Consider the following 57,671-nt stretch of genomic DNA (forward strand, 5'->3'; position numbering starts at 1 on the left):
TCCATGAGCAAGCCGTCCTTCCCAGCAGGAGCGGTGAGATCTGGTGTAACACCACCGATCCTGCGAGGCCCTCACCCCATTGCCCAGCACCCACGCCGACCCACACCCCTTGGACTTACTCATCTAGCCCCAGATCCCGGAGCTGCCTCGGCGATGGGAGCCGACCAGGTGGGTATCGATGATCCCGATCGCCTCCATGAGGGCGTGCATCGTCGTCGGGCCGACGAAGCGGAAACCGCGGCGCTTGAAGTCGCGGGACAGGGCCGCCGACTGCGGTGACTGCGTGGGGATGTCCGCGAGCCGATGGGGCCGGGGCGTCTCCTCGGGCCGGTAGGACCACACCAGCCCCGCCAGGCCGCCGTCGACGTCGCCGGCCTCCCTGAGGCGCAGCGTCGCGCGGGCGTTGGTGATGGTCGCCAGGATCTTGGCCCGGTTGCGCACGATCCCCGTATCCGCCAGCAGGCGGTCCACGTCCGTCTCCTCGAAGCCGGCCACGACCTCGGGGTCGAATCCGGCGAAGGCCTCGCGGAAGGCCGGCCGCTTGCGCAGGATCGTCGCCCAGGACAGTCCCGACTGAAAGGCCTCCAGGCTCAACCGCTCGAAGACGCCCCGCTCATCGCGCACCGGCATGCCCCACTCGGTGTCGTAGTACTCGCGCAGCAACGGGGCGGTGGCGGCCCAGACCGGCCTGGCCAGACCGTCGTCGCCCACCACCAGGTCCGGGTTACCGGGCTCAGTCACGGGTGCCTCCTCGTTCGTCGTGACGTCGTCGTGCCGTCGTTCGTGCGTGTCCGTCGCGCCCGCGAGCCCCGTCTCCACGCGGCCTCTCGATCGGTCGGTCGTCACGGCTGCTGCGACGATAGCCGACACCGCCGGCCCCCGGTAGGAGCAGTGTCGGAAGGCGCCCGGCGTCGGGCTGCATCGGCAGGCGATAGGCTGTGGGCTTGTGAGCGACCCCCTCATCCTCGGCATCGAGTCCACCTGCGACGAGACCGGCGTGGCCCTCGTGCGAGGCCGCGAGCTCCTCGCCGACGTCACCGCCACCTCCATGGACCAGTACGCGCGCTTCGGCGGGATCATCCCCGAGATCGCCTCGCGCGCCCACCTGGAGTCCTTCCTGCCCACCCTCGACGCCGCGCTGGAGAAGGCCGACGTCGATCTGGGCGAGGTCGACGCCGTCGCCGTGTGCGCCGGCCCCGGCCTCATCGGCTCCCTGACCGTCGGCATCTCCGCCGCCAAGGCCCTGGCCGCGAGCCTGGGCAGGCCGATCTACGGCGTCAACCACGTCATCGGGCACCTGGCGGTCGACGAGCTGGTCGACGGTCCCCTGCCCGATCGGTTCATCGGGCTCATCGTCTCCGGCGGCCACTCCAACCTCCTGAGCATCCGCGACATCGCCACCGACGTCATCGAGCTCGGTGGCACCCTCGACGACGCCGCAGGCGAGGCCTTCGACAAGGTCGGCCGGCTCCTGGGGCTGCCCTACCCGGGCGGCCCGCACGTGGACCGGCTCTCTCAGGAGGGTGACCGCGACGCCATCCGCTTCCCCCGCGGCCTGGCCGCGGGCAAGGACCGGGAGCGCCACCGCTACGACTTCTCCTTCTCCGGGCTCAAGACCGCCGTGGCCCGCTACGTCGAGTCCCTGGAGGATGCAGGCCAGGAGGTGCCCGGCGCCGACGTGTGCACCGCCTTCTCCGAAGCCGTCAACGACTCCCTGACGGCCAAGGCGGTTCAGGCCTGCCTGGACACCGGCTGCGACACGCTCGTCGTCGGAGGCGGGTACTCCGCCAACTCCCGCCTGCGGTCCCTGGCCGCCGAGCGCTGCGAGGCCGCCGGCATCACCCTGCGCCTGCCGCCGCTGCGCTTCTGCACCGACAACGGCGCCCAGATCGCAGCCCTGGGCTCGGCGGCCGTGCGCGCAGGCGTGGCCCCCAGCCCCATGGACTTCGCCCCGGACTCAGGGATGCCGCTGGACGTCAGCGTCGTTCAGTGATGGTCGCTCACTGACGCCTGCTGCGTCGTGCCGGCAGCGAGGCCGGCGGCCACGCCCCGGATGATGATCTCGATCTTGCGGTCCAGCCCGCCGCGGTCCAGCCAGCTCTCGTTCGGGGTCAGCGCCTCGGGCAGGGACGGCACCCGGCTGGTGGCCGCCAGGCGGCTCGCCTCCTCCAGCCCCGTGGAACCCCCGCGCCCGGAGGCGAGGGCGTTCTCCGGCGGCTCCTGCCCAGTCGGCGCAGGCAGGCCGGAGCGACCGACGGGGGAGCGCATGACCTCGATCTGTGCGTGCGTGGAGATGACGGTGTCGCCCACGAAGTCCAGAACCACCCCGGCCTCCTCGGCCTGGAGGCCTCCGTCAACCAGCACCTGACACGCCTGGGACACGGGGCCGGCGAAGAGCTGGTGCGCCCACGGCACCCCCATGATGACGCCGGCCAGACCCGGGTACTGCTCCAGCATCCCCCAGACGGCCTCAACGTGTGCCCGGACCGTCTCGGGCCAGCTCCTCCCGGGGCGCGGGACCTCGAGTCGGGAGGCGATCCGCTCCAGGCAGGCGGCCAGCAGGTCCTCACGCGAGGCGATCGTGCGGTACAGCCCGGAGACCGCCACGCCCAGCCGCTTGGCCACCGCGGTCAGCGTGAAGTCCGCGATGCCGAGCTCAAGTGCCGCGTCGACGACGTCGTCGCGCGAGAAACCGGGTCTCGGTCCGGTCGGTCGGCCCAGTCGCGCCAGTGATGCCATGGCAGCACCGTAGTGCGTCGCGACGACGGTTGCTCCCGGTTCAGCGGCGAGAGTAAGGTGTGCCTTATCGAGTTCTGAAATATATTCAGAATTAGAGTCGACGGAAGGATGAGGTTCCTGATGAGCACGCAGACTCAGTCGTCATCGAGGACGTCGCCGCAGCCCTCGGCAGGCGCTCAGGCCGCTGAGGCATCAGGTGAGCAAACCCGGCAGAGCAACGCCCAGCGCTCGCGCGAGGGGCAGGCCGCCATCGCCCGCCTCGGCGCCCCCGTGCGCACCCGCCTGCGGATCGGCCAGGTCCTCGTCCTGCTCTCCGCGGTTCTGGCAGTGGCGCCGTACGTTGCGCTGGTCCAGCTCGGCGACATCCTTCTGCGCGCCTACCGGGCCGGGGTGGGGCCCGACCCGCAGCAGGTGCGCTCCGCCGTCATGATGCTCGTGAGCACCTACTCCGCCCGCCTGCTCCTGTACTTCCTGGCCCTGCTCATCACCCACCTGGCCGACCTGTCCCTGCGCGACCGGCTGCGGCGCGACATCGTTGACCGCATCTCCCACGCCCCGCTGGCCTGGTTCACCGCCTCCACCTCCGGACGGATCCGCAAGGCCGTCCAGGACGACACGACCCTGGTTCACACCGTCATCGCCCACGGCCCCGTCGAGCGTCTCAACGCCGTCGTCACTCCGCTGGCGCTGCTGGCGTGCGCCTTCTGGATCGACTGGCGACTGGCCCTGCTGGCGGTCTCCACGCTCGTCCTCTACGTGCTCACCTACTCGGTGTCCATGCGCGGCATGAACGAGAAGACCGTTGAGATGGACCGCAAGCTCGCGGCCATCTCCTCCACCATGGTCGAGTTCGTCTCCGGCATCGGTGTGGTCAAGGCCTTCGGGCGGGTGGGGCGCGCCCACTCGGCCTACCTCACCGCGGCCGACGAGTTCTCCGCCTTCTACCGGGCCTGGGCGATGCCCCTGGTGACCATCACCTGCCTGTCCTTCACCTGGGTCTCGATCCCGGTGCTCCTCCTGGTCAACCTCGGCGGCGGGGCGCTGCTCATCCAGGCCGGCGCCGTCACCCTGCCCCAGGTCCTGGCCACGACCCTGGTCGCCCTGGTCCTGCCCGCCGCGCTCATCACCATCGCCTCGATCTCCTGGTCCTACCAGATGGCCGGAGCGGCGGCCCTGCGCCTGTGCGAGGTCCTCGACACCCCCGTTCTGCCAGCCGCCGGCCGCCCTGAGCGGCCCCGCGCAGCACTCGTCGAGATCAATCGCGTCTCCTTCTCCTACGGGGAAACCCTCGCCGTCGACGACGCCTCTCTCGTCCTGGAGCCGGGCACCGTCACGGCCCTGCTGGGTCCCTCCGGATCGGGCAAGTCGACACTGGCCACCCTCATCGCCCGCTTCGCCGACCCCGACGCCGGAGCCGTGCGCATCGGCGGGGTGGACCTGCGGGACATGGATGAGACGACTCTGTACTCCACCGTCTCCTTCGTCCTCCAGGACGCCCAGCTGCTCGGGACCACCGTGCGGGAGAACATCGCGCTGGGACGCCCCGACGCCGACCTGGACCAGGTACGAGCCGCCGCCCGTGTCGCCCGCGTCGATGAGGAGATCATGGCGCTGCCGGACGGCTACGACACCGTCCTGGGGCAGGACACCGCCCTGTCCGGAGGCCAGGAGCAGCGCATCGCCATCGCCCGTGCCGTCCTGCTGGACACTCCCGTCATCCTGCTCGACGAGGCCACTGCCATGGCCGATCCCGAGTCCGAGGCCGAGATCCAGGAGGCGCTCAGCGCCCTGGTCGAGGAGCGAACCGTTCTGGTGATCGCCCACCGCCCGGCCGCCGTGCGCGGCGCCGACCGCATCGCCGTCATGGAGCGTGGACGCATCGTTGCTGCCGGCACCCATGACGACCTCGTCGACGAGCCCCACTACCGGGCCCTCCTGCGGCAGACCGGCGAGCTCGACGGCGCCTCCGGCCCGGCTGGCGAGAGCCCCATGACCGGGACGGACGGGCTCGCCCCGGCTGGCGAGAGCCCCGTGACCGGGACGGACGGGCTCGCCCCGGCCGACGACGAACCGGCCAGTCAGGTCTCTGCCGATCGGTCCCCGGACGCCGCCGACCAGCTGGACCACGCCGGTTCCGTCACTCCGGTCCCGACGCCGGTCACCGGTGCCTCCGGGGCCGTGCGCTCCCTGCTGGCCCGCTTCCGCAGGCTCATGCTCGACTCCTCCTGGAGCCAGACGCGCACGAGCCTCATCCTGGCGGTCGCCAACGGCCTCGCCTCCGGGACCGCCCTGGTCTCGCTCCTGCCCGCCTCGGTCGCTCTGGGCAGCGGTGCGCCCCGATGGGGACTGTCCTTCGGCGGATGGCTCGTCGTCCTCATCGTCTGCGGCGTCGTCGCCGCCGTGACCGAGTTCCAGGGACAGCGCCGAGGAATGTCCGGGGCGCTCGGCTTCATGCACGACGTCCACCACGCGGTCGGCGACCGGATCGCCCGCCTGCCTCTGCGATGGTTCAACGCCGACTCCGCGGGGACCCTGTCGCGGGCCGTCAGCCAGGAGATGGTGGCCCTGGGGGAGTCCGCCGCCCACTTCATGTACATGCTCACCTCCACGACTGCCGCCTGCGTCGTCGTCTGGGCAGGCTCGTGGGCCTGGGACTGGCGCCTGGGCCTCCTGCTGACGGTGGCCGCCCCCCTGTTCGCCGGACTCGTGCGCACCGCGCGCCGTCTGATGGACCACGGAAAGTCGATCTCCGAGCCCGCCGAGCGCGAGCTGGCAACCCGCGTCGTCGAGATCGCCCGCTGTCAGGGGGCCCTGCGCTCGTGCCGGGCCGCCACCGGTTACAGCCGCCTGAGGGCCGCCTTCGACGACGGAGTCCGTGCCTCAAGGCGCGCCCTGTGGTGGGAGACCGCCGGCAACGTCGTCAACGGCGCACTGAGCCAGGTCGTCGTCGTGGCCATGATCGGCCTGACCGCCTCCTTCGCCGTCTCCGGAACCATGGAGCCGCTCGTGGCCGTCGCCATCATCGGCATGTGCCTGCGATTCACCACCATGCTCGACGACATCAGCGGGGCCGTCATGGGCATGGAGGAGCGTCGCCAGATGATGAACCACCTCGACGCCGTCATGGACGCCGAGCTCATGGCCGAGCCGCAGACCCGTGCCACGCTGCCCGATCCAGGTGCCGTCGAGCTCGACGACGTCGTCTTCGGCTACCGCGCCGGCGATCCCGTCCTGGCCGGGGTGTCGGTGAGCGTGCCCGCACGCACCATGTGCGCGATCGTGGGCCCCTCGGGCAGCGGCAAGACGACCATCGCCCGCCTGGTCGCCCGCTTCTGGGACACCGACGCCGGGACTGTGCGCGTAGGCGGTACCGACGTGCGTGATATGCCGACCGCCCAGCTCATGGAGCAGCTCTCCATGGTCTTCCAGGACGTCTACCTCTTCGACGACACCCTGGACGCCAACATCCGTATCGGCAACCCGGCGGCCGACGACGATCAGGTGCGCTGGGCAGCGGACCTCGCCGGCGTCACCGAGATCGTCGACCGTCTGCCCCACGGCTGGGACACCCGTGTGGGCGAGGGCGGGCGGGCCCTGTCCGGCGGCGAGCGCCAGCGCGTCTCCATCGCCCGGGCCCTGCTCAAGCGCGCACCGGTCGTCCTGCTCGACGAGGCCACCAGCGCCCTGGACGCGGAGAACGAGGCCAATATCGTGGCCGCGATGCAGGAGCTGCGACGCACCTCGACGCTCATCGTCATCGCCCACAAGCTCGAGACGATCGCTGCGGCCGACCAGGTCATCGTCCTCGACGACGCCGGACACGTCGCCCAGCACGGACGGCACGAGGACCTTGTGACGGCCGACGGCCCCTACCGCAGCTTCTGGGAGCAGCGCACCCGGGCCCGCGGTTGGCAGCTCGTGTCAAAGAGCTGAGAACCGTTGGCCGGGAAGTAAGAGTCCGGCCCGTGCCCGGTCCGAACCGGACCGGGCACGGGCCGGGTCGTGTGAGGCGCTGCCGAGATGCTGCCGGCGTACGGGGGCGTTATCCGTTCATGGGGTCCATGGCGTTGATCCGTTCAACGATTCGCTCCGCCCGGGCCTCGGTGCGTTTGCGGAAGATTCCCTGGGCGTAGGCGCCGGGCAGGACGACCTCCTTCTCGTCGAGGGCGACAACGACCTTGCACACGGTCATTGACCAGCTGCCGTACATGTGAGCGGTGCTGATCCAGATGCGATTATGGGCCTGCTGCCAGCTCAGCTTCTTCACACGTCCAGTGGGCGAGTGAAGCTCAAGTCCCTCGGAGCTGACGACGGTGCGGATGCGCGTCACGCCGATCGGTACCGCGAGCAGAAGTAGCCCGAAAACGGCGATGGCGGCGCTGACGGCAGCAATTTCTCCGAGGGTTCCTCGTGTGATCCCTACTGTCACCATGAAGGCGGCAAGACCGATCAGGGCGACGCCTACCAGGCCAGTGAGAACCCCGCACAGGAGGGTGAGCCATCCCGGGCGGACGGTCAGCGGCGGCCGTCCGCCCGCGGGCGGCTGAGACGGGGTGCTCGCCCGGTTGGTGGGGAGAGTGTCAAGAGAGGAGTGGGAGGGGAGTGAAGTCATGGGCGCGAATGTAGACTGAGTAATATTGAAACGCAATCTTTCGACGCATTAAGACGACCTAAATTAGGCTGCGTGGAAAATATGTGATGCGGGTGGGTGTGGTATGGCGCTCTCCGTGTCGTGGGCGGGTTCTGCGAAGTGGTACCTTGGTCCTGTGTTGGCGCGGAATCTGATGGTTGTATCAGTTGTTTTCGAGCTGGATTTGAAAATGATCCATATCATTCCAGGCCTATTATTGGTGCTTGTTTTGCGGCATGGTTGACGCGTATCGTTCCCTCCTGCGTTCCCCGCTGTTTTTCCTGGATGAAGAAAAGGAGAATTCGTGTCCGCTCCTTCTGCCGCTGTGCACGCCGATCCCTCAGCCCGTGTTCTCACCGCCAGCTCTGCGGTGCTTCGCGGAAAGATCGGAGCGTTCGCTGTCTTCGTGCTCGTCGGGCTGGTGAGTGTGTGCCTGTGGACGGGATTCCCGGTGGACCTGATGTCGCAGTCCCGCAGGCTGCCCATGTTCGCGATCATGGGCATGGTGGCGTGCGTCATCGGGCTGCCGCTGAGCCTGGTGGATCTGTGGCGCTATCTCTCCGGTCCCAAGCCGACCCTGGTCATCGACTCCGTGGGAGTGCACGACCACCTCAGTCGCGACTCGGTGGGTCTCATCCGGTGGGAGGAGATCGAGGGATTCAATGCGCGCACGCTCAACGGCTGGCTCAAGATCGGCAACAACGACTGCGTCCTGGTCTACCTGCGCGCGCCACAGGCAACCCTGGAGCGCCTGCGTCCCACGCTGCCGCCCCGAGTGGTGCGCCGGATGGAGAGGAGCTTCTCCCATGGTCACACGACGATCCCGATCCCCGCTCTTCTGGGGATCCCCGTCACCAGCATGACCAGCCTCCTGCGTGACGAGATGGGGAAGCGGACCGGTCGCTCCTGACCCGGTTGCCTGCACCGCCGAGACGTCCGGCGGTCCAGGGCGGACTTATCAGGACCTGGCCGCCATTGAGAGCACCTCGGTGGGACGCAGGGGCCTGCCGGCGCGGGCCTCGGCCAGCAGCAGCCTGACAGCCGCCTCCCTCTGCCCCCCGTAGGCCCCGACGGCGGCGATCTGGCGCTGGTAGGAGGCGCCCGTCTCCAGGGTGGCGCGCACGGATTCCAGCTCGGCGGCGCAGCCGAGGTCCTCGGCGACGGGTGCCAGCTCGGTGAGCATCCGCTCGACCGTCTCGCCCACCAGTTCCTCCTCACCGGCGGAGTTGACGATGAGGATCGCGTCCATGCCGTAGCGGGCCGAGCGCCACTTGTTCTCGGCGACGTACCAGTCGGGCATCGCATCGAGCTCCTCGCCCCGGTCCAGGGTGCGGGAGAAGGACTCCACGAGGCACTGGGTCAGCGCCGCGATCCCGGCCAGCTCGGTCAGGTTCGTCGCGGCGTCGCAGGCCCGCACCTCGATGGTCCCCAGGCGCGGGGAGGGGCGCACGTCCCAGCGGATCTCGGTGAAGTCCTCGATGACGCCGGTGTGGACCAGGTCCCCGGTGTAGCTCTCCAGCTGCTCCCAGGTACTGAACTGCTCGGGCGCGCCGGCGGTGGGAAGCTGCTGGAACATCATGGCCCGGTTGTCCGCGTAGCCCGTGTCCGCTCCCGCCCAGAAGGGCGAGGAGGCGCTCAGGCACTGCAGGTGCGCGGTGCGCGTGAGCAGTGCCTTGAGGATCGGCAGGACCTTGGCCCGGTCCTCAACCCCGACGTGCACGTGGGTGCCGAAGATGAGCATCTGGTGACCCCATAGCCGGGTACGGTCCACCAGGCGGGCGTAGCGCTCGGCGTTGGTCACCTTCTGCACCAGAGGGTCGGCGAAGGGGTGGGTGCCCGCAGAGGCCAGGTCCACGCGCAGGGGATCGGTGACCGGAAGAACCCGGTCGAAGGCGAGTGCGATGTCCTCCACGCACTGGGCCACGGTCCGGCGCGCCCCGGAGACCAGCTCGATGGTGTTGAGCATCATCTCGCCGTGCACATGCGGGTCCGAGCCCACTTTCTGGAGGATCTCCTCGGCGCACTGGCGTAGGTCGAGGCTGTCGCGGTCGATGAGCGCCAGCTCCCACTCCACCCCCAGCGTGGACCGGGCCGAGCTGGCGAAGGGCAGTGACTGGGGACGGCGGGCCGGCGGCAGCTGAGAGCCCGTGGAGGCGGGTGAGGTGCTCGGGTTCGTGGTGGTGTCAGTCATGTCCTGCATGTCCTGGTCGTCTCCTCGGGGTCCTCAGGTCCTTGGCGGGCACTGACGGGGTTGGTCTCTAGTCGCTGGAGGGGGCGCTGTCGCGTCGATGGGCTGATGGCTCAGCCGGTGAGTCAGTTGGTAGGTCGCTGACAATGGGCTCGACGACGAGGACGGCCCCCTTGGCCTTGTCTCCCACGCGGGTGAGGATCCAGGTCTCCGACTCCTGGCCGCTGAGCCTCAGTGAGGCGCGCAGCGCGTCGGGGGAGACGTCGACCCCGCGCTTGAGGATCTCCAGGCTCCCGACCCTCAGCTCGCGGGCCCGGGCCCGCAGGGACTTGAGCCTCAGAGGCAGGATCTCGGTGAGCCGGAAGGAGCGCACGAAGGGGGCGGTCGCTGCGTCGGGAAGGCTCTCCGACGTGAGATAGCCGATCCTCGGCCCCACCGGGCGGGCGCCCAGGGCCTCGCAGAGGTGGGCGACGAGCCCGGCGCGGATGGCGGCGCCGTCGGGCACGTGGATGATGCTTCCCAGATCGTCGGGCGAGCCGATCGGGTCGACCTGGACCGGTGGCTCGGAGGGATCGGTGCAGCTGGGGTCGGTCAGTGTGTAAGCCCTCGCGCCGTCGGCCCCGGAGCGCAGAACCAGGGCGGAGCGCCCGGGGCCCTCGGGGGCGAGCGGACCGCACCAGATGGTGGCCTCAACGACGTCGCCGTCCACACTCACCCACTGGGTGTGGGAGTCGGGTGGTAGAGCGGCGTGGTCGATGCCGGGGGCGACCTTGACACCGAGAGCGGGGACGGACTTGCGCAGCGCGAGCACCCGCGACAGAGCCGGAGACCACTGCTCGGGGTCGGCGATGCGCCGCCCCTGCGCCCGGCGGGCCGGATCGGCGAAGACGGCGTCGACCCCGCGCTCGGTCAGGTCGATCTCCAGGGCGTCGGCGCACTCGACGCTCGCGTGCGGGAAGGGCATGAGGTTGATGGTCGCCAGAGCGGCCGTGGCCTCATCATGGTCGACGGCGAGCACCGGCAGGTCGAGCCCGGCCAGGGCGACGGCGTCGCCGCCGATACCGCAGCCCAGGTCCGCGACCTTCGTCACGCCCGCCGCCGCGTAGCGGGCGGCGTGGTGGGCCGAGACCGCCAACCGGGTGGCCTGCTCCAGGCCGTCGGCGGTGAAGAGCATCTGCTGGGCGAAGGGCCCGAACTTGGCCGATGCCCGGGCGCGCAGACGCTGCTGGGTCAGTGCGGCCGCCACCAGGGCGGGGGAGTGGCCCTCCTCGCGCAGGGAGCGTCCCAGCGAGAGGGCCTCGGCCGGGTCGTAGGGGGGCAGGGAGGACAGAAGCTCCCAGCCCTCGGGCGTCAGGAGGAGCGCGACGTGGTTCTCAGCCATCACCCCGATCATTCCACGGCGGACCTGCCGGCGCGCGTGATGTTCACTGGGTGGAGCGAGAGGAGGACTGAGAGAGGGGCGAGGGGGCTCATCAGGGCGGGCGGATGACCGGGTGGGGCTCTGGGCGAGTAAGGTTGTGGGCCGGTGTCCCACATGCCGGTGGGGCCGCGGCCATGGATGAGGGTCATGGACGAGGGGCTTGGACAGGAAGACGGATGGGTGGCCGATGACTGACGAGGAGCCGCGATTCAGTGCGACCAGCGCATCTGATGCCATGACGGATGACGGCGAGGGTGACCGGCAGCCGGATCCTCGTGCTGTGAGCCGTCGCAGGGGTCCTCTGCGGCGGTTGGCGCGGATCCTGCTCGTTGTCGTCGGGATCGTTAGTCTCATCACGGCCGGGGCCAGTATCTGGGCCTGGACCGCCAGCGCCGGGCACATCGAGGTCGCCGGTGGGAGCAACGGTGACGGCGGTGATGACGGTGCTGCGCGGGCCCCGGTGGCGATCGTCCTGGGGGCCGCCGTTCACGCCGACGGGCAGCCCTCGCCCTGGCTGGCCTATCGTCTCGACGTCGCCGCAGATCTCTACACCAGCGGCCGGGTCGAGGCGATCCTCGTCTCCGGGGACAACCGGCGAGTCGGCTACGACGAGCCCACCGTCATGCGCGGCTACCTCACCTCCAAGGGCATCCCCGGTGAGGCGATCGCCCTGGACTACGCGGGCTTCGACACCTATGACACCTGTGTGCGGGCCCGCAGGATCTTCGGGATCGAGCGCGCCCTGCTCGTGACCCAGGACTTCCATGAGCCGCGCGCGGTCGCCATCTGCCGCGCCGTCGGCGTCAACGTCGAGGGCGTGGGCGACTCGCGTGCCCGCCGCGACCGCATCAGCTGGGCCGTCAGCTGGACGCGTGAGCGCCTGGCCACGATCAAGGCCGTCACCGATGTCCTCTCCCGGCGCGAGCCGACCCTGGGGCGCCGCGAGGCGAGCGTGGGAGAGGCCATCGCCTGGACACGGGAGCACCGGCGCTGACGAGGGCTGACGCCCATGGCGAAACCATCGCCACGCTTTGGCACTCGCGTTGACTGAGTGCTAACGCCGTCGTAGATTCTCCGTCAGGCGCAGCGGAGTGCTCGCCCTGGTCCTGGGACGCAGGCGGGCGCCCTCTGCGACTCGCACTCCTGCTTCGTGCCGGACCGGCCCCCGCGACGGCGGTCGGGTACGCCTCGGGAGGGCGATCAAGCCGTTCTACTGCACGTTGAAGAGAAGGAGGAGGTCTCCGATGTCGATCTCCATCAAGCCGCTCGAGGACCGCATCGTCGTCCAGACCGTTGAGGCCGAGCAGACCACCGCATCCGGCCTGGTCATCCCCGACACCGCCAAGGAGAAGCCCCAGGAGGGCAAGGTCGTGGCCGTGGGCCCCGGCCGCGTCGACGACTCCGGCAATCGGGTCCCGGTCGACGTCGCCGAGGGTGACGTCGTCATCTACTCCAAGTACGGGGGCACCGAGGTCAGCTACGCCGGTGAGGACTACCTCATCCTGTCGGCCCGCGACGTCCTGGCGGTCGTCACCAAGTGACCCGCTGAGATCATGTGCGCCACGCGGCGCCATGACGTGTTGAGGGGGAGGCGCCTTGTGGTGCCTCCCCCTCAACACGTGTGCGCAGAATGTCTGCTGCATGTCTGCGCCGTGCCCGGACAATTGTCCGGACGTTGACTTGGGAACGTCTGTGCTGTCGATTCCCTGAAACAGGGCGGAGCGTCAGGCCGGTTCGTTGGCGAAACGGCGTGCCTGCTGCTCGTAGTAAGCGCGCCGCTCCTCCTCGCTCATGCCTCCCCAGACGCCATAGGGCTCACGAGTGCTTAGAGCATGCTCTCGGCACTCCTCCAGGACGGGGCAGTCCTGACAAATGGCCTTTGCTCGTTCGTCCCGTCGTCGACGGGAACCGCCTCTCTCTCCTTCGGGGTGGAAGAAGACCGCGGAGTCCATGCCGAGGCAGGCTCCCCGGTACTGCCACTCCCAGAGAGTGGAGATCGGACCGGGCAGACGCGATGAGTCGTGCATTGCCTCCCTCCCCTCCTTTGGATATGGCGGTCGGGCACACCGAACTTGATGCGCTATACGTAACGATAAGATCGCACGGGGCGCTAATCAAGAAGAATCATTCTATCTCACAACGAAATTATCTCCAGATTTCCTGGGTATCTGTGCTTCGGTTATCTGAAAACGTGCGTCACATTGTGGCACACGAATAGCAGAAACGTTTTGTGAATGATGTATGTATGTGGAACATCTTTTTTCTGAAACGTTCCGCGTTCATTGCCTCTTTATTTTTGGGGTGCACGTCACGTCGTCGTGGTGGTCTCAGGGGCGGCCCGGGGTGTCCGCCTCGGCCCTTGGGAGTGCCCGGCTCCTGGCGGCTCGGAGGGGTGAGCGGCCGACGCAGGCGGATATGCACGGGAAGGTCGGGTCGTCCTACGATGTCCCCGTGAGCGACTCGATCACCAGCCCTGACGTCTTTGCCCCCACCGGACTCACCTACGACGACGTGCTCCTGCTGCCCAGGCTGACCGACGTCATCCCCTCCGAGGTCGATACGACCTCCAGGCTGACGCCGAGGATCAGTCTGGCAACCCCTCTGCTCTCGGCCGCCATGGACACCGTCACCGAGTCGGACATGGCCATCGCCATGGCCCGCCAGGGCGGTATCGGCATCCTTCACCGCAACCTGTCCATCGAGGAGCAGGCCCAGCAGGTCCGGCGTGTCAAGCGTTCGGAGTCCGGCATGGTCTCCGACCCGGTGACCGTCGGGCCTGACGCCACGATCGCCCAGCTCGACGAGCTCTGCGGCCACTACAAGGTCTCCGGGCTGCCGGTCGTTGACGAGGGCGGCAACCTTCATGGAATCATCACCAACCGCGACCTGCGCTTCGTCCCCCCGGAGCGCTGGGCGAGCCTGACCGTGCGCGAGTGCATGACGCCGCGAGACCGTCTCATCACCGGTACCACCGGCATCTCTCGGGAGGACGCCAAGGCGCTCCTGGCCGAGCACCGTATCGAGAAGCTCCCCCTCGTCGATTCCCAGGACCGTCTCACCGGTCTCATCACCGTCAAGGACTTCGTCAAGACCGAGCAGTACCCCAATGCCACCAAGGACGCCGAGGGGCGCCTCGTGGTGGGGGCCGCCGTGGGCTACTGGGGGGACACCTGGGACCGTGCCGGCGCCCTGGCCGATGCCGGCGTGGACGTCCTCATCGTCGACACCGCCAACGGCGGAGCCAAGCTGGCGCTGGAGATGATCTCCCGTCTCAAGTCCGACTCCGCCTTCAGCGGCATCGAGGTCATCGGTGGCAACGTCGCCACCCGCGAGGGCGCTCAGGCGCTCATCGACGCCGGGGTCGACGCCGTCAAGGTGGGGGTGGGGCCGGGCTCAATCTGCACCACCCGCGTCGTCGCCGGTGTGGGCGTGCCCCAGGTGACGGCCATCTACGAGGCCGCTCGCGCCTGCAATCCCGCCGGGGTCCCGCTCATCGCCGACGGCGGCCTGCAGTACTCCGGTGACATCGCCAAGGCCCTCGTGGCCGGAGCGGAGACGGTCATGCTCGGCTCGCTCCTGGCCGGCTGCACGGAGTCGCCCGGGGACCTCGTCTTCGTCAACGGCAAGCAGTGGAAGCGCTACCGCGGCATGGGATCACTGGGTGCCATGAGCTCGCGCGGCCGCACCTCCTACTCCAAGGACCGCTACTTCCAGGCCGACGTCTCCTCCGACTCCAAGATCGTCCCCGAGGGCATCGAGGGCCAGGTCCCCTACTCCGGGGCGCTGGGCGACGTCGTCTACCAGCTCATGGGCGGGCTGCACCAGTCCATGTTCTACGTGGGTGCCCGCACGATCCCCGAGCTCAAGGAGCGCGGACAGTTCGTGCGCATTACGAGCGCCGGCCTCAAGGAGTCCCACCCCCACGACGTCAAGATGACCGTCGAGGCCCCCAACTACACCGGGCGCGACAGCGCCTGAGCCGGCTCTCCCCGCCCGCGGCTCAGTGGGCGGGGGAGTCCGGCAGGGGCCAGGTGGTCTGTGCCGGAGTGCGCGAGGGGTTCCTGCGGGCCAGCCACTCGTTGAAGGACTCCGCCCAGGCGCGGTGGGCCCGGGCCTGGAAGGCGACGAGCTCCTCTGGGCTGAGATCCGAGACCTGCGGGTGGGCCGTGGCCAGCGCCTCAAGCACATCGAGCGTGGCGGCCACGTCCACCTCCGCGGTGTGCAGGGCCTCATCGACCCGCACGCCGTAGACCTCGCAGAGATCGCCCAGGCGGCGTTTGCCTCGGCGGTAGCGGTCCACGGCCCGGTCCAGGACCAGGGGGTCGGCGATGGGCCCCAGCTCGCGCCCCAGGCGCGAGCGCATCGTGGGCAGGCCGTGGCGGGCGAGCTCGGCCTCCATGAGAGTCAGGTCGTAGGAGGCGTTGAAGGCGACCACCGGGGATCCGGCCGTCATCGCCGCCACCAGATGGTCACTCACCTCTGCCAGTACCTCGGCCACCGGCCGTCCCTCGGCGCGGGCCCGCTCGGTGGTCACGCCGTGGACCGCGGAGGCGGCCTCGGGGATCTCCACACCGGGATCGGCGAGCCACGTGGTCACCGACTGCTGCCGGCCTCCATCGGCCCGGGGCCCTGTCCGCCAGACGAGCGCGGCCGTGACGAGGCGGTCCCGCGAGGGATCCACGCCCGTGGTCTCGGTGTCGAAACCGAGCAGAGGGCCGAAGGGCCAGGTCTGGAAGGCGCTGGAGGTGGCGTCGGACGCGGAGGAGGAGTGCGGGGTGCTCATGGGTCCAGCATGCCACCGGGGTACGACACCTATGGCGACCGCTACCTGCTCCGTCCGGGGCTCGTCCGTCCTCCGGCTCATGCAGGCCGCGCCGGCTTGCGCAGGAGATGGCGCCAGTCGGTCCGGTAGATATCGGGTGGGGCCACTAGGATCGGACCATGAGCACAGAGGTCGAGATCGGACGCTCCAAGCGCGCCCTGCGCGCCTACTCCTTCGACGACATCGCCCTGGTGCCGGCCCGCCGCACGCGTGACACCTCCGAGGTGCGGGTGGGCTGGCAGATCGACGCCTACCACGTGGACCTGCCGGTCATGGCCTCACCCATGGACTCGGTCATGAGCCCCGAGACCGCCATCATGGTGGGCCGCCTGGGCGGGATCGGCGTGCTGGACCTGGAGGGGCTGTGGACCCGCTACGAGGATCCCGCCGACGCCCTGGAACGCATCCGTCAGGCCGACCCGTCCCAGGCCACCAGCGTCCTGCAGGAGGTCTACCGGGCCCCGGTCAGACCCGAGCTCATCACCGAGAGGCTCTCGCAGATCCGTGCCTCCGGCGTCGTCGTCGCCGGGCGGCTCAGCCCCGCCCAGACCCAGCGGCACTGGCGCACCGTCGTCGAGGCGGGGGTGGACCTCATGGTCATCCGCGGCTCCTTCGTGTCGGCCGAGCACGTCTCCGGCGCCGTCGAGCCCCTCAATCTCAAGCGCTTCATCTACGAGCTCGACGTGCCCGTCGTCGTCGGCGGGGTGACCACCTACACCGCCGCCCTCCACCTCATGCGCACCGGCGCGGCCGGGGTCCTCGTGGGCCAGGGCGGCGGGGCCTCCTCCTCGGTGCGCCAGGTCCTGGGCCTGCACATGCCCATGGCCACCGCCGTGGCCGACGTCGCCGGGGCCCGGCGCGACTACCTCGACGAGTCCGGGGGACGCTACGTCCATGTCATCGCCGACGGCTCGGTGGGCAACTCCGGGGACGTCGTCAAGGCCATCGCCTGTGGCGCCGACGCCGTCATGCTCGGTGCCGCTCTCGCCCGTGCCGAGGAGGCGCCCGGCGGCGGGTACCACTGGGGCGCCGAGGCCCGCCACGAGCGCCTGCCGCGGGGCTTCCGCAGCCACGTGGGCACGGTCGGCACCATGGCCGAGATCCTCAACGGCCCCTCCGACCGCGCCGACGGTACCCTCAACATCATGGGTGCGCTGCGCCGCACCCTGGCCACCACCGGCTATGCCGACGTCAAGGAGCTCCAGCGGGTTGAGATCGTCCTGGCCCCCTACATCGGCTCCTGAGTGAGCCCCGCCACGACCAACAGCCTTTTTGAAGGTCGGAACAGTGCAACTGAGCCGTGATCTCGGGTAGTCTCAGCCGGGACGGCAGCCATCGCGCTGCTGAAACCGGTGCGGGGGCATGATCCGGTTCCCGCACCGCTAGCCCCCACATGTCACAAGGAGCTTCACATGGCCCAGGTCACCGCCACCATCGCTTCCAAGGTCGGTCTGCACGCCCGTCCCGCCGCCACCTTCGTCAAGGCCGTCGCTGAGAAGGGCGTCCCGGTCACCATCGCCAAGGAGGGCGGCGCTGCGGTCGACGCCTCCTCCATCCTCGGTGTGATGACTCTGGGCGCCGGCTTCGGTGACGTTGTCACCCTGGCCTCTGACGCCGACGGCGCCGACGCCGCTCTCGAGGAGCTCAAGGCCCTCCTCGAGACCGACCTGGACGCCTGATAGCAGCCACAGCTGACGGGGCGCGCTCCACTGCGGGGCGCGCCCCGTTCGCGTGCGAGTGCTTGAGCGCCCGCACGCGAACAGTGCCGCACGCTCACCATGGACATCGTCGTCGCTCTCGTTCCGTCCCTGCTCTTCGGGGCGCTCTCCCTCCTGCTCGGGGCCTTTCCCACCGACACCCGCCGTCAGAACACCGCGGTCATGGTGGGGGCGGGAGTCGTCTCGCTGGTGTGCTCAGCCCTGCTCGGGGTGCCCTGGTCCCCACGTGCCACCGTGTGGGGCGCGGCCTGTGGGCTCATGTGGACCGGCGGTCAGGTCTTCGTTCTGCGGGCCTTCCGCGCCTGGGGCGTCAGCCGCACCATGCCGTTGACCACTGCCCTCCAGCTCCTGCTCAACGCCACCCTGGGGGTGAGCCTCTTCGGCGAGTGGCGCGCTCCTGGCGCTCTGGCCCTGGGATCGGGGGCGCTCGCGCTCATCATGGTCGGGGCGGCTGCCTGCTCCTGGCAGGAGCGCACCGGCCCCGGCCCCACGAGTGCGCAGCGACGTGACGGGTTGCTGGCCACTCTCGCCTCCGCCGTCCTCTACGGCTCCTACCCCTCGCTGCTGCGGGCCGTCCACGTGCCCTCGGCCCACGCCGTGGGTCCCATGGGACTGGGGCTGCTGGCCGGTGCGGTCCTGTGCGCCCTCGTCCTGCCTCGGAGCTCGCCCCTGCGCGGGCCGCGGATCGCACCGGCGGCGCTCGCCGGGGGCTTGTGGGCGATCGGCAACGCCCTCATGCTGCGCTCGACGGCGGCTGTGGGCGTGGCCTCCGGCTTCACCCTCTCCCAGCTCGGCTTCGTCCTGGCCACCGTCGGAGGCCTGACGATTCTGGGGGAGAGGCGCACCGGTCGGGAGCGGGTGGTGGTAGCAGGAGGAGTCGTGGCGGCCGTTGTCGGCCTGGTTCTCATGGGACTGGCCACCAGCATGGATTCGGCCTCGTCCTCATCCGGCTAGGTCGGCTGTGGTTGCCGGTCGGGGCGTCGAGGACGTACTTCTCCGGCCAGGACTGCGCTTTCTCGCAGACGACTGAGGCCAGACCCCAGTCGTCTGCGAGAAAGCGCAGTCGCCGTCACGAAGGTAAGTCCTGGTTGGGGATGGGAGGGTAGGTCACCGTTTGAAAGAGCTCCGTGCAGGATGCGCGACTACGACGGCGGCGCCGTCGCAGCGGGAGGCTGCGGCGACGCCGTCGATCGGTTTGGCGGTGAACCGGCCTTGGGGCTGACTCAGTCGAGCTCGGGTGGGCTCAGTCCTGCTGGCCGCCTGAGGGGTTCGGCTTGATCCACCACCACAGGCCCATGCCCGCGGCGATGGCCAGCAGGCCCAGGCCCGCCCACAGGTTGGCGTTGATGCCACCGGTCTTGCTCATCTCGTCGGCGCTGTTGAACAGGAACGAGCACACCACCAGGTAGAGGCCGATGAGGCCCAGCGCTCCGGTGATGACCGCCCGGATGTCGGTGAGTGAACGATTGCTCATGAGTGTTCTCCTTCGTGTATCCGGGTGGGTCTAGTGGAAGATGCTGTTGAGCGTGATCACCATGAGACCGGCGATGATCCCCAGCGGGATCGGACGGCGGTACCAGGGCAGCTCGTGCAGGTGCGGGTCGGTGCGCTCGCTCCTGGGCGTCAGGGCGTAGACGAAGCCCTTGAGCTCGGAGTCGGGCTTGGGGCGGGTGACCATGGAGACCAGTACCGTGATGACGACGTCGACCGTGAAGGCCACACCCGCCGCCAGGAAGGCACCGCCCTGTCCCGGCATGACCAGGCGCTCGGTCCGGATGAGGATGTTGACCCCCAGGGCCCCCAGCGTTCCGCCGACGAGCCCGATCCAACCGGCCTGAGGCGTGGCCCGCTTCCAGAACATACCGATGATGAAGGTCGCGAACAGCGGTGCGTTGAACATCGAGAACAGCGTCTGGAGGTAGTCCATGAGGTTGGAGTAGCTCGAGGCGATGATCGCGGTGAGGATCGCGACGATGGAGGCCGTCAGGGTCGAGAGCTTGCCGACCTTGAGGTAGTGGGCGTCGTCGGCGTCCTTCTTGAGGTAGTGCTGGTAGATGTCCACGCCCCACACGGTGTTGAAGGCGGAGATGTTCGCGGCCATACCGGCCATGAAGGAGGCCAGCAGGCCCGTGATCGCCAGGCCCAGCAGGCCGTTGGGCAGCAGGTCTCGCATGAGGTAGAGGACCGCGTCGTTGTACTGGTAGCTCGTATCGGCGCCGGACTTGAGCTGCTGGACCTCGGTGACCAGGACGCCGGCGACCATGCCCGGGACGATGACGAGGAAGGGCACGAACATCTTGACGAAGGTGCCGATGATCGGAGTGGACTGGGCCGAGGAGATCGAGTCCGAGGCCATGGCCCGCTGCACCTCGACGAAGTTCGTCGTCCAGTAGCCGAAGGACAGCACGAAGCCCAGGCCGAAGACCAGGCCGATGACGGACAGCGCATTGGAGTCGAAGCCGGAGATCGAGTTGCCGGGCCAGGAGTGCAGCTGCTGTGACGGGTCCGTGCCGGCGAGCTTGGCGGCGTCGGTGATCTTGCCGGTCAGGCCCTGCCAGCCGCCCACGCGGTGCAGGCCGATGAGGGTCAGGGGTAGCAGGGCCGCCACGATGACGAAGAACTGGAGGACCTCGTTGTAGATCGCTGCGGAGAGCCCGCCCATCGTGATGTAGGAGAAGACGATGACGGCGGCGACGATGAGCCCCACCCACAGGGGCCAGCCCAGCAGCCAGTTCATGATCTTGCCCAGCAGGTACAGGTTGATGCCGGCGATGAGCAGCTGGGCCAGGGCGAAGCTGAGCGCGTTGACCAGGTGGGCGGCGGTGCCGTAGCGCTTGAGCATGAACTCGGGCACCGAGCGCACCTTGGAGCCGTAGTAGAAGGGCATCATGACCAGACCCAGGAAGATCATGGCCGGGACCGCGCCGATCCAGAAGTAGTGGAAGGTCGGCATGCCGTACTCGGCACCGTTGGCGGACATCCCCATGATCTCGACCGCGCCGAGGTTCGCCGAGACGAAGGCGATACCGGTCACCCAGGCCGGCAGGGAACGGCCCGAGGTGAGGAAGCCGTCCGCCGTGGCCGCCTTGGCCCGGGCGATGAGTCCGACGCCGATGACGAAGGCGAAGTAGATGGCGATGGGGATGTAGTCGTACCAGCGTGCGGCAATGAGTGTGCCGGATGACGCTGACGAGGCTGACAGGGCGTGCAGCGTGGAGGACATCGGTGTACCTCTCGAGAATTTGTTTCAGTTGAGCAAGATCATTCTTGCTGACGGGCAGACTAGCACGGCGGTGATACCGGCACGGGAGGTTGCGTCTGTCCGGGACTTACCGGGGTCGGTGGGTAGAGTGCGCTCCATGACGCTGACTGCTGCTGCCGACGGCTCCTCCCTGGGCAACCCGGGACCGGCCGGCTGGGCCTGGTACGTGGATGACGACTGCTGGGCCGCCGGAGGCTGGGAGAGCTCGACCAACAACCGCGGCGAGCTCACCGCCGTCCTCGAGCTCCTGCGGGCCACGCAGGCCGCCGGACTCGCCGGTGAGGAGCTCCTCATCCAGTGCGACTCCCAGTACGTCATCAACTCACTGACCAAGTGGCGCCACGGCTGGAAGAGGCGCGGCTGGCGCAAGGCCGACGGCAAGCCCGTCCTCAACGCCGACCTCGTCAAGGACCTCGACGCCGCGCTCGCGGGCCGTACGGTGCGCTTCGAGTGGGTGCGCGGCCACGTCGGCCACCCCATGAACGAGGCCGCCGATTCCCGGGCCCGCGGCGCCGCCACCGCCTACCAGCAGGGCCGCCCGGTGCCCTCCGGCCCGGGCTGGACCCGAGGCGACCGGCCCCAGGGGGCCACGCCGAATGCTCCTACGTCGAGCGCCCCCGCCGCCGCGCCGCAGACCGACGCCCTGTTCTGAGACGAGAGTCCGGGGAGAAGGCCCCCGGCACCACGGCGACATGGACTCACAGGAACGGCACAGGCGCGTCAAACAGGCGGCATAAGGCCTCAGGCGAGGCTGAAGCCATGACGACGACGAGCCCCGCCCTCCCCACGCCGGCCACTCCCTCCGCCTCCCGCCCCACGGTCCTCAACCGGCTGGCCCACCTGCGCCGCCGCATCCCCACGGTCATCCTCTTCGCCACCGTGTCCTTCTCCGGTTGGACGGTCGACTACGTCCTGGCCCTCGTCCTCAACTCACTGACCGGCTCGGTCCTCTACGCCGTCGTCGGCGCCCGGATCGTCTCCTGCACCCTGGGCTTCCTGCTCAACCGGCGCCTGTTCCGGGCCGCCCCGGAGACCTTCTGGCGCTCAGCCGGCGGCTACGCGGCCGTCCAGGGCGGGGTCGCGGCGACGTCGTACGCCGGTATCTCGGTCCTCACCGGCGCCGGGGCGCCTCTGTGGCTGGCCAAGGTGCTCGTCGACTCCACGCTCTTCATCGTCAACTACCTGGCTCAGTCCCGCCTCGTCTACCGGGTCCCCGCCCCGGTCGAGCAGTCCGCCATGGCGCCGGCTCTGGCGACGGCGGCCTGACGCCTACGACCTCAATGGTCCCGCCCGTGATCAACGGAGATCACGGGCGGGACCATTGGTGCCGGCGGATGGTCCTGGCAGCCGGCCTCGGCTAAGACCTCGGGAGGAGAAACGGGTCAGAGCTGGGCGTCGCGCATGAGGATGACGAGCTGGACCCGGTCACGCAGGTCCAGCTTGGTCAGGATCCGGGTGACGTTCTTCTTGACCGAGTCCGGGGCCAGGACGAGTCGCTGGGCGATCTCCGCGTTCGTCAGTCCCTGGGCCACCAGCTCGGCGACCTCGCGCTCACGCGGGCTGAGGCGCTCGAGGCGTCTTCGCGCCGCGCGCTGCTGAGGCGAGGCGATGGGCCTGAGCATGTGCCGGTTGAGCAGCTCGCGCGTGATGCGCGGGGTGAGGATCGCGTCGCCGCAGCTGACCGCCCGCAGCGCCTGGTGGAGCTGGGCCGTGCGGGTGTCCTTGAGCAGGAAGCCCGAGGCGCCTGCGGACAGTGCCCCGAAGGCGAACTCGTCCTGGTCGTAGGTGGTCAGCACCAGGGTCCGTATCGAGGGGTAGAGCTGGGTGATGCGCGCCGTGGCGTCGATCCCGTTGAGCACCGGCATGCGCACGTCCATGAGAATGACGTCGGGAAGCGGGCGGTGCTCCTGGAACAGGTCGGCGAGCTGGTCGAGGGCGTCCTGGCCGTGCGCTGCCTCGGCCACGACCCTCAGGTCATCTGCCCGGTTGATGATGAGGGACAGGCCCATGCGGGTCGCCTTCTGGTCATCAACGATCATGACCGTGATCGGGGCGAGCCTCTCCGGGGCCGGCGAGGAGGGGAGGGAGACAGTGGTCATGCCTCCTCCTGAAGGGGGATGTAGACCGGGACGACGGCGCTCAGCACCCAGCCGCCGGAGCCAGGGGCGATGCTGGGGCCGACCTCGAGCGCGCCACCGCGCTCGCGGATCACGGAGGCCAGATTGGTCAGTCCGTGACCGGTCGACTTCTCGGGGGAGTCCTGCGAGAAGTCGCTGCGTACGGTGACGTGTCCGTCGTCGGATACGGTGATCCGGGTGGATGAGCCGGTGTGGTCCAGGGACACGACGACGCGCGTGGCACCTTCGGCGTGCCGCATGACGTTGGTCAGGGCCTCCCGGACGACGATGTAGACGAGCTCCCCGATCGCCCGTCCCGCCGCTGTGTTGCTGGGGCGCAGACCGGTCTCGGTCAGGACCACGTTCATGCCGGTCGCCCGTGCCGTGGTCAGCAGGTCCTCCAGCTGCTCCCAGCCGCGTGCTCCCGTGGCGACTGCCGGGTGCGGACCGGTGGTCATCGTGCCTGCACCGAAGTCGTCGAGGATGTCGGGTGAGGACTGCAGCGAGGCGACGGCGCTCCTCGTGTCGGCCAGGCCGTCGCGGGCCAGCGAGTTGACCAGGTCGATGGCCTCGTTGACGTCCGGGCTGCCACCGGCGCCGTGGAGCCCCTCGGACAGGGCGATGATCGCGGTCAGGGAGTGGCCCACGGAGTCGTGGAGCTCGGCCGCCACCCTGGCCTGGTACCGGGCGGCGTCACGCTGTACCACAAGCTGCTGCTCGGCCCTCTGGGAGGCGAGCTGGGCGTCCCCGTGCTCCAGGGCCTCCCGACGCGATCGGGTGATCGATGCCACGGTGACCACGGCGATGAGGAATCCGGCCTCCTGCATGAAGTCCGACAGCGGCACCCTCTCCCGCATGAGCCCCGGCAGGGGGCCGTTGAATGACGCGAGATAGGGGATGAACAGGAAGACCAGGGTGGCGCCGATGCCCAGGATCCGATCCCGAACGCTTGCGATGGCAATCAGGGTGTAGACGCTCACCAACAGCGGGATGAGGAACTCTGCGGAGTCGCTCTTGATCATCTTCACCATGAGAGCCACGTTGTTGATGATGACGACCACCAGAGGCCAGCGCCGCCGCCAGATCAAGGACAGACCGGTCACTGCGGTGAGCACTATCTTGATCAGGGGGATGCTGATGCCGACTAAAACGGTGGTCCAGATGAAGAAGCCCTGGACCAGGGCGTTGATGATGACGACGGCCCACCGCCCCACGGGGCTGGTCCGGTACCACTCGGCGATGCGGTCCAGGCGGGTCCTCGGGACGCGGGGATCGGTCTCCGGGAGCCGCTCGATGGAGATGTCCTTCATGCCTGGAGCCTCACTGTCTCACCGTCGTCTCACCGTGAGGAGCAGGGCCAGGGCGAGGATGACCACCCATACCAGGCTGATGAGTCCGTCGGTCGCGGCTGCGCCCGGCGAGGTCATGGCCCCGGGAGTCAGGGACGCGGTGGCCCGGGTCAATGCGGTCATGGGATTGAGTGCGCTCAGCGGCCGGGCCGCGAGGAGCATCGCCGTCCCCGCGACTGCCCCCAGGAGCACGGCGGTCATCGTGGCGGCGTAGGACCTCATGATGAGACCCAGCCAGGTGACGAAGGCCAGAATGACCCACATCCCCAGTGCCACGGCAGCGAACCGCGGCAGGTAGGCGGCCAGGCCCATCGGACCGAAGCCGGCGACGAGCCCGGTGATCGCAGTGGTCAGGACGAGGATCGTGGTGGTGGCGACCGCGACCTGCAGCCCATGGAGCAGCTTGCCCGCGATCACGGTCGCCTCCAGACGGTTGGCCCTCATCTGCTGCCAGCTGCGCCCCCGGCGCTCGCCGGCGGCGATCTGCGCCGCGAAGCCGCCCAGAGCCAGCGGCAGGAGCCACATGGAGAGCAGCAGCGTGGAATGAGGCCAGAGGACATCCCAGGTGATGCCCTGGGCCGGGAGGTCGGCCTGATAGGTCCGGTACTGCAGGTAGCCGGACAGGGACGACAGGGTGCACAGAACGGTGACGGCTGCCCAGTACCACCAGTTGGGAGCCTTGCGGTTCTCCCAGTACCAGGCGGTGCGCACCGAGGGCCGACGACGTGCACCAGCCGGCGGGCGCGAACCGGTTGGACGCGTCGACGTCGTGAGACCAGGCGTGGTGAGGGATGTTGAGGACGCTGAGTGCGTTGAGGGCATGGTGTAACTCGGTGCCGGGAACGTGGATGGTGCGACGGTGCTCATCACTAATTCTCCTTACGGATAGTAATGCCTGAGGCGATGGAGATCCAGCCGACTCTGCCGGTGCGACCAGTGCTGTGAGGCCGGCCGAATGGCTAAGTGCTGCGAGTGCTTGCCGCCGGTTGGGGAGCACGAGTGGGGTCGATCAGCTCCAGGAAGGCCTGCTCCCGGGTCCTGCGCACGGCCTGGACACGGTAGACGGTCGTACCCGAGGTGACGATTCCTGTGATGAGGCGGCCGACGGCGTCGTCGGGCATCATGGCGGTGCGCACCGCCCCCCGACGCACCTCATGGGCGATTCCGAGGGAGGTCAGGAGAGTGGAGACGGCTGTGGGCGCGGAGACGGTCATCTCGATGACGCCGTCGCTGTCCAGTCCGGACAGGGGGCCCTGGTAGTGCAGGCCCCCGGCGCTGAGGATGCCCACGGTGTCGGCGATCTGCTCGATCTCCGAGAGAAGCTGGGAGGAGACGATGATCGTCCTGCCCTCCTGATGGGCCAGGGTGACAATGATTCGACGGATCTGCTGCGCCGCGGTCTGGTCGAGCCCGTTGGTGGGCTCGTCCAGCAGCATGAGGGGCGGGTCGGTCAGCAGTGCCATGGCCAGAGCGAGGCGCTGCTTCATCTCCGTCGCGTAGCGCCTGACCCGCATGTTCTCCTGTCCGTCCAGACCGGCGGCAGCCAGAGCGTGATCGACGCGGCTACTCGGCAGGCCCAGGTAGGCGGCCATCATGGCGAGGTTCTCCCGGCCGGTCAGGGTCGGGTAGTAGGAGGGCCCCTCAATGAGAGAGCCGACCGCCCCCGGAGGCAGGCGGCGATGGGCAGTGACCTGATGTCCCAGGGCGCTGATGCTGCCCGATGTCGGGTGGGCCAGTCCCAGCAGGAGCTTGAGGACGGTGGACTTGCCGGCCCCGGTGGGACCGAGGAGCCCGTAGACCCCTCCGGCGGGCACTCGCAGGCTCACCCCGTCGACGACGTTGACGCCGTTGTAGGAGCGGGTCAGGTCGTCAGTGGTCACTGCGAGGTCACCGGTCGGGGCCGGGAGGGCCCCGGGGACGGTGGGGGCCACGAGACGCGGACTCGGGGGAGAGACCGGTACCGGAGCCGGGGCTGGGGCGGCAGCGGCGGCGGGATGAGCGACGGGGGCGGTGACGGGGCTGGCGATAGGGCTGGTGAGAGGGTTGGTGGCAGGGCTGCCGACCGCGATGTCCGGCTCGGGGAAGAAGACGGTGGGCGGTGCAGGCGTCGTGGCTGACAGCGGGGAGGTCAGCGAGGCGGTCGGGGGCGCGATGCTCATGAATCCATGCAAGCGTTTGAAATCCTATGAGCGCATCATCGTCAGCCTATCTGTCCCCCCCTGGGGGACGACGCGCGGTGCCGCAGCCGGCCCCTGTCAGGGCGGCTGCGGCACCGCGCAGTGATGTCCCGGTGATGTCCCGGTGATGTCCCGGTCCGGGGTGGGCCGACGCCGGCCTCCGGGGACTCAGATGAGGGTGAGCGACTGGCGCGCGATGGCGAGCTCCTCGTTGGTGGGCACCACGAGCACCGTGACCCCCGAGTCCGGGGTGGAGATGACGCGCGGCTCGTCGGAGCGGGTCGCGTTGAGCTCGGGGTCGATCGCCACACCCATGAAGGCCAGGCGCTCGCAGAGCTCGCGGCGCAGGTTCGCGTCGTTCTCACCGATGCCGGCGGTGAAGGTCAGCGCGTCCAGGCCGCCCATGACGGCGGTGTAGGCGCCCACGTACTTCACGAGGCGGTGCAGGTAGATGTCCATGGCCTCGCGGGCCTCCTGCTCGCCCGCGTCGATGCGCCTGCGGACCTCGCGCATGTCGTTGTCACCGGCCAGGCCCTTCATGCCCGAGCCGCGGTTGAACAGGTGGTCGATCTCCTCGATCGACATACCGGCCACGCGCGCCAGGTGGAAGACGGCGGCCGGGTCGATGTCACCGGTGCGCCCGCCCATGACCAGGCCCTCCAGCGGGGTCAGGCCCATGGAGGTGTCCACGGCGTGCCCGGCCACGACCGCCGAGGCCGAGGCGCCGTTGCCCAGGTGCAGGACGATCTGCTTGAGGTCGTCGCGGCCCAGGAGCTCGGAGACCGCCCCGGAGACGAACTGGTGGCTGGTGCCGTGGGCGCCGTAGCGGCGGATCGAGTAGGTGTCGGCCACCTCGCGGTCCAGGGCGTAGCGGGCGGCCTCCTCGGGCAGGTCCTGGAAGAAGGCGGTGTCGAAGACGGCCACGTGCGGTACGTCGGACAGGAGCCGGCGTCCGACCTCGATGCCCTTGAGGTGGGCGGGGTTGTGCAGCGGGCCCAGCGGCACGAGCTGCTCGATGCGGGCCACGACCTCGTCGTCGATGAGGGCCGGGCCGGAGAAGTAGCGCCCGCCCTGGACGACGCGGTGGCCCACGGCCACGATGTGGGCGTCGGCCAGTGAGGGGCCCTGCTCCTCGAACAGGCGCAGTACCTCGGACAGGCCGAAGCCGTGGTCGGGGACCGGCTCGGTGATCTCGGTGCGCTCCTCACCGTGCTTGTGGATGATGGCACCGGTCTCCTCACCGATGCGCTCCACCAGCCCGGAGGCGAGCGAGGCGCCCGAGTCGGGGTCGACCAGCTGGTACTTGATGGAGGAGGAGCCGGAGTTGATAACGAGGACGGTGCGCTGAGTCACGGGGTGCCTTTCAAGAGCGGTAGGGGATGGACGCGGGGATGACTGACGAGAGCCTGACGGGGATCCTGGCCGAGGTCCGACCGGGTTCCAGTGGCTGCGGGGCCGGGACCGGGCCGAGTGGTCGGCGGTCCCGGCCCCGGGTCACACTGGCCTCAGCCCTGGGCCTGGACGGCGGTGATGGCGACGGTGTTGATGATGTCCTCCACCAGGGCGCCGCGCGAGAGGTCGTTGACCGGCTTGTTGAGGCCCTGGAGGACCGGGCCGATGGCGATGGCGCCCGAGGAGCGCTGCACCGCCTTGTAGCCGATGTTGCCGCTGGACAGGTCCGGGAAGATGAAGACGTTGGCCCGTCCGGCCACGAGTGAGTCGGGGGCCTTCTTGGCGGCGACGGTCGGGTCGATGGCGGCGTCGTACTGGATGGGGCCCTCGACGGCGAGCTCGGGCTCCTTGGCCCGCACCAGCTCGGTGGCCTCACGGACCTTGTCGACGTCCGCTCCCTTGCCGGAGGTCCCGGTGGAGAAGGACAGCATCGCCACGCGCGGCTCGACGCCGAACTGGCGGGCGGTGGCGGCCGAGGAGATGGCGATATCGGCCAGCTCGGCGGCATTGGGCTCGGGGTTGACGGCGCAGTCGCCGTAGACGAGCACCCGGTCCTGCAGGAGCATGAGGAAGACCGAGGAGACGATCGAGGTCCCCGGCTTGGTCTTGATGATCTGGAAGGAGGGGACGATCGTGTGGGCGGTGGTGTGGGCCGCGCCCGAGACCATGCCGTCGGCGTCTCCCATGTGGACCATCATCGTGCCGAAGTAGGACACGTCCTGGACCTTCTCGCGGGCCTGCTCCAGGGTGACGCCCTTCTTGGCGCGCAGGCGGGCGAACTCCTCGGCGTACTTCTCCAGCAGCTCGGGGTCGCCCGTGGCGATGACCCGGGCGGCGGCGATGTCCAGGCCCAGCTCGGTGGCGCGGGCGCGCACCGTGGTCTCGTCGCCCAGCAGCACCAGGTCGGCGATGCCGCGGCGCAGGATGGCGTCGGCGGCCCGCAGGACCCGGTCGTCGTCGGGCTCGGGCAGGACGATCGTTCTGCGGTTGGTGCGCGAACGATCCACCAGCTCGGCCTGGAACATGATGGGGGTGACGACCTCGGAGGGCTCGACCTCCAGCGCGGACAGCAGGGCGTCGACGTCGGCCTCCTGCTCGAAGGTGGTGACGGCCACGTCGATCTTGCGCTCGGAGCCGTGGGCGAGCAGGCCCTGGAGGGAGCCGGCCGCCGAGGCCGCGGCGAAGGTGTCCAGCGGGGAGGTGATGACCGGGATGTTGACGTCCAGGCCCTCCAGGAGGCGCAGCGCGTGGGGTGCCACCTCGAAGCCGCCGTTGAGGATAAGGCCGGACAGGATCGGGAAGCTGGAGGACGCCTGGGCCGCCATGAGCGAGATGAGCATGGCGGAGCGGTCGGCCGGCACGATGGCGAGCTGGCCGGCGGTCAGGCGCTCCAGGACGTGGGAGACGTCCATGGCGCACACGAGGACCGACTCCGCCTCGCGGTCCAGGAGGGTCTCGTCGCCGGCGATGAGTGTGCCCTCGACGGCGTCCAGCACCTCGCGCACCGCGGGGGCGGCCAGCAGCGGTACCTCGGGCAGTGTGGTGGAGGTGATGCCCTCGATGGCGGTCAGGGCCTCGGTGATGGCTTGGCGGTTGTCGGGGCGGCACTTGTTGGCCACGACCGCGACGGTGCGGGCGTGGTTGTCGGCGATCTCTGCCATGGAGACCTCCACGGAGCCGACGACGTCCTCGGCGTCGTGCTGGCCGGAGACCACCAGCAGCACCGGCACGCCGATGTTGGCGGCCACCCGGGCGTTGAGGGCCAGCTCGGGGTTGCCGGCGACGTCGGTGAAGTCCGAGCCGTCGATGATGACGACGTCGTGCTCGCGCGCCAGGGCCCGGTAGGCGTCGACGATGCGGGCCAGGGCCTCCTCGGGGTCGGCGTGGAACTCGTCCCAGGTCGCTCCGACGCACTGCTCTGCGGGAGTGGTGGAGCCGGCGCGGTTCAGCAGGAGGCTGAGGAAGGCGTCGCCTTGACGGCTCTCCACGAAGGGGCGGAAGACGCCGACCTTGGCGACCACCTTGGTCAGACAGGAGACCAGTCCGAGGGCCACCGTTGACTTCCCGGTTCCGGCGTTGGGTGAGGCGATGTAGATACTGCGCGCCACGTTGGGTCCTTCTCGCGTTGTCTTGGAGTCAGGGGCGCCGGCTCATTCCGGTGCCGTACGGGTCCGATTGTGCCCCGACCTGCGGGTTGTCTGCGACCAAAGGCCCGGTCTCAATCCGTCTTGTGATGTGGGAACGGGCACATGCGCGGAGCTCAGGGCGGGCGTCGCAGGGCGTTATCCGGCCCGAGCGCTGGGCTCCCGGTCGGGTGCTGGCGGGACCGTGGTCCGCCCGGTTCCGGGGTCGACGCTCACCGCGATGCTGCCGCTGGAGCGCTGGTGGAGGTTCCGCGCACCCTGGGAGAGCCAGACCGTGTAGGTCGACGACGGGTCGTCCGGCTCGGGGAGGAACAGGGCGACCGGCCGGCCCCCGCGTGCCTGCTGAGCCGCTGCGAGGGCGCGGCGCGGACCGATGTCCTGTCCCTGATCGGTGCGGCTGCGACCGCCCGGGGCCTCGGTCACCGCGACGGAGGCGGGGGATGCCTGCCGGGTGGGGTGGATGCCGAAGGCGCTGGCGTAGTAGCCCCACAGGAACAGCAGGGGGAGAAGGACCAGTCCGGCCGCCTTGAGCAGATCGGTGTCTCTCGACAGACGCCTGCTGCGCCAGCCGGCGGACAGGGCGGTGCGTCGGTAGCGCTGGAGCGGCCACCACACCCTCAGCCCGCTGACGGCGAGGACCAGCAGGACCACGCCCGACGTGGCCACGATGAGACCGCCGACGGTCAGGCCCCTGCTCTCGTCCCACCAGCGGGTATGGGGGATCTCCTGGGACATCCAGCGGACATGACCAGGGCCCTGGCAGGACAGGAGGCAGCGGTGCAGGTTGTCCAGGGCGGCGATCCAGGGCGGAGCAGTGGCCGCCCGACTGATCTCGCCCCCGGCGGAGGGATCGACGGTGTAGGCGGCGTGCTCGGTCCTCACCTCGATGACGTCGTCGACCCACGTGGCGGACACAACGGGCTCGTCGGGGTGGGCGCGCTCGATCGTCGCGATCGCTTGAGGCAGCCAGACCTGGTCGGGGCCGGCGCCGTGGGAGTGGGCGGACGGGTTCAGCGGGCGCAGGCTCTCCCCTTGGACGGGCAGCACTGTGCCGCTGAGGGTGATGATCAGCAGGACCAGTCCGGCCGCCGCCGACAGCCAGCGTCTAACGAGTGCCAGTGCCCTGGAGGTGCGGGAGGGCGGCGGGGGGAGGGGGACGGCCGAGGGGGTCATGGTCGAGCTGGATGAGAGGACTAGAACCCGGTGGGCGCCAGCAGGGCCGCCAGGGTGCACAGGCAGCTGAGGCCTGCGATGAGGACGTAGACGTAGCGTCCGCGGTAGCGGCGCATCCACAGCGAGCGGGCGCCGCTGAGGCTCACGGCGGTGCCGGCGACCTGGATGACCAGGGCTGTTCCGACCGCCAGCGGACCGGCGGCGCCGATGGCGGGGGCCAGGGCGTAGACGATGACGCACCTGAGGCCCGAGGCCCACAGTCCCAGCATGACGGCGTGGACATCGGCGCTGACCAGAACGGGAGACTCCGCTGCGACCTCGGATGCAGCGGAGGCCTCGACGGTCCCGTCATCCTTCGAGGATTCGGCGTCAGCGGCATCGACGCCGCCGGCGTCCTCACCTGGCGAAACGTCGACATAATCAATACCGGCCGAACTCTTCATACTGATGAATACGGTAACGGTCAGGATAAATCCCGTCAATGCTCCGGCCTGAGGTGAAGATGTGATGTCAGACAGGCTGTCTTGAGGGAAATACTCGCTGGTGGGTACCTGTTTTGTGCGCCGGAGAAATAGAGTCCGCCTGCCTGGCCTCCGTCACGATCCGCTCTAGCGCAGCAGGGGCAGTGCGGAGACGATGGTCAGTGCGACGATGATCGGCTCGAAGACCCGCTGATCCATGTGCTCGGCGAGTCGGCGGCCGGCCAGGGCCGAGACGATGACGACCGGTGCGGCGACGGCGGCCAGCGACAGCATCGTGGCATTGACCAGACCGGCTGAGACGGAGAAGGGCAGCTTGACGAGGTTGACCAGGAAGAAGAACCAGGCGGTCGTGCCCAGGAAGGCCTTGACGGGGTAGCGGCAGGCCAGGAAGTACATGGAGGTCACCGGGCCGCCGGCGTTGGCGACCATCGTGGTGAAGCCGGCCAGGCCGCCGTAGACCAGTCGGGCGAGGCGGCTGCCGGCCGCGGGGGTGACGGGTGCCCCGGGCGCCCCTGGTGCCCCACTCGCTCGCGGCGTCGGATCGGTTGAGGTGCGCTGTCGTTCCCCAGTGGCGTCCTCGGTCCTGCTCCTGCCGGCCGAGCGGCGCTGGAGGAGGGTGATGGCGACCAGGAGCAGCAGGATGACGCCGATGAGGCGACGGGTGGAGTCGTTGGAGGCCAGGTGCAGGAACAGCGCGCCGGCGCCGACCCCGGTCAGGACCGCGGGGACCAGCCTGCGCAGCATGTGGAAGTCGGCGTCGCGGCGGTAGCTCCACACGGCCAGCAGGTCGCCGGTCATGAGCATGAGCAGGATGGCGCCGGTGGACTCCTTGGCCGGCAGTACTGCGGTGCACAGGGCCACGGCGATGGTGGCCGCCCCGGGCAGGGCGGTCTTGGCGATGCCGCACAGGGCCGCCACGACCATGAGCAGGATCCAGGCGGTTGCGGTCAAGGTGGGGAGCACGGGCCGGCCTCTCAGCGTTGAGAAGGAGTTGAGAAGGAGTTGCGAAGGTGGCGTCGGTACGGAGCGGAAGCGCAGACTTTGTCCTGACTTTTACTCAGTCTAACGGACGCGCGCCGACGGCGAGGACCGGTGGGCGGGTCCTCGCCGTCGGTGAGCTGAGTGCGCGTGGCCGTCAGTAGCGTCAGCCGCTCAGAGCCTGGCGGCGGCCTCCAGCAGGTTGCGCGCGGAGATCTGGAGCCCCTCGACGTTGCCGTACTCGGCGTCCTCGTGCTCGATGTTGACATTCATCTCCGGGTCGACCTCGGCGATGGCGGTCAGGAACTCGGCCCAGTAGTCGGTGTCGTGTCCCAGGCCGAAGGCGACGAATCGCCAGGCCGGGTCCTCGGGCCAGGAGTTGCACCAGTAGCCGTAGGCCACCGGAACCTTGCCCTCGGCCTCAGCGGGCACGCGGCCGAAGTCGGTGTCCAGGACCCCGCGGTAGGCGGCGCCGGGGAAGATCCTCGTGTCCTTGGCGTGGACGTGCCCCACGAGGGAGCCCAGGCGCTTGGTGGCCGCGATCGGGTCCATCTGCTGCCAGAACAGGTGGGAGGGATCCATGTTGACCTTGATGTTGGTCGCGCCGGTCTCCTCGACGAGCCGCTCGAAGGCGGGGACGTTGAAGACCAGGTTGCGCGGGTGCAGCTCCAGGCAGACCTGGACGTCGTTGTCGCGGGCCAGGGCGTCGATCTCCTTGAAGAAGGGCACGACGACGCTCCACTGGTAGTCCAGGATCTCCATGTCGATCCCGTTCCACGGGTTGACGACCCAGGTGGGGTACTTCGCGCTCGGGTCGGTGCCCGGGGTGCCGGACATGGTGACGATCTCGCCCACACCCAGCAGGCCGGCCAGGCGGATGGCGTTGCGAATGTCCTCGGCGTGCTTGAGCCCCTCGTTGGGCAGCGGCGAGGTGGGGTTGCCCGAGGTGTTGAGGCCGGACAGCCTCATTCCCTTGTCCTTGAACAGGCCCAGGTACTCGTCGCGGGCGGTGGATGAGGCCAGGAGGGCGTCGACGGGGCAGTGCGGGGAGGGGATGAATCCTCCGACGTTGACCTCCGCCCCACTCAGGCCCGCGTCCTTGAGGACGTCGAGGGCCTCGGGCAGGGAACGGTCCTGGAGGCAGGCGGTGTAGGCGCCGTAGGTCAGTGGCATGAGTGGTCTCCTTGCGTGTCTGAGTGTCTGTGTCTTGGTGTGGCTGCTTGCTGTCTGTCCGGATGCGCCGGCTCAACAGGTCGGCTGGTGGAGGCGCCTCACAGGCTCGCGAGCTCGGGCGGGTCCGCGACGTCGACGGCGGCGCCCCCGGCGGCGGCCGAACGGGCCACGGCGTCGGCCAGCAGCATCTCCCGGTAGCCGTCGGCGAAGCTGGCGCAGCGGGGCAGGGCGCCCTGCTCGGGGGTGAGGCCGGCGACCTGCTGGAGGAAGGCGTGGGCCTGGTAGGTGAACTGCTCGATCTGGGTCAGCCCGACCCCGCCGAAGGCCATGGAGGAGCCTTGCGCGAAGTAGGGGAAGTCGGGATTGACCAGGACGCGGCGGGCTCCGCCCAGGCCGGCGGGGGAGTTGACGTCGTCGATCTTGATCTCACCGCAGCGGGCCAGGTCCCAGGAGACGCGTCCCTTGGTGCCCAGCACGTCGACCATGAGGGAGTTGGGCAGCCCCCAGGCCACGCGCGAGCAGGAGAAGGTGCCCACGGCGCCGTTGGCGAAGTGCGCGGTGAAGGTGGCGACGTCGTCGTTCTCCACCGGCTCGTAGGTGGCGTTCTCCGTGTCCAGGGCGGTGCCGCGGGTGACGTGGCCGGTGGCCACGGGGCGCTCCTTGATGGAGGTCATCATGGCGGCGCCCGAGACCGAGACGATGGGGCCGCAGATGACCTCGGCGGTGTCGATGAGGTGGCTGCCGACGTCGCCCAGCGCGCCTGAGCCCATGGGGCCCTTGTAGCGCCAGGCCATGGGGGTGGCCGGGTCGACGCCGTAGTCGCACCAGTAACGGCCGTCGAAGTGGTTGATCTCGCCCAGGTGGCCCTCGGCGACGAGTTTGGCGAGCTCGGCCACGGCGGCGTTGCGGCGGTAGGTGAAGCCGACGGCGGTGACGACACCGGCCTCCTTCTCGGCCTGGGCCATGGCGCGGGCGGACTCCAGGGTGTCCGCCAGGGGCTTCTCGCACAGGACGTGCTTGCCGGCCCTGATGAGGGCCTCGGCGATCTCGCGGTGCAGGGCGTTGCCCACCACGATGGAGACGATGTCGATGTCCGGGTCCTCGGCCACGACTCGCCAGTCGTCCACGGCGCGCTCGTAGCCGTAGCGCTGGGCGGCGTCCTCGGCGAAGGGGAGGTAGGCGTCGGCGATGGTGTGCAGGCGGACCGGTGGCAGGCCCAGGTCGAAGACGGTTCCGACCTGGCGCCAGGCGTTGGCGTGGGTGGTGCCGGCCATACCGGCACCGATGACGGCGACTGACAGGGGGGTGTTGCTCATGGTTGCCTCAGGTGTCCTCATTGACGAGCGTGGTGACTGATGGAGTCGTGTGCTGACATGAATTCACGCGCGTGAACTCATGGCTTCAGTCTGGTGTCCGGATGTGGTGGTGTCAACCGGTTCTGAGAACTTCGTCATGACAAAGGCGGTCGTCCTGCCGGGGGAGCGACGAGGCTGGGACCGTGGTCCCCGTCTGGGCGCTCTGCGGGGCGTCGCGAGCCGGGGGTGGGATGGTGCTGAGGTATCTCCAGGGAGGTGCGAGTCGACGGGGACTTGTGTCCTATGTCTTCATGGGGGTTTCGCCGTTATTAACGTGTGATCTATGTAGGATCTATATAAACCGGAGCTGGTGGGGACTACTGACCCGGTGGCCTCCCGCGCTCCCCGACGTAAGGACCCTGACCATGAGCAAGATCGTCGTCATCGGCGCCAACCACGCCGGCACCGCCTGTGTGAACACCATCCTGGGCAGCTACGGGACGGACAACGAGGTCGTGGTCTTCGACCAGAACTCGAACATCTCCTTCCTCGGCTGCGGCATCGCCCTGTGGGTCGGCCAGCAGATCGCCGGGTCGGAGGGCCTGTTCTACTCCGACAAGGCTCAGCTCGAGGCCGCCGGTGCCACCGTCCACATGAACACCGTCGTCGAGTCCGTCGACTTCGACGCCAAGGAGGTCCACGTCGTCGTCGACGGCGCGGCCCGCACCGAGAGCTACGACAAGCTCATCCTGGCCACCGGATCCTCCCCGATCGTCCCGCCGGTCGCGGGCATCGAGCTGGCCGAGGGCACCCGGGAGTTCCAGGCCACCCTGGACAACGTCCAGTTCATCAAGCTCTACCAGAACGCCGCCGAGGTGGTGGACAAGCTCCAGGACGAGTCGATCAGGCGCATCGCCGTCATCGGCGCCGGGTACATCGGTGTCGAGCTCGCCGAGGCCTTCGAGCGCCTGGGCCGCGAGGTCACGCTCGTCGACGTCGCCGAGGTGCCCCTGGAGGGCTACTACGACCCCGACTTCGGTGAGCGAATGAGCCAGACCCTCACCGAGCACGGCATCCGGCTGGCCCTGGGGCAGAAGGTGGTCGCCGTCGAGGGGGACGGCCGCGTCGAGCGCCTGGTCACCGACAAGGAGAGCCTCGACGTCGACATGGTCGTCGTCTCCGTGGGCTTCCGTCCCAACAACGAGCTGGGACGCGGTGAGCTCGAGCTCTTCGACAACGGCGCCTACCTCGTCGATCTCCACCAGCGCACCAGCCGCGAGGACGTCTACGCCATCGGTGACTGCGCCACCGTCCACGACAACGCCGCCGACGCCCCGAACTACATCGCCCTGGCCACCAACGCCGTGCGCTCAGGCGTGGTGGCCGCTCACAACGCCTGCGGCACCGCGATCGAGTCCGCCGGCGTCCAAGGCTCCAACGGCGTGTGCGTCTACGACCTCAAGATGGTCTCCACCGGCCTGACCTCGGCCAAGGCCCGCGAGTTCGGCTACGACCCGGTGGTCACCGAGTTCACCGACCTCCAGCGGCCCGAGTTCATGCGGACCCCGAACCACCCGGTGAGTATCAAGATCATCTTCGACCGCACCAGCCGCGTCATCCTGGGCTGTCAGATCGCCTCCCAGGAGGACATCTCGATGATGATCCACGTCTTCTCCCTGGCCATTCAGGAGAGGCTGACCATCGACAAGCTCGCCCTGCTGGACATCTTCTTCCTGCCGCACTTCAACAAGCCCTACAACTACGTCACCATGGCGGCGCTGACGGCGCCGCAGTGACCCGCCGGCCCCCTTCGGACCCTCTCGGTCTGAGCCGGCTGCGTGATCTCGTCCCTGGGGCGCCTCAGCGTCCCAGGGACGAGGTACGGGTGACGAGCTCAGGGGCCAGGACCACGCTGCGGGCCCCGGTCCCGCTATCGGTCTCTTGCGCGTCGTCGGGACTGAGCCCCGCGCGCCGGCACAGCAGGTCCACCGCCCGCTCGCCCAGCAGGTCCTCGGGCTGGTCGACGCTGGTCAGCGAGAACTCCTCGCGCAGGGCCAGGTAGGTGTTGTCGTAGGAGGTCAGGGCGACGTCGTCGCCCAGGGTCCGGCGGCTCTCACGCAGCACGGGGACGGCGTCGATGGCCAGGACGTCGTTGTGGATGACCAGGCCGAGCGCCTCGGGGTGCTCGTTCAGGGCCGCCCGGGTGGCGGGGCCCGCGTCCTCACCGCAGTCGCGCACCTCGAAGTCCAGACCGGCCGCCTCGGCCGCCCGGGCGAGCGAGCGCTCGCGGTTGTGACGGGAGGCCTCGTCGGTCATGCGGGGGCCGATGTAGCAGATGGTGCGCATGCTCAAGGCCGCCAGGTGGTCGACGACGAGACGGGCGGCGGCCTCCTCATCGACCCGTACCGAGTCGACCCTCCCGCCGGGGCTGCGGCGTCCGATGACGCATACGGGCACCTCCTCACCGATGGCCAGCAGGTCCTCACCGGGCAGCCAGGGCGAGACGAAGACGATGCCTGCGACCCGCACTCCGAGCAGGCTCTCGATGGCCTGGTGCAGGACCTCCGGCTGGTCGGAGCCGACCGTGACGAACAGGGTGAGTCCGCGCCGGGCGGTCGCCCGGCCCAGACAGGCCGCGATCTGCTCGAAGAAGGCGTTGCGCAGGTTGGGCAGGACCAGGCCGATGATGGTCGAGCGCTTCCGGGCGAGCGAGGAGGCCGAGACGTTGACCCGGTAGCCCAGGGAGGCCGCCACCTCCTGGATCCGTCTGCGAGTGTCCGCGGCCACCTTGGGCGAGCCGCTCAGGGCCAGCGAGACCAGGCTGCGCGAGACCCCGGCGGCGCGCGCGATGTCGCTCTGGGTGGCGGCGTGACCGTTGGTGCTCACGGATGTCCTCGCAGTGTCTTCTGTCCGAGTGAATGCTTATGAGGACTCAGGCTACTCGGCTGAGTATGCCAAGAGCTCTCCCGGCGACCGGTCCGCGTGTTACGCACCCGCGTGCGGGGCTCCCGGCCGGCTCAGGCCGGGAGCCCCGCACGTCGTCGAGGGTCTGCAGCGTCACGAAGAGGGCCCGGGCATCAGGCGTAACGCTGTTGGAACTCCTCCTCCAGCTCTTCCAAGGACTTGTCCTTGGTCTCTGGGACGGTGCGGATCATGTAGATGACCGCGATGACGTTGACGACCGCGAAGATGAGATAGGTGATGACCGGCCCCAGGTGCTCCATCATCGGAGGGAAGACGAAAGTGATGATGGCGTTGACGACCCACAGACACAGAACGGCGAAGCCCATCGCAGCGCCTCGCATGCGCGAGGGGAAGAGCTCGGACATGATGACCCAGGTCCCCGGGGCGTTTCCTCCCTGCATGAAGAGCATGTAGACCACGATGACGACGACCACCAGGTATGGCACGAGCGCGGGCATGGAGGCCATGACGTTGCCCTTGTCGTCGAGGTGGGGGTTGATGCCGAACAGGAAGACGGCGGTCATGACCCAGAGCATGACTGTCAGGCCGATCGTGCCGCCGATGAGCACCTTACGACGTGAGAACCGCAGCAGGAACCACAGTCCCAGAGAGGAGCCGATGACCGACGCGACGCCCGTGAGCACATTGAGGGTGATCGCAGCCTCGGTTCCGAATCCCGCGTTCTGGAGCACCTTGGGCGCGTAGTTCATCATCGTGTTGACGCCTGTGGTCTGGTTGAAGATCCCGACCAGCACCCCGATGATCAGCAGTTTTCTCGTCCAACGGGTGGCGAAACAGCGCAGCAGGCCCCAGTGCTCCTGACTCGCCTCCCGACGGTGGATCTCGATCATCTCGTCGATCTCTCCGGCGATGTCGTCGTCCTCCTTACGGACCCGCTTGAGCTCGGCGATGGCCTCAACGTAACGACGGTGGGTGGCGTGCCAGCGCGAGGACTCCGGCATCATGCGCATCCCCAGCCACAGGGCGATGGCGGGAATCGAGCACAGCACCAGCATCCAGCGCCAGGTCGCGCCGTTACCGCCGTCGACGGTCACGGCGTCGGACACCGATTTCAGGACATCCCAGCTGTAGGTCTGCCCGACCTCGACGGCGGTCCTGGCGCCGTTGATCGTGACGGTCGTCCCGGGATCGACGGAGGTGACGGTGGCGTCGGGGCCTCCGGTGATGCGAGCGATACCGGCGTTCATGGCGAAGGCCAGGAACTGGCCGGTGACGATCATGAGCTGGTCAATGCCCACGAGGGTTCCGCGGATCGACTTGGGTGCGGTCTCGGCGAGGTAGACCGGCACGGTGGCCGAGGCGCCGCCCACGGCCAGGCCGAGGATGAAGCGAGCCGGGTAGAGGATCCAGATATTGGGGGAGAAGGTGCAGGCGAGGGCGCCGACGAAGAAGACTCCGGCCAGAAGCAGGATGTTGTGGCGTCGTCCGTACTGGTCGGACAGGCGGCCACCGAAGAACGCACCGCAGGCGCAACCGAGCAGGAGGATGCCACCGATCAACCCCTCCTCGAAGGAGTTGAGATGGAGGCCCCCGGCGGCGGTGGGCATGTACATGTAGGGCAGGGCGCCGGAGATGACGCCGGTGTCGTAGCCGAAGAGCAGGGAGCCGAGCGTGGCGATAAGTGCCACGAATCCGACGGAGCGGCGTTTTCCGGATGGAGGGGTGGCGGAGACAAGGGAGTCGATCTGCTCTCTGGGGAGGTCTGCAGGTGAGGTGGTGGGTGGTGAAGTCATGACAGGTCCTTCTGATCGCGCCCGTCAGCGGTGACGGGCGGGTGGAGCGCGCGGCATTACGCACTACTAGTTCACGCGCGTGAACTATGTCCTGTCAATAGGTCTCATAAGGTCGGATCTTCTCCCGGGTCCATATTTTGTCGGTGAGGTTTATTCGCTGCGCTGGCTGAAAGGTCGTCGGGGCCGTACCTCGAAGGCTCGAACCGGAGAGCCATGGATACGGCACTGGGACAAGGGCTCGGCGGCCTCGGATCGCCAGGAAGCCCGCGTCACGTCGCCGGGGTGTCCACAGGAATGACATTGGGCTCCCGGCCCACAGATTCGATCCGGCGGATCGGCGCGATTCCAACGATCTTCCCGCCCCTCGTGCGCCGGGATCCTTCCAATGTCATTTCTGTGGACACCGAAGGACTGGCTCGCTCACCGCAGGCCGAGGAATACGGCAACCATGCAGCGGACACTCCAATGAGTAAGCCTTGGTGCCTTCGGGTGCCCCATCGGGGTCGGTCCTGGCTGATGCCGGCAGGCTCTCAGGCGACGACGACGCTCCCGACCGGTGGCGGTCGGGAGCGTCGGGGTGAGGCGTCAGCCGGTGGGGCCGGCCCGGAGGGGGAGGCCGGGGCGGCCCCGTGACGTCTCAGGCCTTGAAGAGCGTGCCCTCGAGGTAGGCGCGCGCCTTGCGGGCGTACTCCAGGGGGTTGGCGATGGCCGGGTCCTGCTCGGCCTCCACCAGGATCCAGTCGCGGTAGCCGTGGTCCACGAGGAACGTGTAGGGCACCGTGAAGTCGATCGTGCCGTCACCGGGGACGGTGAACATGCCCGCCAGGAAGGAGTCGAGGAAGGAGCGCTCGGCGGCCCGGGACTCCTCCATCTTCTCGGGGCGCACGTCCTTGAAGTGGACGTGCTTGACGCGGTCGATGGTGGCCTCCAGCAGGCCCATGACGTCGCCGTCGCCCACGTAGGCGTGGCCGGTGTCGAACAGGAGGGAGACCTTGGCCGGGTCGGTCAGCTCCATGAGGCGGATGGTCTCGTCCTTGGTCTGGATGACCGTGCCCAGGTGGTGGTGGTAGACGAGCTCCAGGCCGTGGGCGTGGGCGACGTCGCCCAGACGGTTGAGCCCCTCGGCCAGGACGGGCCACTGCTCCTCGGTGAGCACCGGCTTGTTGGTGAAGATGCAGACGTCGCGGATGCCCTGGACCGAGCCGGTCTGCTCGGAGACGACGACGCGGGTGGCGCCCAGGTACTCCAGGTAGGCGCAGGTGGCCTCGAAGTCGGGGATGACGGCCTCGACGCCGTCGCGCAGGATGAAGGAGGAGTACCACTGGGCGACGATCTTGATGCCGCGGGCGTCGGCGGCGGCCTTGACCTCCTCCTTGGGCGGGAAGAAGCCGGCGCACTCGGTGCCGGCGAAGCCGGTGTCGGCCAGGTCGAGGAGCATGTCCTCAAGGGTGTTGAAGGCGCCGACCTCGGGGATGTCGTCATTGCGCCAGGTGATCGGGTGCATGCCCCAGGAGATGCCGTGGGGGTCGGAGATTGCGGTTGCGGGGTCGAGCGAGAAGGACATCGTTGCTCCGTGTCTAGCTGGTGTGGTGGTGGTCAGTAAGTTGGTGCTGAGTCGGTGCTGGGTCAGTGCTGAATCAGTGGTGAGTCGTGAGCCGGTGGCTGGTGCGCCGTCGGCTCCTTGGCCGTGGACGGGGCGCTCCCGGAAGGCGGGTGCCGGCGTCGGTGCCGGGCGGTGGGCCCGTACGACGAACCTAGCAACAGGACTTTGTCCTGACAAGCCTCTGAGGTGTCCTCCCGGGAGCGCGCGTCCCCGGGGTGGTGTCAGGAGTAGAGCCTCTCCATCTCGACCTCGATCTCCTCCAGGGACTTGTCCTTGGTCTCCGGCATGATCCTGAACAGCACGACGGCGACGACCAGGTTGAGCACGCCGTAGATGGTGTAGGTGATGCCGCCGCCCAGGGTCTCCATCATGGGCGGGAAGGTCCAGGTGATGATCGCGTTGGCGGTCCACATGCAGAAGATCGCGGTGCCGTTCATGATGCCGCGGACGTTGGCCGGGAAGATCTCGCCCATCATCGTCCATACGATCGTGCCGTTGGAGGACTGCACGATGAGCATGAAGACGGCCATGAGGCCCAGGATGAGGTAGGCGGCCCAGGCGGGCGGGGTGGTGTGGTTGGCCATGTGCGGGGCGATGAAGAACTGGAAGGTCGCGGCGATCCCCAGGAGGGTGATGCCCACGCCGATGACATCGCCGATGAGGACCTGGCGACGGCGGAACTTCAGGATGAGCCAGATGCCGATGGCCGAGCCGATCACCGACATGACGCCGTTGGCCACCTGGGCGGTGATGGAGGCCGAGGTGGACATGCCGGCGTACTCCAGGACCTTCGGAGCGTAGTACATGACGGTGTTGACGCCGGTGGTCTGGTTGATGACGGCCAGGAAGATGCCGACCAGCAGCAGCTTACGCAGCCAGGGCGTGGCCATGACGTGACTGAGGCCCTTGCGCTGGGACTCCTCCTCCTTCTCGTGTTGGCGGGCCTCGACCATCTCCATGATCTCGTCCTCGATGGGGCCGTCCTTCTCCGGCACGCGCACGCGCTTGAGGGACCCGATGGCGTCGTAGAGGCGCTCCTTGGCCAGGTACCAGCGCGAGGACTCGGGCATGAGGCGAATGCCGATCCACAGGGCCACGGCCGGGATGGAGCACAGGACGAGCATGTAGCGCCAGGCCTCGCCGTTACCGGCGCTGATGCTCAGCTGGTCGAGGAAGGCGTGGTACTCGGCTCCACTCATGGGGCCGCCCTTGGAGGCCTGCAGCTTGGTGATCTCGTCGAAGACGTAGGTGCCCGGGGAGAAGCGCCCGCTGGGGTCGTTGGCGATGGTGATCTTCGGGCCGCCCTGCATGGAGTTGATGATGGCGTTCATCGAGAAGGCGAGCAGCTGACCGGTGACGATCATGAGCTGGTCGATGGCCACGATGGAGCCGCGGATGCGCTTGGGCGCCGTCTCCGCCAGGTAGACGGGGACGGTCGCGGAGGCGGCGCCAACGGCGAAGCCCAGGACGACGCGGAAGGGGTACATGACCCACACGTTGGGGGCGACGGTGGTTCCGATCGCGCCGATGAAGAACAGGGCGGCCAGGACCGTGATGTTGTGGCGCCGGCCCCAGCGGTCCGACATGAGACCGCCGAGCAGGGCGCCCAGGGCCGCCCCGACCAGGAGGGTGCCGCCGATGGCGCCCTCCTCGAAGGAGGTCAGCTGGAGCCCTTTGGCGGCGAAGGGCATGTACATGTACGGCAGGGCGCCGGAGATGACGCCGGTGTCGTAGCCGAAGAGCAGTGAGCCGAGCGTGGCGACGGCCGCGATGGCGACGACACCGCGGTGCTTGCCCGAGGCCGGGGTCTTGGCCACCGCCTTGTTGAGCTCTTCCCTGGTCAGTCCGCGCAGGGACGTCGTGACTCCCTGTGACATAGGGGGTCTCCTCTCAGGTCTGCGGCGACGGTGCCGCAGGGTTGTGGTGATTGATGATGATGTGTTGATGTACGGGGAGGCCTGGACGGGCCGGTCTCAGGCGTCGAAGGTGGTCTTGCCCTCGACGCGGGGCACCTCGTGCCACTGGCCGTCGGCGGCCGAGGCGACGACGGCCTCGTCGACCTCCGCGGCGCACCAGGCGTCTGCGGCCGAGGGTGCGATCTGCTCGCCGCTGATGATCGACTCGATGAACTGCGCGGCCTCGATGGCCTTCATGTCGTCGAAGCCCATGGAGGTGCCGATGGCCGGCTGGAAGCGCTGCCACTGACCCCACTGGGGCCCGGCCATGGCGCGGGTGTAGCCGTGGGAGGCGCCGCCGTCGAGCACGGGGCAGATCTGAAGCTCGTTGAGGCGCTCGAAGTTCCAGCGGGCCGAGCCCTTCGTGCCGTAGACCTCGACGACGTACTCGGCGCGCGGTCCCACGCTGACGCGGGAGGACTCCATGGTTCCCACGGTGCCGTCCTCGAAGCGCACCAGCATGGAGACGTAGTCCTCGTTCTCCACCGGGCCCACCTCGTCACCGATCTCGAAGCCGGAGTGGCCGATACCCATCTTGGTGGGGATGGGGCGCTCGGTGATGAAGGTGTCGGTGACGGCGGTGACCGAGGCGATGCGCCCCACGATGTACTGGGCCAGGTCCGCTCCGTGGCTCATGAGGTCGGGCACGACGCCGGCCCCGGCCTTCTCCTTCGAGGCCCGCCAGGTCAGGGGGCCCAGGGGGGAGGAGTTGTAGTCGGCGATGAACCAGACGCGCACGTTGGTGATACGGCCGAGATCGCCCCCGCGCACCAGGGAGCGCAGGTACTCGATCGCCGGGGTGTGGCGGTAGTTGAAGCCGACGGCGGTGACCAGCCCCGCCTTCTCGGCGGCCTGGGCGATCTCGCGGGACTGCTCGGCGCTGACCCCCATGGGCTTCTCGATCCAGAAGGGCTTGCCGGCCTCGATAGCGGCCAGGGCCATCTCGTGGTGCAGGAAGTTGGGGGCGCAGATGGAGACGGCCTCCACCTCGGGGTCGGCCAGCAGCTCGTGGTAGTCGGCGTAGGCGCGCTCGAAGCCCAGGTTGTCCACCGCCTCCCGTCGTACCTCGTCCACGGGATCGGCGGCTGCGACCAGGCGCGGAACCACTCCCAGCTCGGGGAAGCGCTCGGCGATGGCACGGTAGCTGCGGGAGTGGAGTCGTCCCATCCATCCCAGGGAGATCACTCCGATGCCCAGTATTCTCTTATCAGTCATAACGGTCCTTTCCGACAACACTGTCGGCTGCTGCGTGTGTGGAGGTGCGTCCGGAAGACCCGGGAGACACCCGTCGTTAATGACGTCACAGGAAGGTATCAGACCATCTTTGTCCTGACAAGATGAAAGATGGATGAGAATCTCGCCGGTGCGACCCGGCAGGCGGGTGAGGGACGTTCGGGTGCCCGTGATCCGCGTGCTGGCGCGGTGCACCGGCTGCTCGATCGTGTAGCAGGCGCGGTCGACAGGTGGATTAATGCAGGCCTATGAGTGGTCACCTACCTGCTGAAACGGCGTCGTCGGATAAGATGGGACGGTCGGTGCCCGACGGTGGGTGCCGTCTCCCGCGGCACGCGCGGGATCGGTGGGCACAACGGTGTGGGAAGGGAGGCGTCTGCGATGCAAGGACCTCGAGGACGCGGCGGCCGCGTCACGATCAGGACCGTGGCCGAGCACGCCGGCCGCTCCATCTCCACCGTCTCGGCAGCGCTCAACGGCTCCGACGGCGTCGCTGAGATGACCCGCGAGGAGATCCTGCGGATCGCCGCCGAGCTCGGCTACCAGGCCGATCCGCGAGCCCAGTTCCTGCGTCGCAGCCACACCGGCCTCATCGGTGCCAGCTTCGCCATCGGACAGGCCTACCAGGGACTCATCGTGGACGGGCTCTACCAGGCGGCCTCCGCCCTGGGGCACGGCCTGGTCCTGGCCACCTCCACCCCGCACCGGGACGTGGCCGACGGACTGCGCGCCCTGCTGCTGGAGCGCTGCGAGGGCATCGTCCTCATCGACCCCGACATCCCGGTGGACGCCCTGGTCCGCATCGTTGACCGCACTCCGGCGGTCCTCATCGGTACCGGCACCGAGCTGAGCGACGTCGACGAGATCCACTCCCGCGACGACGTCGGCATCCAGCTGCTCGTCGACCACCTCGCCGACACCGGGCGGCGTCGCATCACCCATGTCGACGGCGGGCGAGAGACCGCTGCGAAGCGGCGGGTGGCGAGGTTCGTCCACGCCATGGAGCGGCGCGGCCTGGCGGACGGTGCGCGCGTCGTGCCCGGAGGGGGCGACGAGGACAGCGGGGCCAGGGCGGTGCGCCATCTCATCGAGGCCGGCGAGCTGCCCGAGGCGCTGCTGTGCTTCAACGACCACTGCGCCGTCGGTGCCCTCATGGAGCTGCGCCGCCAGGGCGTGCGGGTGCCGCAGGACGTGGCCGTCACCGGTTACGACGGCATCCCGGTGACGGCGGCCTCGGCCTTCTCCCTGACCACGGTGCGCCAGGACGCCGGCCTCATCGCCGAGGTGGCGGTGCGAGCGCTGCTGGCCCGGATGCACCCGGACCAGGACGGCCAGATCCCGGAGGAGGTCGCCGGTGAGGACCGGCGCCTGGGCGGCCACCTCTACCGGGTGGTGCCCGACCTGCTCGTCCGCGACACGACGGCGCGTGCCGCGTGAGCCGCAACCATCGAGACCGTCGGCACCGGATCTGGGCCGATACGGCCTACGGTGCCGACGGTTGTGATACCACATGAGATGCCAACCGAGATATCAACACTGAGGGGCACAGGCCCGCCCCCGAACACTGGGACAGGAACCATGATCAACGGAGAACTCATCGACCTGGTCGCCGGCGACTACGAGGCGCGCATCGCCTCCTCGGGCGCCATGCTCGTCCACCTGCGCAGGCAGGGGCGCGACCTCATCATGCCCTTCGACGCCGAGGCCACGCTGCCCGCGGGCTGGCAGGGTAAGACCCTGCTGCCGTGGGCCAACCGCATCGCCGGGGCGCGCTACGACTACGGCGGGACCGAGTTCTTCGTGGCCTGCAACGAACCGGCCAGCGGCTCGGCCCTCCACGGCCTGGCCGGCTGGATGGACTGGCAGGTCGTCGATGACGACCCCTCCGGCCCCGACGACGGCGCCGAGCGCAGCCAGGTCGTCCTCGAGCTGAGCCTGCTCGCCTCCTACGGCTACCCGTGGAGCCTGGAGGCCAGTGCCCACTTCCAGCTAGACGCCGAGCGCGGGCTGAGCGTCACCGTGACCGCCACCAACGTCGGCGCGGCCCGCCCTTCGCCTCCGGTTCCCGGTGCTCCCGAGGCCGACGGCGAGCTCGCCCCCGCCCCCTACGGCGTCTCCTGCCATCCCTATCTGACGCGCTCGGTGCCCCTGGACGACTGCGTCCTGACCATCCCGGCGGCCGAGGTCCTCGACGTCGACGAGCACATGGCTCCCACGCGCCGGCGCAGCGTGGAGGGAACCGACTGGGACTGGCGCCGGGGCCGGCTGGTCGGGGCCACCCAGACGGACAACGCCTACACCGCCCTGCCCGAGGGCACCTGGGAGGTGAGCCTGCGCGGCGGACAGGGCGACCGCGCCGTCGTCATGAGCTCGGACGCTCCCTGGGTGCAGGCCTACACCGCCGACGAGCTCTCCCGGCCGGGCGTGGCCATCGAGCCCATGACCTGCCCGCCCAACGCCTTCAACAGCGGAGAGGACCTCATCGCCCTGGCGGTGGGGCAGTCCCACTCCTTCACCTACCGCCTGCACGAGGAGGACTGACCGACTCCCTCGGGAGTCCCTCGGAGCAACGCACGGTGGGCGCCGTCGAGATGGATCACTCGACGACGCCCACCGGTGTCTGCAGAGGGGCGCGGGGTGGCGTGGTGCGCCCCGTGGCCCCGTTATCAGCTCAGGCGCACCGGCTGACCGGAGTGGGCCGACTCCGTGGCGGCCTCGGCCAGGCGCAGGGCGGCGATCGCGTCACCGATGCCGGTGGGCGGCGTGGTGCCGGCCTCGACGGCCTCGATGAAGGCGCTCAGCTCGATGCGGTAGGCGTCGGCGTAGCGCTCCAGGAAGAAGTCGAGGTAGGGCTCCTGGGCGTCGGTGACCTCCCCGTTGGACAGGCGCACCGTGGTGGCGCGGATGTTCTCGGCGAACAGGGCGCCCTCGCGTCCCGAGGCCTCCAGGCGCTGGTCGTAGCCCGAGGAGCAGTGGCGGTTGTTGATGATGGTGGCCACGGCGCCCGAGGCCGCCTTGAGGGTGACGACGGCGGCGTCGAAGTCACCGGTGTCCTTCAGGGCCGGGTCGAGGTTCTGCCCGGCGGCGTAGACCTCCTCAATCTCACCCAGGAAGAAGCGGGCGGTGTCGAAGTCGTGGATGGTCATGTCGCGGAAGATGCCGCCGGAGACCTTGATGTACTCCGCCGGCGGGGCGGCCGGGTCGCGGCTGATGATGGTCAGCTGCTCGATGTCGCCGATCCGGCCGGCCTCGACCGCGGCGCGGGCGGCGGCGAAGCTGGGGTCGAAACGGCGGTTGAATCCGAACATGACGGGGACCTCGACGGCGTCGAGCTCGGCCTGGGCGGCCTCGACGTCCTTCATGTCCAGGGCGATCGGCTTCTCGCACAGGACCGCCTTGCCGGCCTTGGCGGCGGCCAGCAGGTGGGGGATGTGCAGCGGCGTGGGCGAGCCGACGATGACGGCGTCGATCTCGGGGTCGGCGAAGACCTCCTCGGCCTCCTTGCAGGACCGGGCCCCGTAGGTGGCGGCCAGCTTCTCCGCGGCGTCCTCGAAGGGGTCGCAGACTAAGGCGAGCTCGGCCTGGGGGTGGGCGGCGATGGTCTTGGCGTGGACGTGGCCGATGCGGCCGGCGCCGATGACGGCGATGGAGAGCATCCTTGCTCCTTCTGCGTGTGAGTGCGTGTCTGGGTTGCGGTCAGTCGGTCAGTGGTGGGGGTGCGGGTGGGGCGACGACGCGGAACGTGTCTGAAGGCGTCGTCGACCCACCCGGTGCGGCGGGTGCCGCCTGCGGCCGGCCGGGCTCCCACCGGGGCCCGACCGAGCCTGATCGGGGCCGCTCAGGGCTGGGGCATGATGACGTCGCGCACCAGGGCGTCCAGGTCGGCGTCGGCCTGGAGGAACCCGCGCAGGGTGCGGCGGGTGGCGCCGAAGGAGTCGAACTCCTCGGGCGTCATGCCGTCGGGCTCGTAGGCGCGCACGAACTCGGGGATGGACAGCAGGGTCTCCATGATCTCGGGGGCCACGGGCTCGTCGATGCGCTCGACGACCTTGTAGCCGGAGTCGTTGATGAGCTTCTGCCAGGCGAAGGGCGGGGAGACGACCAGGTCGCCGCCGACCAGCTCGGACCACTGCAGCACGTTGCGGAAGGCGGCCGACAGCACGCGGGCGCGCAGGCCGCGGGCCTGGAACTCCTGGTAGGCGCGCTTGAGGGCGGCCACGCCGCCCCACTCCAGGTGGCCGGGGTCGATGAAGAGCTTGTCCCTCTTGGCCACGATCTTGAGCCAGTCGTCCAGGCGGCCGCCCATGAGGGTGACGACCGGGCCCATGGTGGAGACGTCCTTGCCCTCGGCCTCGCGGCGCTTGAGGCCGCGCTCGATGGCCTCACCGGTGGCCACGGCCTGGGGCACCGAGAAGGAGACCGTCACGTTGACCGACACGCCCCGGTAGGTGGCGTCCTCGATGGCCTTGACGCCCACGGAGGTGGCGGGGATCTTGACGATGATGTTCTTGGCCAGGTTCGAGAACTCCTCGGCCTGGTCTGCCAGGGCCTTGGCGCTGCGGGCCAGGCGCGGGTCGGTCTGCATGGACAGGCGGCCGTTACGCCCCTTGTGCTCCTCGAAGATGGGCTCGAGCAGCTTGGCGGCCTCGATGCTCATCTCGCGCACGACCTGCCAGCCGATCTCGGACTCGGTGGCCTCGGGCATCTCCTCGGCCAGCTCGGCGATGCGCGGGAGCCACACGTCCTTGCGCTGGTTGATGCAGGTGTAGGCGATGGTGGGGTTGCAGGTGGCGCCCACGCCGCCGAAGGAGATCGACTGACGCAGCTCGTCGGGGTCGGCCGAGTCGTTCCACAGCGCGGTGGGCGTGTTGCGAGCAGCGTCGAGAAGGGGGCCGGGAGTGTATTCGATACTCATCTGTTCTGTGCTCTCTTTCGGGTTCATCCGCGCAGGCGTCCTTGCAGCCGCGGTCCGGTACCCCTATTGAAGTGTGCCCGGCGTCATCTGTCAACAAATTGTCAGGACAAAGATTCCTGGGAACGGTGGTGTCGCCCGGGCCGGGCGCAGAGCCCGGCCCCAGTCGGGCGGAGAACTGGAGAGGGCTAGCTCGAGAACAGGGAGGTCTCGAAGGTGTAGCGCGAGGCGCGGTAGATGTGCTGGCCGTACTCGATGACGCGGCCCGACTGGTCGTAGGTGATGCGGGTGGCGGTCAGCAGGGCGGCGCGGCGGCGCTCGTGCAGCAGCTCGGCCTCGCGGGTGGTGGCGTTGCGGGCGCCGATGACCTGCTTGGCAGTGGTGGGCACGATCTCCTTGGCGCGCAGGAGGTCGTAGAGACCCCCGGCCTCCAGCTCCTCGCGGGCGGGGGCCATGGAGGCCGGCATGAGGTTGGACAGGACTGCGATCGGCTCGCCGTCGGCGCAGCGGATGCGGGTGCAGGACACGACGGCGGTGCCCTCCTCGACCTCGAGGTGCTCGGCGGCCTCGGCGTCGGCCTCGTGCTCGGTGTAGTCCAGCACGGTGGTGGAGGTCGTGTGGCCGGCGGCGGACAGGTCCGCCAGCAGGCTGGTCAGTTGCATCGGCCGGTGGACGTGCATGGGGGAGACGATCGTGCCCACGCCCCGGCGGCGCTTGACCAGGCCGCGGTCCACCAGGTGCTGGAGGGCCTGTCGGGCGGTGGGGCGGGAGACCTCCAGGCGCTTGGCCATGGAGAGCTCGTCCTCGAGCCGGGTGCCGGCGGGCAGCGTGCCGTCGAGGATGAGTGAGGCCAAAGGCTCAGAAATTTGCGTGTGCAGCGGCGTCTTGGAGGCGCGGTCGATCGTGATGTCGAGGGCAAAAGGGGATGCTGAATCGGACATGAGATAAGCCTGTGCGTCAGACGTGATAATGCCTTGAGCATACGGACGGTGCGCGTCGATGTCACGCACTGTCGTCATCGTGCGTCATCGTGGCTGCGATGGTCCTGGTTGCCGCGATCATCTGACATCAAATGTTCTGACAAATGCTTGACCTCGAGCCTCGTCGTGAGGCAGGCTTCGCAGTGACGCCCGGCGCAGGCCCGACCTCTGGAGGCCTGCGGGCCCCAAGGATGTGGAGACGCGATCACCGTGACGACAGCAACGACGGCAACCAACGAGACGACCGAGGTGACCGAGTCGGCTGGGGAGGACGCGCCCGAGAGCCGGCTCGACAGCCAGAAGACGCTGGACGTCCTGACCATCGGGCGCTGCGGCATCGACATCTACCCCCTCCAGGTCGGCGTCGGCCTGGAGGACGTCGAGAGCTTCGGCAAGTTCCTGGGCGGCAGCCCCACCAATGTGGCCGTGGCCGCCGCCCGCTACGGGCACCGCTCCGCCGTCGTCACCGGTGTGGGCAACGACCCCTTCGGGCGCTTCGTGCACACCGAGATGCGCCGCCTGGGGGTCGACGACCGCCACGTCGTCACCAAGGCCGCCTACAACACCCCGGTCACCTTCTGCGAGATCTTCCCGCCGGACAACTTCCCCCTCTACTTCTACCGCGAGCCCTCGGCCCCCGACCTGGAGCTGACCTGGGAGGACCTGCCGCTCGACGCCGTTCGCGACGCCTCCATCTTCTGGATCTCGGTGACCGGACTGAGCAAGGAGCCCTCGCGCTCGGCCCACCACGCCGCCCTGGGGGCCCGGGACCGACGACGCTTCACCATCGCCGACCTCGACTACCGGCCCATGTTCTGGAAGGACAAGGCCACGGCTCACCGCGAGGTCTCCAAGATCCTGCCCAAGGTCACCGTCGCCATCGGCAACCGCGAGGAGTGCGAGGTCGCCGTCGGCGAGCGCGACCCCGAGCGCGCCGCCGACGCCCTCCTGGAGGCCGGCGTCGAGCTGGCCATCGTCAAGCAGGGCCTGGAGGGCACCCTGGCCAAGACCCGCACCGAGCGGGTGGAGATGCCCGTGACCTCAGTGACCACGAAGAACGGCCTGGGCGCCGGAGACGCCTTCGGTGGAGCCATCTGCCACGGCCTGCTGTCGGGCTGGTCGCTGGAGAAGACCATCTTCGCCGCCTCCACCGCCGGAGCCATCGTCTCCTCGCGCCTGGAGTGCTCCACCGCCATGCCCACCGAGCCCGAGCTGCTCGAGCTCATGCGCGCCCGCCGCGACGAGGTTGCCCCGGGCCTGACGGACCTGTGAGGAGACCCCGATGAGCACCGTCCCCGCTCCCGCCACTGGATCCGTTGCCGCCTCCGCCGGTGGTCCCAGGCCGCTGACGGACACCATCACCGAGGTCCGGGCCACCGACCCCGACCGCATCGGCCGGGCGCTGGCCCAGCGCCCCCGCGCCGACCTGGCCCAGGCCGGACGCCTCATGGTCATCGCCTGCGACCACCCCGCCCGCGGGGCCCTGGGTGCCGGCGAGCGGCCCCTGGCCATGGCCGACCGCGAGGACCTCCTCCAACGCTGCGTGACGGCGCTGTCGCGCCCCGGCGTCAACGGCTTCCTCGGAACCGCCGAGATCATCGAGGACCTGGCGCTCCTGGGCGCCCTGGACGGCAAGATCGTCTGGGGCTCCATGAACCGCATCGGCCTCCAGGGCGCCTCCTTCGAGATGGATGACCGCTTCGGCGCCTACGACGCCGAGTGCATCGAGGCCTCCCACCTCGACGGCGGCAAGATGCTCACCCGCATCAACTACGCCGACCCCGCCAGCGCAGCCACCCTGAAGGCCAGCGCCGAGGCCATCGACTCCCTGTCGAAGCGCGGGCTGAACGCCATGATCGAGCCCTTCATCTCCCGCCGGCAGGACGGTCGCATCGTCAACGACCTCAGCGAGGAGGCGGTCATCCGCTCGATCTGCATCGCCCAGGCGCTGGGGCGCAGCTCGGCGCACACCTGGCTCAAGCTGCCCTGCGTGGCCGAGCCCGCCTCGATGCGGCGCGTCATGGCCTCCACCTCCCTGCCCAGCCTCATCCTGGGCGGCGAGGTCTCCACCGACCCCGAGGCCACCCGGGCCTCCTGGAAGGCGGCCCTTGAGCTGCCCAACGTCAGGGGCCTGGTCGTGGGACGCTCCCTGCTCTACCCCCGCAACGACGACGTCGAGGGCGCCGTCGACGCCGCCGTCGCCCTGCTGTGAGCACCTGAACAGCCCCGCAGGACAGGCGTCCCGCGCCCCGTCAATCGGCCCCGGCCGGGCCACAGATACGAGACAATCCGCACGAAACCACTCAGGAGCCGAAGGAGCACCGCCATGGGTCACACCGACCGCCCCGCCCAGCCCGAGACGTCGGGCCAGTCCCGCTACGTCATCCGCGCCGGCGAGCTCACCCACGACAGCTACGAGCTGGACCTGACCCCCGAGCGGGCCGGCTGGGAGTGGTCCTCCCTACGAGTGGTGGCGATCGCCCCCGGAGGCAGCCTGACCGTGCCGGCCGGTGAGCACGAGTACCTCGTCCTGCCCCTGTCCGGGGGCTGCAGCGTCCAGGCCGGCGGTGAGCGCTTCGAGGTGGCCGGACGCGACTCGGTCTTCACAGACATCACCGACTACGTCTACGTCCCCCGCCGCACCGAGGCGACCCTCACCAGCGCGGGCGGCGCCCGCATCGCCCTGCCCGGCGCTAAGGCCACCGCCGACAAGCCGCTGCGCTACTGCCCGCGCTCAGAGGTCGGCACCGGCCTGCGCGGGGCCGGCCCCTCCTCCCGGCAGGTCAACAACTACGCGCTGGGAAACGACGTCGAGACCTCCCACCTGCTGGCCTGCGAGGTCCTCACCCCCGGAGGCAACTGGTCCTCCTACCCGCCTCACAAGCACGACGAGCACACCGAGGTCGAGCGCGTCCTGGAGGAGATCTACTACTACGAGGTCCGCTCCGGCGAGGGTGACGCGGAGGGCTTCGCGCTCCAGCGCATCTACCCCTCACCCGGCCACGACATCGACGTGTGCACCGAGGTGCGCGGCGGCGACGTCGTCGTCATGCCCTACGGCTACCACGGGCCCTCCGTGGCCGCCCCCGGCTACGACCTCTACTACCTCAACGTCATGGCCGGCCCCGCCGAGGACTCCGTGTGGCTCATGACCGACGACCCCCACCACACCTGGGTGCGCCAGACCTGGGAGGGCCAGCAGGTCGACCCGCGCCTGCCCATGACCCCCATGAACGACTAGCCGACCCGCCTGACCGCCCTCCGCCCACCACCTCAGAAGAGCAGAGAAGAACAGAGAAGAACCACGATGAGCAACGAAGCCTACGCCGGCACGATCCGCCTGACGGTCGCCCAGGCCACCATCCGTTTCCTGTCCAACCAGTACTCCGAGCGCGACGGCGTCGAGCAGCGCCTCATCGCCGGCGCCTTCGGCATCTTCGGCCACGGCAACGTGGCCGGCATCGGCCAGGCCCTCCTGCAGAACGAGATCGCCCGTGCCGACGGCGAGCAGGAGATGCCCTACATCATGCCCCGCAACGAGCAGGGGCAGGTGCACGCGGCAGCCGCCTTCGCCAAGACCACCAACCGTCTCCAGACCTACATGTGCACGGCCTCGATCGGTCCGGGCTCGCTCAACATGGTCACCGGCGCCGCCCTGGCCACCACCAACCGCCTGCCGGTGCTGCTGTTCCCCTCCGACCAGTTCGCCACCCGCGTCCCCGACCCCGTGCTCCAGCAGCTGGAGGACCCCACCAGCCTGGACGTGAGCGTCAACGACGCCTTCCGTCCTGTCTCCCGCTTCTTCGACCGCATCAACCGGCCCGAGCAGCTCATCCCCTCCCTGCTCAACGCCATGCGCGTGCTCACCGACCCCGCCGAGACCGGCGCGGTGACCATCGCCATGCCCCAGGACGTCCAGGCCGAGGTCTTCGACTGGCCCGTGGAGTTCTTCCGCAAGCGCGTGTGGCACGTGCGCCGCCCGGTGCCCGAGCCCGCCGCCCTCGAGCGCGCCGTCGCCCTCATCAAGGCCGCCAAGCGCCCCCTCATCATCGCCGGTGGAGGCACCATCTACTCCGGAGCCAGCGAGGAGCTGCGGGCCCTGGCCGCCGCCACCGGCATCCCGGTGGGCGACACCCAAGCCGGTAAGGGCGCCATCAACTTCGACCACCCCAGCGCCGTGGGCGGCGTGGGCTCCACCGGCTGCGACTCCGGCAACCACATCGCCGACAAGGCCGACCTCATCATCGGTGTGGGCACCCGCTACTCCGACTTCACCACGGCCTCCAAGACCCAGTTCAAGAACCCCGACGTGAAGTTCGTGAACATCAACGTCACGCCCTTCGACGCCGCCAAGGAGAGCGCCGAGATGGTGGTGGCCGACGCCCGCGAGGCCCTGGCGGCCCTGACCGACGCGCTCGCGGACTACCGCGTCGAGGAGTCCTACTCCGAGGAGATCACCAAGGAGAAGGAGGCCTGGCTCAAGGCCACCGAGCGCTGCTACCACCTCGACCACGGTCCGCTGCCCGCCCAGACCGAGGTCTTCGGCGCCCTCAACGAGCTCATGGGGGAGGAGGACGTCGTCATCAACGCCGCCGGCTCCATGCCCGGTGACCTCCAGGCCCTGTGGCAGGCCTGCAGCCCGCTGCAGTACCACGTGGAGTACGCCTTCTCCTGCATGGGCTACGAGGTCCCCGCCGCGATGGGCGTCAAGCTCGCCCGGCCCGACGCCGAGGTGGTCTCCATCGTGGGCGACGGCACCTACCAGATGCTCCCCATGGAGCTGGCCACCGTGGTCCAGGAGAACATCAAGGTCATCTACGTCCTGCTGCAGAACTACGGCTTCTGCTCCATCGGGGCCCTGTCGGAGTCCCGCGGCTCCCAGCGCTTCGGCACCAAGTACCGCCAGCGCGGCGAGGGCAGCCACCTGGCCGACGAGCAGGTCATCGACGGCGTCGACATCGCCGCCAACGCCCGCTCCTGGGGACTGGACGTCCTCGAGGTCCACACCATCGAGGAGTTCAAGGAGGCCTACCGCAAGGCCGAGGCCTCCGACCGTCCCACGATGATCCACATCGAGACCGACCTCTACGGCCCCAACCCGCCCGGGTCTAGCTGGTGGGACGTCCCGGTCTCGGGCGTCTCCGCCCTGGAGTCCACCCAGCGCGCCTATGAGGACTACCAGCGCGACCGCAAGCCGCAGCGCCACTACCTCTAACGCTACCTGGAGGGATCACAGGTAGGTCGCGGACCGGCGCGCAGCTCCTGCGCCACCGCGTCGGCGGGGCCCACGGCGATCACGGCCGTGGGCCCCGCCGTGTGCGCGTTGGCAGGCGTCCGGAAGGCGTCCCCGTGAGCCTCGGCGCGGCGTCGGGAGGCAGGGGAGGCCCGAGGAGATCACGATGTGGTCAACGTCCCCATTTTGTTCTGACAAAATGACGTGAACCGCCGTCTAGGACGTTAGGGTGGTGGCACATGCAAGGCACTGGGCGCCCGACCGGCCCTCACTGAGACCTTGGTCGGGGGTTGTGCCTAGCCGACCCCATAGGCGGGGACGGGCCCGCGAAACCGACAACCAGGAGTCGATAACGATGAGAACGATTACGCACTGGATCGACGGAAAGCCTTACGAGGGCACTCCCATCGGCCGCTTCGCCGTCGAGAACCCGGGAACCGGTGAGGTCGAGGCCGAGCTGCTCCAGGCCTCCGACGCCGACCTCGACCACGCCGTCGAGGTCGCCCGCCGCGCCCAGAAGGAGTGGGCCAAGGTCTCCCTGGCCAAGCGCACGGCGATCATGTTCCGCATGCGTCAGCTGGTTCTGGACCACCAGGACGAGATGGCCAGGATGATCGTGGCCGAGCACGGCAAGAACTACTCCGACGCCGTCGGCGAGATCCAGCGCGGCCGCGAGACCCTGGACTTCGCCACCGCTATCAACGTGGCCCTCAAGGGCGAGTACTCCTCCGACATCTCCACCGGCGTGGACATCCACACCCTGCGCCAGCCGGTCGGCGTCGTCGCCGGCATCTGCCCCTTCAACTTCCCGGCCATGGTGCCCATGTGGATGCACCCGATCGCCATCGCCACCGGTAACGCCTTCATCCTCAAGCCGGCCTCGGCCACGCCCTCGGCGGCGCTGCTGACGGCCGAGCTCTACAAGGAGGCCGGCCTGCCCGACGGCGTCTTCAACGTCGTCTCCGGCAACCGCACCATGGTCTCCAAGGTCCTCGAGCACCCCGGCATCGACGCCATCTCCTTCGTGGGCTCCACCCCGGTGGCCCACATCGTGCAGAACACCGGCGTCACCCACGGCAAGCGCGTCCAGGCCCTGGGCGGGGCCAACAACCACGCCATCGTCATGCCCGACTCCGACCTGGACTTCGCCGCCCAGCACATCTCCGCCGCCGCCTTCGGCGCCGCCGGCGAGCGCTGCATGGCCCTGCCCGTCGTCGTGGCCGTGGGCGGCTGCGGCCCGGACCTGGCCCGCCGTGTCAAGGCCCACGCCGAGAAGATCAAGGTCGGCTACGGCATGGACGAGGGCGTCGAGATGGGTCCGGTCATCGACGCCAAGTCCAAGGAGTTCATCACCGGCCTCATCGACGACGCCGAGTCCCGGGGCGCCGAGATCGTCCTCGACGGCCGCCCGCTGGTGATCCCCGGCCACGAGAAGGGTCACTTCCTCGGCCCGACCATCGTGGACAACGTGCCCCTGGAGTCCTCGCTCTACACCGAGGAGGTCTTCGGGCCGGTGCTCGCGATCGTCCACGCCGACACCTACGAGGAGGCCATCAAGCAGGTCAACTCCTCGCCCTTCGGCAACGGCGCGGCCATCTTCACCAATGACGGCGGCGTGGCCCGCCGCTTCGAGCTCGACGTCGAGGCCGGCATGGTCGGCATCAACGTGCCGATCCCCACTCCGGTGGCTTACTACTCCTTCGGCGGCTGGAAGGAGTCGCTCCTGGGCGACACCCACATCCACGGCCCCGAGGGCGTGCGGTTCTACACCCGGGCCAAGGCGGTCACCAGCCGGTGGCCCTCGGAGAAGACCTACGCCGCGACCATGTCCTTCCAGCGCGAGGAGTGAGAGCGGTGCTGCCGGTGTCCTGAGACGGCCGCCGCTTTGAGTGTGGGCGCCTTCCTGTACGGGGAGGCG

General features: G+C 69.1%; 47 protein-coding genes. 19 read left to right on the forward strand and 28 right to left on the reverse strand.

The window, feature by feature from the left end:
* Positions 1-123: 123 nt before the first annotated feature.
* Positions 124-741: a DNA-3-methyladenine glycosylase I gene (locus HCR68_RS07400; RefSeq protein WP_167148191.1), complete on the reverse strand. Its 618-nt coding sequence runs from the start codon at positions 739-741 to the stop codon at positions 124-126.
* A 205-nt stretch (positions 742-946) separates the two neighbouring features.
* On the opposite strand from HCR68_RS07400, the gene tsaD reads away from it, so the two are divergent.
* Positions 947-1,993, forward strand: a complete 1,047-nt coding sequence (tsaD, locus tag HCR68_RS07405) for a tRNA (adenosine(37)-N6)-threonylcarbamoyltransferase complex transferase subunit TsaD (protein WP_167148193.1) — start codon at positions 947-949, stop codon at positions 1,991-1,993.
* On the opposite strand, the gene HCR68_RS07410 is transcribed toward tsaD, so the two are convergent.
* Positions 1,987-2,739 (reverse strand): TetR/AcrR family transcriptional regulator, encoded by a 753-nt coding sequence (locus HCR68_RS07410; protein WP_208320530.1) that lies wholly within the window; start codon positions 2,737-2,739, stop codon positions 1,987-1,989. The genes tsaD and HCR68_RS07410 overlap by 7 nt on opposite strands.
* Before the next feature lie 120 nt (positions 2,740-2,859).
* Between HCR68_RS07410 and HCR68_RS07415 the strand changes: the two genes are divergently transcribed.
* On the forward strand, positions 2,860-6,672 hold the full coding sequence (locus tag HCR68_RS07415; RefSeq protein ID WP_167148195.1) for an ABC transporter ATP-binding protein: 3,813 nt from the start codon (positions 2,860-2,862) through the stop codon (positions 6,670-6,672).
* A 109-nt stretch (positions 6,673-6,781) separates the two neighbouring features.
* On the opposite strand, the gene HCR68_RS07420 is transcribed toward HCR68_RS07415, so the two are convergent.
* A complete protein-coding gene (locus HCR68_RS07420) occupies positions 6,782-7,351 on the reverse strand; it encodes a hypothetical protein (protein ID WP_167148197.1) in 570 nt (189 codons plus the stop codon).
* Between the two features lie 322 nt (positions 7,352-7,673).
* Between HCR68_RS07420 and HCR68_RS07425 the strand changes: the two genes are divergently transcribed.
* Positions 7,674-8,279, forward strand: coding sequence for an STM3941 family protein (locus HCR68_RS07425; RefSeq protein ID WP_167148199.1), 606 nt, complete (start codon positions 7,674-7,676; stop codon positions 8,277-8,279).
* Between the two features lie 48 nt (positions 8,280-8,327).
* Here the strand turns inward: HCR68_RS07425 and HCR68_RS07430 are convergent, their stop codons facing one another.
* On the reverse strand, positions 8,328-9,569 hold the full coding sequence (locus HCR68_RS07430) for a glutamate--cysteine ligase (RefSeq protein ID WP_208320531.1): 1,242 nt from the start codon (positions 9,567-9,569) through the stop codon (positions 8,328-8,330).
* 58 nt (positions 9,570-9,627) lie between these two features.
* Positions 9,628-10,938, reverse strand: coding sequence for a class I SAM-dependent methyltransferase (locus HCR68_RS07435; RefSeq protein ID WP_167148201.1), 1,311 nt, complete (start codon positions 10,936-10,938; stop codon positions 9,628-9,630).
* Between the two features lie 319 nt (positions 10,939-11,257).
* Here HCR68_RS07435 and HCR68_RS07440 point away from each other — a divergent pair, with 319 nt between their 5' ends.
* Positions 11,258-11,971 carry an ElyC/SanA/YdcF family protein gene (locus tag HCR68_RS07440; protein WP_243858988.1) on the forward strand — a complete coding sequence of 238 codons (714 nt, stop codon included), beginning with the start codon at positions 11,258-11,260 and terminating at the stop codon, positions 11,969-11,971.
* Between the two features lie 250 nt (positions 11,972-12,221).
* Positions 12,222-12,518: a co-chaperone GroES gene (gene groES, locus HCR68_RS07445; protein WP_003781116.1), complete on the forward strand. Its 297-nt coding sequence runs from the start codon at positions 12,222-12,224 to the stop codon at positions 12,516-12,518.
* A gap of 183 nt (positions 12,519-12,701) precedes the next feature.
* Here groES and HCR68_RS07450 read toward each other — a convergent pair whose 3' ends face one another.
* On the reverse strand, positions 12,702-13,004 hold the full coding sequence (locus tag HCR68_RS07450) for a WhiB family transcriptional regulator (protein ID WP_167148205.1): 303 nt from the start codon (positions 13,002-13,004) through the stop codon (positions 12,702-12,704).
* Between the two features lie 388 nt (positions 13,005-13,392).
* On the opposite strand from HCR68_RS07450, the gene guaB reads away from it, so the two are divergent.
* Positions 13,393-14,955, forward strand: a complete 1,563-nt coding sequence (gene guaB / locus HCR68_RS07455; protein ID WP_243858989.1) for an IMP dehydrogenase — start codon at positions 13,393-13,395, stop codon at positions 14,953-14,955.
* A 22-nt stretch (positions 14,956-14,977) separates the two neighbouring features.
* On the opposite strand, the gene HCR68_RS07460 is transcribed toward guaB, so the two are convergent.
* Entirely contained in the window at positions 14,978-15,760 is a 783-nt protein-coding gene (locus HCR68_RS07460; protein WP_167148209.1) for an exonuclease domain-containing protein, read from the reverse strand.
* Positions 15,761-15,918: 158 nt separating this feature from the next.
* Between HCR68_RS07460 and HCR68_RS07465 the strand changes: the two genes are divergently transcribed.
* From HCR68_RS07465 to HCR68_RS07475, 3 genes are all read left to right on the forward strand, one after another.
* On the forward strand, positions 15,919-17,043 hold the full coding sequence (locus HCR68_RS07465) for a GuaB3 family IMP dehydrogenase-related protein (protein ID WP_167148211.1): 1,125 nt from the start codon (positions 15,919-15,921) through the stop codon (positions 17,041-17,043).
* Positions 17,044-17,211: 168 nt separating this feature from the next.
* Positions 17,212-17,478, forward strand: coding sequence for an HPr family phosphocarrier protein (locus HCR68_RS07470; protein ID WP_009233328.1), 267 nt, complete (start codon positions 17,212-17,214; stop codon positions 17,476-17,478).
* A 99-nt stretch (positions 17,479-17,577) separates the two neighbouring features.
* Positions 17,578-18,471 (forward strand): GRP family sugar transporter, encoded by an 894-nt coding sequence (locus tag HCR68_RS07475; protein WP_167148213.1) that lies wholly within the window; start codon positions 17,578-17,580, stop codon positions 18,469-18,471.
* Between the two features lie 289 nt (positions 18,472-18,760).
* Here HCR68_RS07475 and HCR68_RS07480 read toward each other — a convergent pair whose 3' ends face one another.
* Entirely contained in the window at positions 18,761-18,991 is a 231-nt protein-coding gene (locus HCR68_RS07480) for a hypothetical protein (RefSeq protein ID WP_167148215.1), read from the reverse strand.
* 30 nt (positions 18,992-19,021) lie between these two features.
* A complete protein-coding gene (locus HCR68_RS07485; protein ID WP_167148217.1) occupies positions 19,022-20,740 on the reverse strand; it encodes a sodium:solute symporter family protein in 1,719 nt (572 codons plus the stop codon).
* Between the two features lie 136 nt (positions 20,741-20,876).
* On the opposite strand from HCR68_RS07485, the gene HCR68_RS07490 reads away from it, so the two are divergent.
* Both HCR68_RS07490 and HCR68_RS07495 read left to right on the forward strand, forming a co-directional pair.
* Entirely contained in the window at positions 20,877-21,431 is a 555-nt protein-coding gene (locus HCR68_RS07490) for a ribonuclease H (RefSeq protein WP_167148219.1), read from the forward strand.
* A gap of 107 nt (positions 21,432-21,538) precedes the next feature.
* Entirely contained in the window at positions 21,539-22,045 is a 507-nt protein-coding gene (locus HCR68_RS07495) for a GtrA family protein (RefSeq protein ID WP_167148221.1), read from the forward strand.
* Between the two features lie 116 nt (positions 22,046-22,161).
* Here the strand turns inward: HCR68_RS07495 and HCR68_RS07500 are convergent, their stop codons facing one another.
* From HCR68_RS07500 to HCR68_RS07550, 11 genes are all read right to left on the reverse strand, one after another.
* Positions 22,162-22,878 (reverse strand): response regulator transcription factor, encoded by a 717-nt coding sequence (locus HCR68_RS07500; protein ID WP_167148223.1) that lies wholly within the window; start codon positions 22,876-22,878, stop codon positions 22,162-22,164.
* Positions 22,875-24,206, reverse strand: a complete 1,332-nt coding sequence (locus HCR68_RS07505) for a histidine kinase (RefSeq protein ID WP_167148225.1) — start codon at positions 24,204-24,206, stop codon at positions 22,875-22,877. The genes HCR68_RS07500 and HCR68_RS07505 overlap by 4 nt, the downstream gene beginning before the upstream one ends.
* 18 nt (positions 24,207-24,224) lie before the next feature.
* Positions 24,225-25,112 (reverse strand): ABC transporter permease, encoded by an 888-nt coding sequence (locus tag HCR68_RS07510; RefSeq protein ID WP_167148227.1) that lies wholly within the window; start codon positions 25,110-25,112, stop codon positions 24,225-24,227.
* Positions 25,113-25,204: 92 nt separating this feature from the next.
* The gene (locus HCR68_RS07515) at positions 25,205-26,404 is read right to left on the reverse strand and encodes an ABC transporter ATP-binding protein (RefSeq protein WP_167148229.1); all 1,200 of its coding nucleotides are present in this window, start codon (positions 26,402-26,404) and stop codon (positions 25,205-25,207) included.
* Between the two features lie 186 nt (positions 26,405-26,590).
* Positions 26,591-27,775, reverse strand: coding sequence for an acetate kinase (locus HCR68_RS07520; protein ID WP_167148231.1), 1,185 nt, complete (start codon positions 27,773-27,775; stop codon positions 26,591-26,593).
* A 152-nt stretch (positions 27,776-27,927) separates the two neighbouring features.
* Complete coding sequence (gene pta, locus HCR68_RS07525; protein ID WP_167148233.1) at positions 27,928-29,982, reverse strand: phosphate acetyltransferase; 2,055 nt, start codon at positions 29,980-29,982, stop codon at positions 27,928-27,930.
* A gap of 174 nt (positions 29,983-30,156) precedes the next feature.
* Positions 30,157-31,191: a PepSY domain-containing protein gene (locus tag HCR68_RS07530; RefSeq protein WP_167148235.1), complete on the reverse strand. Its 1,035-nt coding sequence runs from the start codon at positions 31,189-31,191 to the stop codon at positions 30,157-30,159.
* 20 nt (positions 31,192-31,211) lie between these two features.
* Positions 31,212-31,634: a hypothetical protein gene (locus HCR68_RS07535; protein ID WP_167148237.1), complete on the reverse strand. Its 423-nt coding sequence runs from the start codon at positions 31,632-31,634 to the stop codon at positions 31,212-31,214.
* A gap of 165 nt (positions 31,635-31,799) precedes the next feature.
* Positions 31,800-32,636 carry a sulfite exporter TauE/SafE family protein gene (locus tag HCR68_RS07540; protein WP_167148239.1) on the reverse strand — a complete coding sequence of 279 codons (837 nt, stop codon included), beginning with the start codon at positions 32,634-32,636 and terminating at the stop codon, positions 31,800-31,802.
* Between the two features lie 189 nt (positions 32,637-32,825).
* Positions 32,826-33,824, reverse strand: coding sequence for a sugar phosphate isomerase/epimerase (locus HCR68_RS07545; protein ID WP_167148241.1), 999 nt, complete (start codon positions 33,822-33,824; stop codon positions 32,826-32,828).
* Positions 33,825-33,922: 98 nt separating this feature from the next.
* Positions 33,923-35,140, reverse strand: a complete 1,218-nt coding sequence (locus tag HCR68_RS07550) for a Gfo/Idh/MocA family oxidoreductase (RefSeq protein WP_167148243.1) — start codon at positions 35,138-35,140, stop codon at positions 33,923-33,925.
* Positions 35,141-35,544: 404 nt separating this feature from the next.
* On the opposite strand from HCR68_RS07550, the gene HCR68_RS07555 reads away from it, so the two are divergent.
* A complete protein-coding gene (locus HCR68_RS07555; RefSeq protein ID WP_167148245.1) occupies positions 35,545-36,915 on the forward strand; it encodes an FAD-dependent oxidoreductase in 1,371 nt (456 codons plus the stop codon).
* A gap of 64 nt (positions 36,916-36,979) precedes the next feature.
* Here HCR68_RS07555 and HCR68_RS07560 read toward each other — a convergent pair whose 3' ends face one another.
* From HCR68_RS07560 to HCR68_RS07580, 5 genes are all read right to left on the reverse strand, one after another.
* Complete coding sequence (locus HCR68_RS07560; RefSeq protein WP_167148247.1) at positions 36,980-38,005, reverse strand: LacI family DNA-binding transcriptional regulator; 1,026 nt, start codon at positions 38,003-38,005, stop codon at positions 36,980-36,982.
* 191 nt (positions 38,006-38,196) lie between these two features.
* Positions 38,197-39,837: an MFS transporter gene (locus HCR68_RS07565; protein ID WP_167148249.1), complete on the reverse strand. Its 1,641-nt coding sequence runs from the start codon at positions 39,835-39,837 to the stop codon at positions 38,197-38,199.
* A 637-nt stretch (positions 39,838-40,474) separates the two neighbouring features.
* Entirely contained in the window at positions 40,475-41,401 is a 927-nt protein-coding gene (gene iolE, locus HCR68_RS07570) for a myo-inosose-2 dehydratase (RefSeq protein ID WP_167148251.1), read from the reverse strand.
* A gap of 260 nt (positions 41,402-41,661) precedes the next feature.
* Positions 41,662-43,317 carry an MFS transporter gene (locus HCR68_RS07575; RefSeq protein ID WP_167148253.1) on the reverse strand — a complete coding sequence of 552 codons (1,656 nt, stop codon included), beginning with the start codon at positions 43,315-43,317 and terminating at the stop codon, positions 41,662-41,664.
* A gap of 96 nt (positions 43,318-43,413) precedes the next feature.
* Positions 43,414-44,610 (reverse strand): Gfo/Idh/MocA family oxidoreductase, encoded by a 1,197-nt coding sequence (locus HCR68_RS07580; protein ID WP_167148255.1) that lies wholly within the window; start codon positions 44,608-44,610, stop codon positions 43,414-43,416.
* A 399-nt stretch (positions 44,611-45,009) separates the two neighbouring features.
* Here HCR68_RS07580 and HCR68_RS07585 point away from each other — a divergent pair, with 399 nt between their 5' ends.
* Together HCR68_RS07585 and HCR68_RS07590 are read left to right on the forward strand one after the other, a co-directional pair.
* The gene (locus tag HCR68_RS07585) at positions 45,010-46,065 is read left to right on the forward strand and encodes a LacI family DNA-binding transcriptional regulator (protein WP_167148257.1); all 1,056 of its coding nucleotides are present in this window, start codon (positions 45,010-45,012) and stop codon (positions 46,063-46,065) included.
* A 141-nt stretch (positions 46,066-46,206) separates the two neighbouring features.
* On the forward strand, positions 46,207-47,169 hold the full coding sequence (locus HCR68_RS07590) for an aldose-1-epimerase (protein WP_167148259.1): 963 nt from the start codon (positions 46,207-46,209) through the stop codon (positions 47,167-47,169).
* A 125-nt stretch (positions 47,170-47,294) separates the two neighbouring features.
* Here the strand turns inward: HCR68_RS07590 and iolG are convergent, their stop codons facing one another.
* The 3 genes from iolG to HCR68_RS07605 form a co-directional block, all read right to left on the reverse strand.
* Positions 47,295-48,284 carry an inositol 2-dehydrogenase gene (iolG, locus tag HCR68_RS07595; protein ID WP_167148261.1) on the reverse strand — a complete coding sequence of 330 codons (990 nt, stop codon included), beginning with the start codon at positions 48,282-48,284 and terminating at the stop codon, positions 47,295-47,297.
* A 182-nt stretch (positions 48,285-48,466) separates the two neighbouring features.
* Positions 48,467-49,543 carry a transaldolase family protein gene (locus HCR68_RS07600; protein ID WP_126412925.1) on the reverse strand — a complete coding sequence of 359 codons (1,077 nt, stop codon included), beginning with the start codon at positions 49,541-49,543 and terminating at the stop codon, positions 48,467-48,469.
* 185 nt (positions 49,544-49,728) lie between these two features.
* Positions 49,729-50,481 (reverse strand): GntR family transcriptional regulator, encoded by a 753-nt coding sequence (locus HCR68_RS07605; protein ID WP_167148263.1) that lies wholly within the window; start codon positions 50,479-50,481, stop codon positions 49,729-49,731.
* 249 nt (positions 50,482-50,730) lie between these two features.
* Between HCR68_RS07605 and iolC the strand changes: the two genes are divergently transcribed.
* The 5 genes from iolC (at position 50,731) to HCR68_RS07630 (ending at position 57,602) form a co-directional block, all read left to right on the forward strand.
* On the forward strand, positions 50,731-51,792 hold the full coding sequence (gene iolC, locus HCR68_RS07610) for a 5-dehydro-2-deoxygluconokinase (RefSeq protein WP_167148265.1): 1,062 nt from the start codon (positions 50,731-50,733) through the stop codon (positions 51,790-51,792).
* 10 nt (positions 51,793-51,802) lie between these two features.
* Positions 51,803-52,732 carry a deoxyribose-phosphate aldolase gene (locus HCR68_RS07615; protein ID WP_208320532.1) on the forward strand — a complete coding sequence of 310 codons (930 nt, stop codon included), beginning with the start codon at positions 51,803-51,805 and terminating at the stop codon, positions 52,730-52,732.
* 114 nt (positions 52,733-52,846) lie between these two features.
* Positions 52,847-53,761 (forward strand): 5-deoxy-glucuronate isomerase, encoded by a 915-nt coding sequence (iolB, locus tag HCR68_RS07620; protein WP_167148267.1) that lies wholly within the window; start codon positions 52,847-52,849, stop codon positions 53,759-53,761.
* 66 nt (positions 53,762-53,827) lie between these two features.
* On the forward strand, positions 53,828-55,735 hold the full coding sequence (gene iolD / locus HCR68_RS07625) for a 3D-(3,5/4)-trihydroxycyclohexane-1,2-dione acylhydrolase (decyclizing) (RefSeq protein ID WP_167148269.1): 1,908 nt from the start codon (positions 53,828-53,830) through the stop codon (positions 55,733-55,735).
* A gap of 373 nt (positions 55,736-56,108) precedes the next feature.
* Positions 56,109-57,602: a CoA-acylating methylmalonate-semialdehyde dehydrogenase gene (locus tag HCR68_RS07630; RefSeq protein WP_167148271.1), complete on the forward strand. Its 1,494-nt coding sequence runs from the start codon at positions 56,109-56,111 to the stop codon at positions 57,600-57,602.
* The last annotated feature ends 69 nt before the right edge of the window (positions 57,603-57,671 follow it).

The sequence above is a fragment of the Actinomyces sp. ZJ308 genome, from assembly GCF_011752065.1.
Classification (GTDB): Bacteria; Actinomycetota; Actinomycetes; order Actinomycetales; family Actinomycetaceae; genus Actinomyces.

Coding starts and splice junctions, on each gene's coding strand:
- HCR68_RS07410 (WP_208320530.1), bottom strand. CDS start 2,739: ATGGCATCACTGGCGCGACTGGGCCGACCGACCGGACCGAGACCCGGT.
- HCR68_RS07415 (WP_167148195.1), top strand. CDS start 2,860: ATGAGCACGCAGACTCAGTCGTCATCGAGGACGTCGCCGCAGCCCTCG.
- HCR68_RS07420 (WP_167148197.1), bottom strand. CDS start 7,351: ATGACTTCACTCCCCTCCCACTCCTCTCTTGACACTCTCCCCACCAAC.
- HCR68_RS07430 (WP_208320531.1), bottom strand. CDS start 9,569: ATGCAGGACATGACTGACACCACCACGAACCCGAGCACCTCACCCGCC.
- HCR68_RS07435 (WP_167148201.1), bottom strand. CDS start 10,938: ATGGCTGAGAACCACGTCGCGCTCCTCCTGACGCCCGAGGGCTGGGAG.
- groES (WP_003781116.1), top strand. CDS start 12,222: ATGTCGATCTCCATCAAGCCGCTCGAGGACCGCATCGTCGTCCAGACC.
- HCR68_RS07450 (WP_167148205.1), bottom strand. CDS start 13,004: ATGCACGACTCATCGCGTCTGCCCGGTCCGATCTCCACTCTCTGGGAG.
- guaB (WP_243858989.1), top strand. CDS start 13,393: ATGCACGGGAAGGTCGGGTCGTCCTACGATGTCCCCGTGAGCGACTCG.
- HCR68_RS07460 (WP_167148209.1), bottom strand. CDS start 15,760: ATGAGCACCCCGCACTCCTCCTCCGCGTCCGACGCCACCTCCAGCGCC.
- HCR68_RS07465 (WP_167148211.1), top strand. CDS start 15,919: ATGAGCACAGAGGTCGAGATCGGACGCTCCAAGCGCGCCCTGCGCGCC.
- HCR68_RS07470 (WP_009233328.1), top strand. CDS start 17,212: ATGGCCCAGGTCACCGCCACCATCGCTTCCAAGGTCGGTCTGCACGCC.
- HCR68_RS07475 (WP_167148213.1), top strand. CDS start 17,578: ATGGACATCGTCGTCGCTCTCGTTCCGTCCCTGCTCTTCGGGGCGCTC.
- HCR68_RS07480 (WP_167148215.1), bottom strand. CDS start 18,991: ATGAGCAATCGTTCACTCACCGACATCCGGGCGGTCATCACCGGAGCG.
- HCR68_RS07485 (WP_167148217.1), bottom strand. CDS start 20,740: ATGTCCTCCACGCTGCACGCCCTGTCAGCCTCGTCAGCGTCATCCGGC.
- HCR68_RS07490 (WP_167148219.1), top strand. CDS start 20,877: ATGACGCTGACTGCTGCTGCCGACGGCTCCTCCCTGGGCAACCCGGGA.
- HCR68_RS07495 (WP_167148221.1), top strand. CDS start 21,539: ATGACGACGACGAGCCCCGCCCTCCCCACGCCGGCCACTCCCTCCGCC.
- HCR68_RS07500 (WP_167148223.1), bottom strand. CDS start 22,878: ATGACCACTGTCTCCCTCCCCTCCTCGCCGGCCCCGGAGAGGCTCGCC.
- HCR68_RS07505 (WP_167148225.1), bottom strand. CDS start 24,206: ATGAAGGACATCTCCATCGAGCGGCTCCCGGAGACCGATCCCCGCGTC.
- HCR68_RS07510 (WP_167148227.1), bottom strand. CDS start 25,112: ATGAGCACCGTCGCACCATCCACGTTCCCGGCACCGAGTTACACCATG.
- HCR68_RS07515 (WP_167148229.1), bottom strand. CDS start 26,404: ATGAGCATCGCGCCCCCGACCGCCTCGCTGACCTCCCCGCTGTCAGCC.
- HCR68_RS07530 (WP_167148235.1), bottom strand. CDS start 31,191: ATGACCCCCTCGGCCGTCCCCCTCCCCCCGCCGCCCTCCCGCACCTCC.
- HCR68_RS07535 (WP_167148237.1), bottom strand. CDS start 31,634: ATGAAGAGTTCGGCCGGTATTGATTATGTCGACGTTTCGCCAGGTGAG.
- HCR68_RS07545 (WP_167148241.1), bottom strand. CDS start 33,824: ATGCCACTGACCTACGGCGCCTACACCGCCTGCCTCCAGGACCGTTCC.
- HCR68_RS07550 (WP_167148243.1), bottom strand. CDS start 35,140: ATGAGCAACACCCCCCTGTCAGTCGCCGTCATCGGTGCCGGTATGGCC.
- HCR68_RS07555 (WP_167148245.1), top strand. CDS start 35,545: ATGAGCAAGATCGTCGTCATCGGCGCCAACCACGCCGGCACCGCCTGT.
- HCR68_RS07565 (WP_167148249.1), bottom strand. CDS start 39,837: ATGACTTCACCACCCACCACCTCACCTGCAGACCTCCCCAGAGAGCAG.
- iolE (WP_167148251.1), bottom strand. CDS start 41,401: ATGTCCTTCTCGCTCGACCCCGCAACCGCAATCTCCGACCCCCACGGC.
- HCR68_RS07575 (WP_167148253.1), bottom strand. CDS start 43,317: ATGTCACAGGGAGTCACGACGTCCCTGCGCGGACTGACCAGGGAAGAG.
- HCR68_RS07580 (WP_167148255.1), bottom strand. CDS start 44,610: ATGACTGATAAGAGAATACTGGGCATCGGAGTGATCTCCCTGGGATGG.
- HCR68_RS07585 (WP_167148257.1), top strand. CDS start 45,010: ATGCAAGGACCTCGAGGACGCGGCGGCCGCGTCACGATCAGGACCGTG.
- HCR68_RS07590 (WP_167148259.1), top strand. CDS start 46,207: ATGATCAACGGAGAACTCATCGACCTGGTCGCCGGCGACTACGAGGCG.
- iolG (WP_167148261.1), bottom strand. CDS start 48,284: ATGCTCTCCATCGCCGTCATCGGCGCCGGCCGCATCGGCCACGTCCAC.
- HCR68_RS07600 (WP_126412925.1), bottom strand. CDS start 49,543: ATGAGTATCGAATACACTCCCGGCCCCCTTCTCGACGCTGCTCGCAAC.
- HCR68_RS07605 (WP_167148263.1), bottom strand. CDS start 50,481: ATGTCCGATTCAGCATCCCCTTTTGCCCTCGACATCACGATCGACCGC.
- HCR68_RS07615 (WP_208320532.1), top strand. CDS start 51,803: ATGAGCACCGTCCCCGCTCCCGCCACTGGATCCGTTGCCGCCTCCGCC.
- iolB (WP_167148267.1), top strand. CDS start 52,847: ATGGGTCACACCGACCGCCCCGCCCAGCCCGAGACGTCGGGCCAGTCC.
- iolD (WP_167148269.1), top strand. CDS start 53,828: ATGAGCAACGAAGCCTACGCCGGCACGATCCGCCTGACGGTCGCCCAG.
- HCR68_RS07630 (WP_167148271.1), top strand. CDS start 56,109: ATGAGAACGATTACGCACTGGATCGACGGAAAGCCTTACGAGGGCACT.